Annotated in this window: 48 protein-coding genes and 2 pseudogenes (1 of these 50 running past the window's edge); 35 read left to right on the forward strand and 15 right to left on the reverse strand. The window is 70.2% G+C overall.

Annotated features, from left to right (window positions below):
* Nucleotides 1-150: 150 nt before the first annotated feature.
* From GAK38_RS09315 to GAK38_RS09335, 5 genes are all read left to right on the forward strand, one after another.
* Nucleotides 151-939 (forward strand): Bug family tripartite tricarboxylate transporter substrate binding protein, encoded by a 789-nt coding sequence (locus tag GAK38_RS09315; protein ID WP_325343463.1) that lies wholly within the window; start codon nt 151-153, stop codon nt 937-939.
* A gap of 85 nt (nt 940-1,024) precedes the next feature.
* Complete coding sequence (locus tag GAK38_RS09320) at nt 1,025-2,191, forward strand: mandelate racemase/muconate lactonizing enzyme family protein (RefSeq protein ID WP_325343465.1); 1,167 nt, start codon at nt 1,025-1,027, stop codon at nt 2,189-2,191.
* A gap of 62 nt (nt 2,192-2,253) precedes the next feature.
* Nucleotides 2,254-3,357, forward strand: coding sequence for a porin (locus tag GAK38_RS09325; RefSeq protein WP_325343467.1), 1,104 nt, complete (start codon nt 2,254-2,256; stop codon nt 3,355-3,357).
* Nucleotides 3,358-3,532: 175 nt separating this feature from the next.
* A complete protein-coding gene (locus GAK38_RS09330; RefSeq protein WP_325343468.1) occupies nt 3,533-4,405 on the forward strand; it encodes a Bug family tripartite tricarboxylate transporter substrate binding protein in 873 nt (290 codons plus the stop codon).
* Nucleotides 4,406-4,672: 267 nt separating this feature from the next.
* Nucleotides 4,673-5,677: an Ldh family oxidoreductase gene (locus tag GAK38_RS09335; protein ID WP_325343469.1), complete on the forward strand. Its 1,005-nt coding sequence runs from the start codon at nt 4,673-4,675 to the stop codon at nt 5,675-5,677.
* Nucleotides 5,678-6,039: 362 nt separating this feature from the next.
* Here the strand turns inward: GAK38_RS09335 and GAK38_RS09340 are convergent, their stop codons facing one another.
* Complete coding sequence (locus tag GAK38_RS09340; protein WP_325343471.1) at nt 6,040-6,972, reverse strand: LysR family transcriptional regulator; 933 nt, start codon at nt 6,970-6,972, stop codon at nt 6,040-6,042.
* Between the two features lie 100 nt (nt 6,973-7,072).
* On the opposite strand from GAK38_RS09340, the gene GAK38_RS09345 reads away from it, so the two are divergent.
* The 8 genes from GAK38_RS09345 to GAK38_RS09380 all read left to right on the forward strand — a co-directional run bounded on the left by GAK38_RS09345 (nt 7,073) and on the right by GAK38_RS09380 (nt 13,850).
* On the forward strand, nt 7,073-8,092 hold the full coding sequence (locus GAK38_RS09345) for a Bug family tripartite tricarboxylate transporter substrate binding protein (RefSeq protein WP_325343473.1): 1,020 nt from the start codon (nt 7,073-7,075) through the stop codon (nt 8,090-8,092).
* Nucleotides 8,093-8,118: 26 nt separating this feature from the next.
* Nucleotides 8,119-9,009 carry an amidohydrolase family protein gene (locus GAK38_RS09350; protein ID WP_325343475.1) on the forward strand — a complete coding sequence of 297 codons (891 nt, stop codon included), beginning with the start codon at nt 8,119-8,121 and terminating at the stop codon, nt 9,007-9,009.
* A complete protein-coding gene (locus tag GAK38_RS09355) occupies nt 9,006-9,995 on the forward strand; it encodes a hydroxyacid dehydrogenase (protein WP_325343477.1) in 990 nt (329 codons plus the stop codon). The genes GAK38_RS09350 and GAK38_RS09355 overlap by 4 nt, the downstream gene beginning before the upstream one ends.
* A gap of 29 nt (nt 9,996-10,024) precedes the next feature.
* The gene (locus tag GAK38_RS09360) at nt 10,025-10,720 is read left to right on the forward strand and encodes an RraA family protein (protein WP_325343478.1); all 696 of its coding nucleotides are present in this window, start codon (nt 10,025-10,027) and stop codon (nt 10,718-10,720) included.
* A 168-nt stretch (nt 10,721-10,888) separates the two neighbouring features.
* Nucleotides 10,889-11,875, forward strand: a complete 987-nt coding sequence (locus GAK38_RS09365) for a Bug family tripartite tricarboxylate transporter substrate binding protein (RefSeq protein ID WP_443089183.1) — start codon at nt 10,889-10,891, stop codon at nt 11,873-11,875.
* 44 nt (nt 11,876-11,919) lie between these two features.
* A complete protein-coding gene (locus GAK38_RS09370) occupies nt 11,920-12,900 on the forward strand; it encodes a Bug family tripartite tricarboxylate transporter substrate binding protein (RefSeq protein ID WP_325343482.1) in 981 nt (326 codons plus the stop codon).
* A gap of 29 nt (nt 12,901-12,929) precedes the next feature.
* The gene (locus tag GAK38_RS09375; protein WP_325343484.1) at nt 12,930-13,223 is read left to right on the forward strand and encodes an SMP-30/gluconolactonase/LRE family protein; all 294 of its coding nucleotides are present in this window, start codon (nt 12,930-12,932) and stop codon (nt 13,221-13,223) included.
* A gap of 30 nt (nt 13,224-13,253) precedes the next feature.
* Nucleotides 13,254-13,850 (forward strand): SMP-30/gluconolactonase/LRE family protein, encoded by a 597-nt coding sequence (locus GAK38_RS09380; RefSeq protein ID WP_325343552.1) that lies wholly within the window; start codon nt 13,254-13,256, stop codon nt 13,848-13,850.
* Between the two features lie 63 nt (nt 13,851-13,913).
* Here the strand turns inward: GAK38_RS09380 and GAK38_RS09385 are convergent, their stop codons facing one another.
* On the reverse strand, nt 13,914-14,801 hold the full coding sequence (locus GAK38_RS09385; protein ID WP_325343485.1) for a LysR family transcriptional regulator: 888 nt from the start codon (nt 14,799-14,801) through the stop codon (nt 13,914-13,916).
* A 70-nt stretch (nt 14,802-14,871) separates the two neighbouring features.
* Between GAK38_RS09385 and GAK38_RS09390 the strand changes: the two genes are divergently transcribed.
* From GAK38_RS09390 to GAK38_RS09405, 4 genes are read left to right on the forward strand one after another with little or no spacing between them, the layout of a single operon-like run.
* Entirely contained in the window at nt 14,872-16,110 is a 1,239-nt protein-coding gene (locus tag GAK38_RS09390) for an alpha-hydroxy acid oxidase (protein WP_443089184.1), read from the forward strand.
* Between the two features lie 4 nt (nt 16,111-16,114).
* Nucleotides 16,115-17,191 carry a lactonase family protein gene (locus GAK38_RS09395; RefSeq protein ID WP_325343487.1) on the forward strand — a complete coding sequence of 359 codons (1,077 nt, stop codon included), beginning with the start codon at nt 16,115-16,117 and terminating at the stop codon, nt 17,189-17,191.
* A 44-nt stretch (nt 17,192-17,235) separates the two neighbouring features.
* A complete protein-coding gene (locus tag GAK38_RS09400) occupies nt 17,236-18,462 on the forward strand; it encodes a Bug family tripartite tricarboxylate transporter substrate binding protein (RefSeq protein ID WP_325343489.1) in 1,227 nt (408 codons plus the stop codon).
* 49 nt (nt 18,463-18,511) lie between these two features.
* Nucleotides 18,512-19,504, forward strand: coding sequence for a Bug family tripartite tricarboxylate transporter substrate binding protein (locus tag GAK38_RS09405; protein WP_325343490.1), 993 nt, complete (start codon nt 18,512-18,514; stop codon nt 19,502-19,504).
* 70 nt (nt 19,505-19,574) lie between these two features.
* On the opposite strand, the gene GAK38_RS09410 is transcribed toward GAK38_RS09405, so the two are convergent.
* Nucleotides 19,575-20,018: a PaaI family thioesterase gene (locus GAK38_RS09410; protein WP_325343492.1), complete on the reverse strand. Its 444-nt coding sequence runs from the start codon at nt 20,016-20,018 to the stop codon at nt 19,575-19,577.
* A gap of 198 nt (nt 20,019-20,216) precedes the next feature.
* Here GAK38_RS09410 and GAK38_RS09415 point away from each other — a divergent pair, with 198 nt between their 5' ends.
* Nucleotides 20,217-20,408 carry a hypothetical protein gene (locus GAK38_RS09415; RefSeq protein ID WP_325343493.1) on the forward strand — a complete coding sequence of 64 codons (192 nt, stop codon included), beginning with the start codon at nt 20,217-20,219 and terminating at the stop codon, nt 20,406-20,408.
* Nucleotides 20,369-20,761, forward strand: a complete 393-nt coding sequence (locus GAK38_RS09420) for a Bug family tripartite tricarboxylate transporter substrate binding protein (RefSeq protein ID WP_325343494.1) — start codon at nt 20,369-20,371, stop codon at nt 20,759-20,761. Before GAK38_RS09415 ends, GAK38_RS09420 begins: the two co-directional genes overlap by 40 nt.
* 64 nt (nt 20,762-20,825) lie before the next feature.
* Here the strand turns inward: GAK38_RS09420 and GAK38_RS09425 are convergent, their stop codons facing one another.
* A complete protein-coding gene (locus GAK38_RS09425) occupies nt 20,826-22,016 on the reverse strand; it encodes a LysR family transcriptional regulator (protein ID WP_325343497.1) in 1,191 nt (396 codons plus the stop codon).
* A gap of 160 nt (nt 22,017-22,176) precedes the next feature.
* Between GAK38_RS09425 and GAK38_RS09430 the strand changes: the two genes are divergently transcribed.
* The 3 genes from GAK38_RS09430 to GAK38_RS09440 are packed head-to-tail and all read left to right on the forward strand — an operon-like array spanning nt 22,177 to nt 25,010.
* Complete coding sequence (locus GAK38_RS09430; RefSeq protein ID WP_325343499.1) at nt 22,177-23,178, forward strand: Bug family tripartite tricarboxylate transporter substrate binding protein; 1,002 nt, start codon at nt 22,177-22,179, stop codon at nt 23,176-23,178.
* Nucleotides 23,175-24,089, forward strand: coding sequence for an amidohydrolase family protein (locus GAK38_RS09435; protein WP_325343501.1), 915 nt, complete (start codon nt 23,175-23,177; stop codon nt 24,087-24,089). The genes GAK38_RS09430 and GAK38_RS09435 overlap by 4 nt, the downstream gene beginning before the upstream one ends.
* 15 nt (nt 24,090-24,104) lie before the next feature.
* A complete protein-coding gene (locus GAK38_RS09440) occupies nt 24,105-25,010 on the forward strand; it encodes an NAD(P)-dependent oxidoreductase (protein ID WP_325343503.1) in 906 nt (301 codons plus the stop codon).
* Between the two features lie 60 nt (nt 25,011-25,070).
* Here the strand turns inward: GAK38_RS09440 and GAK38_RS09445 are convergent, their stop codons facing one another.
* From GAK38_RS09445 to GAK38_RS09460, 4 genes are all read right to left on the reverse strand, one after another.
* On the reverse strand, nt 25,071-26,066 hold the full coding sequence (locus GAK38_RS09445; protein WP_443089185.1) for a Bug family tripartite tricarboxylate transporter substrate binding protein: 996 nt from the start codon (nt 26,064-26,066) through the stop codon (nt 25,071-25,073).
* Nucleotides 26,067-26,312: 246 nt separating this feature from the next.
* Nucleotides 26,313-26,909, reverse strand: coding sequence for a BPSL1445 family SYLF domain-containing lipoprotein (locus GAK38_RS09450; protein ID WP_325343505.1), 597 nt, complete (start codon nt 26,907-26,909; stop codon nt 26,313-26,315).
* A gap of 256 nt (nt 26,910-27,165) precedes the next feature.
* Entirely contained in the window at nt 27,166-28,089 is a 924-nt protein-coding gene (locus GAK38_RS09455; protein ID WP_325343506.1) for a pyridoxamine 5'-phosphate oxidase family protein, read from the reverse strand.
* Complete coding sequence (locus tag GAK38_RS09460) at nt 28,086-28,742, reverse strand: glutathione S-transferase family protein (protein ID WP_325343508.1); 657 nt, start codon at nt 28,740-28,742, stop codon at nt 28,086-28,088. Before GAK38_RS09460 ends, GAK38_RS09455 begins: the two co-directional genes overlap by 4 nt.
* A 108-nt stretch (nt 28,743-28,850) precedes the next feature.
* Between GAK38_RS09460 and GAK38_RS09465 the strand changes: the two genes are divergently transcribed.
* Nucleotides 28,851-29,753: a LysR family transcriptional regulator gene (locus GAK38_RS09465; protein WP_325343511.1), complete on the forward strand. Its 903-nt coding sequence runs from the start codon at nt 28,851-28,853 to the stop codon at nt 29,751-29,753.
* 72 nt (nt 29,754-29,825) lie between these two features.
* Complete coding sequence (locus GAK38_RS09470) at nt 29,826-31,496, forward strand: SulP family inorganic anion transporter (RefSeq protein ID WP_325343513.1); 1,671 nt, start codon at nt 29,826-29,828, stop codon at nt 31,494-31,496.
* Here the strand turns inward: GAK38_RS09470 and dtd are convergent.
* Entirely contained in the window at nt 31,450-31,896 is a 447-nt protein-coding gene (gene dtd / locus GAK38_RS09475; protein WP_325343515.1) for a D-aminoacyl-tRNA deacylase, read from the reverse strand. The genes GAK38_RS09470 and dtd overlap by 47 nt on opposite strands.
* 5 nt (nt 31,897-31,901) lie before the next feature.
* On the reverse strand, nt 31,902-33,323 hold the full coding sequence (dbpA, locus tag GAK38_RS09480; RefSeq protein WP_325343517.1) for an ATP-dependent RNA helicase DbpA: 1,422 nt from the start codon (nt 33,321-33,323) through the stop codon (nt 31,902-31,904).
* Nucleotides 33,324-33,436: 113 nt separating this feature from the next.
* Between dbpA and nadC the strand changes: the two genes are divergently transcribed.
* A complete protein-coding gene (gene nadC / locus GAK38_RS09485) occupies nt 33,437-34,297 on the forward strand; it encodes a carboxylating nicotinate-nucleotide diphosphorylase (RefSeq protein ID WP_325343519.1) in 861 nt (286 codons plus the stop codon).
* Complete coding sequence (gene nadA, locus GAK38_RS09490; protein ID WP_325343521.1) at nt 34,297-35,412, forward strand: quinolinate synthase NadA; 1,116 nt, start codon at nt 34,297-34,299, stop codon at nt 35,410-35,412. The genes nadC and nadA overlap by 1 nt, the downstream gene beginning before the upstream one ends.
* A 214-nt stretch (nt 35,413-35,626) precedes the next feature.
* Here nadA and GAK38_RS09495 read toward each other — a convergent pair whose 3' ends face one another.
* Complete coding sequence (locus tag GAK38_RS09495) at nt 35,627-35,848, reverse strand: hypothetical protein (RefSeq protein ID WP_325343522.1); 222 nt, start codon at nt 35,846-35,848, stop codon at nt 35,627-35,629.
* Between the two features lie 88 nt (nt 35,849-35,936).
* Nucleotides 35,937-37,548, reverse strand: a pseudogene (nadB, locus tag GAK38_RS09500) (L-aspartate oxidase).
* A gap of 116 nt (nt 37,549-37,664) precedes the next feature.
* On the opposite strand from nadB, the gene gorA reads away from it, so the two are divergent.
* Nucleotides 37,665-39,047, forward strand: a complete 1,383-nt coding sequence (gorA, locus tag GAK38_RS09505) for a glutathione-disulfide reductase (RefSeq protein ID WP_325343524.1) — start codon at nt 37,665-37,667, stop codon at nt 39,045-39,047.
* A gap of 85 nt (nt 39,048-39,132) precedes the next feature.
* On the opposite strand, the gene GAK38_RS09510 is transcribed toward gorA, so the two are convergent.
* Nucleotides 39,133-39,876, reverse strand: coding sequence for a redoxin domain-containing protein (locus tag GAK38_RS09510; RefSeq protein WP_325343526.1), 744 nt, complete (start codon nt 39,874-39,876; stop codon nt 39,133-39,135).
* A gap of 39 nt (nt 39,877-39,915) precedes the next feature.
* A complete protein-coding gene (locus GAK38_RS09515; protein ID WP_325343527.1) occupies nt 39,916-42,111 on the reverse strand; it encodes a protein-disulfide reductase DsbD family protein in 2,196 nt (731 codons plus the stop codon).
* Between the two features lie 333 nt (nt 42,112-42,444).
* Between GAK38_RS09515 and GAK38_RS09520 the strand changes: the two genes are divergently transcribed.
* The 3 genes and pseudogenes from GAK38_RS09520 to GAK38_RS09530 form a co-directional block, all read left to right on the forward strand.
* Entirely contained in the window at nt 42,445-44,544 is a 2,100-nt protein-coding gene (locus GAK38_RS09520) for a TonB-dependent receptor family protein (RefSeq protein ID WP_325343557.1), read from the forward strand.
* Between the two features lie 221 nt (nt 44,545-44,765).
* Nucleotides 44,766-46,688, forward strand: a complete 1,923-nt coding sequence (locus GAK38_RS09525; RefSeq protein ID WP_325343529.1) for an ABC transporter ATP-binding protein — start codon at nt 44,766-44,768, stop codon at nt 46,686-46,688.
* A gap of 191 nt (nt 46,689-46,879) precedes the next feature.
* Nucleotides 46,880-48,298 (forward strand): annotated as a pseudogene (locus GAK38_RS09530) (ABC transporter ATP-binding protein); the annotation flags it as partial.
* 334 nt (nt 48,299-48,632) lie between these two features.
* On the opposite strand, the gene GAK38_RS09535 reads toward GAK38_RS09530, so the two are convergent.
* Nucleotides 48,633-50,138: an NtaA/DmoA family FMN-dependent monooxygenase gene (locus GAK38_RS09535; protein ID WP_325343531.1), complete on the reverse strand. Its 1,506-nt coding sequence runs from the start codon at nt 50,136-50,138 to the stop codon at nt 48,633-48,635.
* Between the two features lie 44 nt (nt 50,139-50,182).
* Between GAK38_RS09535 and GAK38_RS09540 the strand changes: the two genes are divergently transcribed.
* The 5 genes from GAK38_RS09540 to GAK38_RS09560 form a co-directional block, all read left to right on the forward strand.
* Nucleotides 50,183-50,431 (forward strand): hypothetical protein, encoded by a 249-nt coding sequence (locus GAK38_RS09540; protein ID WP_325343533.1) that lies wholly within the window; start codon nt 50,183-50,185, stop codon nt 50,429-50,431.
* Nucleotides 50,432-50,731: 300 nt separating this feature from the next.
* Nucleotides 50,732-52,894: a TonB-dependent receptor family protein gene (locus GAK38_RS09545; RefSeq protein ID WP_325343535.1), complete on the forward strand. Its 2,163-nt coding sequence runs from the start codon at nt 50,732-50,734 to the stop codon at nt 52,892-52,894.
* 49 nt (nt 52,895-52,943) lie between these two features.
* A complete protein-coding gene (locus GAK38_RS09550; RefSeq protein ID WP_325343536.1) occupies nt 52,944-54,722 on the forward strand; it encodes an ABC transporter substrate-binding protein in 1,779 nt (592 codons plus the stop codon).
* An 8-nt stretch (nt 54,723-54,730) separates the two neighbouring features.
* Nucleotides 54,731-55,657: an ABC transporter permease gene (locus tag GAK38_RS09555; RefSeq protein WP_325343537.1), complete on the forward strand. Its 927-nt coding sequence runs from the start codon at nt 54,731-54,733 to the stop codon at nt 55,655-55,657.
* On the forward strand, nt 55,654-56,876 hold the 5' portion of the coding sequence (locus tag GAK38_RS09560) for an acyl-CoA dehydrogenase family protein (RefSeq protein ID WP_325343539.1). The gene runs 106 nt beyond the window's last position; only the first 1,223 of its 1,329 coding nucleotides appear in the window; it begins with the start codon at nt 55,654-55,656; its stop codon lies beyond the right edge, outside the window. Before GAK38_RS09555 ends, GAK38_RS09560 begins: the two co-directional genes overlap by 4 nt.

Consider the following 56,876-nt stretch of genomic DNA (forward strand, 5'->3'; position numbering starts at 1 on the left):
ACGCACGGCGGGCGTGGTGCGGGCGTTCCTGTGCAGGGCGATCAGCATGCTTGGACCTCCGGAGGTGATTGCAGTGACTCTATCAATCCTCGCATCACCGCTCGGGCCATGAAGAGTGGATAGCGATTCTCGCTTATGCAATCATCCGGGATGCGACAGATAGGTGTCCGTAAATCAGGGGCAAGATCACTGGGAGCGGACTATGTCGCCAAATCCGCGCCGAACGGACGTACGCTGCTGGCGGTTTCTTCGCCGCACTATGCCAACAAGAGCATTTATCCGAAATTGCCCTTCGATCCGGTCAAGGATTTTCGGGCCGTTGCCGGATATGGCGAGGCATGCCTTGGCTTGGTGGTGCCGGAAGATTCCCCGTTCAAGAAGATCCAGGATCTCGTGACATTTGCGCAGGCCAATCCCGGAAAGCTCACCTATTCCTCCTCGGGCAATGGCGCCGTAACACATCTGGCCGCGGCGGAGTTCCTCTCCCGTGCCCATGCCACTGCGGTCCACGTTCCCTACAAGGGCGGTGATGGCGCCGTCGCGGACGTTGCCGCCAACCAGATATCGTTCACCTTCGCACCGCTGACGGCCGTAGTGCCGCTGGTCGAAGGCAGGCGGATGCGTCTGCTGGCCGTCAGCTCCGCCAGACGGGTGGCGTCCGTCCCCCATGTCCCGACGGTGGCGGAATCCGGATTTCCGGGGTACGAGGTCGTGTCCTTTTTCGGTTTTCTCGTACCGGCGGCCACACCCGATGATCGGATCGCGGCCCTGTCGCGTGCCATGGTCGCGATCGCCAAGACCAACCAGTTCGTGGACTTCGCGACGCTGCGCGGATTTTCTGTGCATGTCACCGACAGCGTGGAATTCGGAAAGACGCGTCAGGCGGAAATGGAGCACTGGGCTGCCCTCGTGGCGAAAAGCGGCGCCAAGCAGGAGTAATCAATTCATAGCGGGTTATGGCAGTTCTTCGGATAAGCCCGGAGGCTTTGCCGCGTCCCGTGCCGATTCATTGGGAAAGCGTTTCATGAAGATCTCGAAAATAACTCCCTATTTCTTCAATCCGCGCAGCAGCCGGAATCTGCTGCTCATCCGTGTGGAGGCCGAGGATGGAACCTACGGCTGGGGCGAGTGCTATACCAGCCCGCGCAAGGAACGGGTGGTGGAAATGTTCATCCGGGAAATGACGCCCTACGTCATCGGACGCAGCGTTTTCGATATCCGCCACACCTGGAAAATCATGTTCGACGATTTTGCGGTGCGCCGCGGATCGGTGGACCTTTCCTGTGCCTGGAGCGGCATCGAGATCGCCACCTGGGACATCATCGGCAAAATTGCGGGCCTGCCGGTCTACAAGATGCTCGGCGGCGCCAACCGCGAAAAGATCCGGCTCTATGCCAACGGCTGGGCCGACCAAGCCCGCGACCTCGACGAACTGTGCGACGCGGCCCGCAAGACGGTGGCCCAGGGCTGGTCGGCGCTCAAATGGGATCCGTTCTCCGGACCCTGGCGTACCTTCATTGCCAAGAGGGAAGAAGACGCGGCGGTCGAGAACGTCCGCGTGCTGCGCGAAGCGGTGGGGCCGGGCGTGGAACTGCTCATCGATGCGCACCGCCGGGTTGCGCCGCAGCAGGCGATCTTCTTTGCCCGCCGGGTGGAGTCTTACGGGATCATGCAGTTGGAGGATCCCAGCCTCGCCGACAACATGGACCTGGTAGCGCAGACGCGGGAGGCTTCCTCCATCCCCATCGTCACCGGCGAGACGCTCTATTCCAAGGAGCAATTCATCCAGGTCTTCGAGCGCCGGGCGGCCGACGTCATCAACCCCGACGTCACAGTGGCCGGCGGCATCCTGGCCTGCATGGAGATAGCCGCGATGGCCGAGCCCTACGGCATCGCCTTCAGCCCGCACAACAACAACACCACGGTGGTGGGCCTGGCCGCGACGCTCCATCTGGCAATGGCCAGCCCCAACTTTCTGATCGGCGAATACTTCGTCAGCCTGGCGCCTGGCTGCGATCCCATCGGGACCCAGCGCCCCCGCGTCGAGAACGGCTGGGGCCACGTGCCCGACACGCCGGGCCTGGGCATCGACGTGGACATCGACGAGGTCCTCGCGTGGCCCTACCAAGACCTCGGCGCCCGCAACCTCCGGCATCCCGAAGACGAGTTCCCGAAGGAAGGCTGCGTCTGAGCGCGCGGCACGGGCAGCTTTTCGACAAGCGCGCCTTCACCGTATCAAGAACAGGAGACAATATGCACAGATCCAGGCTCACCTTTCTCCTCTGCGCGTCGGCGCCGCTGTTCGCGCAGGCGCAGTCCCCGGTCGCCATCTTTGGCGTGGTCGATGCCGGCGCGGGGCGCATCAGCACCACAGGCACGGGCCACGCATCGGGGCTGTTGACCGGCGGCAACGGAACCAGCCGGCTGGGCTTCCGGGGTTCGGAGGATCTGGGCAGCGGCTACTCGGCCGGCTTCCACCTGGAGGGAGAGCTGCAGACGGACACGGGCAATGCCAACGGCTTGAACTTCATGCGACGTTCCACCGTGAGCCTGTCCGGACCCATGGGCGAGATCCGCATGGGCCGGGACTTCGCGCCCAGCTATCTCAGCATGAGCCTCTACGACGTGTACGGGCAGCGCGGTTTCGGGTTCGTGGAGAACTATGGTCCGACCGCCGGCGTGATGACTTCGGGCGGCAGTACCTTCAGCTATATCCGCACCAGCAACTCCGTGGCGTACTTCCTGCCAGCAGGCGCGTTGAACGGCACCGTGCAGTACGCCTTCGGCGAGCGCAACTCGCAGACCGCGACCACCGCTGCCAACAGTTCGAAGCAGGGAAATTACATGGGAGGCCGGCTGGGCTATGCGAGCGGGCGGCTGGACGTCGGCGCAAGCTACGGCGTTTTCCATGACGTGAGCTGGGCCGCGGCCTATGTCGCTGACTACACGGTCGCCAACGTCGGCGGCTCCTACAACTTCGGCGTCGTGAAGCTCCTGGTGCTGGTCCAGAGCGAGTCCATGTCCGGCCGGGCGGGCCAGGCTGGCTTCCGTTTCAACACCTACTCGCTGGGCGCCAGCATGCCGGTCGGCGGCGGCGTGGTCCGCGCGAACTGCAGCAGGTATGACAACAAGACGGCAGGCCAGTCCGACCGGGACGCCCGGAAGTTCGCGCTGGGCTATATCTACCACCTCTCCAGGCGCACCGCGCTCTATGCCGACGTGGCGCGGGTCAGCAATTCCGGGGCCGCGGCCTTCGGCATCGGCAACATTGGCGGCAGCATCTCCGGTGCTGCAGCAGTTCCGGTGGCGGGCGGCAGGGCCACGGGCTATGCCGCAGGCTTACGTCACATTTTCTGAGCCGGGCAGCCGCCGTCGCCTCAGATTCATACATCATAGATCATGCATGATGTTGACGCGTAGGAATGCGCGGCCGATACTGCGCCGCTTCAACGGCAAATACACGGAGACAGACATGCACATGGACAGGCGAGGGGCTCTGGCCCTGGCAGCCGGCAGCCTCGTGTTACCCGCCATGGGGTATTCGGCGGAGCCCGCCTGGCCGCGACAGGTGCTGAAGTTCGTCAACCCGAACGTGGCGGGCGGCACGTCGGACATCCTGGGCCGCATGGTCGGCATCCCGCTGGCGAAGGCGCTGGGTCAGCCGGTGATCGTGGACAACCGACCCGGAGGCAATGGCAACGTGGGCGCTGCGCTGGTGGCGCAAGCCACGGACGGGCATACGGTGATGGTCAGCGACATCCCGTCGCTCGCCATCAGCGAGACGCTCTACCAGGACTTGCCCTACAAGCTCGACCGGGACCTGCAGGCCGTTGCGATGCTGGCCTATTCACCGCACGTGTTCGCCGTCACCGCGGACCTGCAGGCGCATGATCTGCAGGGGCTGGTGGCACTGTCGAAGAAGCGGCGCGTCAACATCGCCCTGCCGTTTCTGGGAACCCCCAACCACCTGGGCGCGTTGGAACTGGCCCAGCGGGTGGGCCTGTCCTGCCAGTTCGTTCCCTACAAGGGCGGCGCCCAGGCGCTGGCGGATACCGTGGGTGGAACAGCCGACCTCGTGGTCACTTCGGTGCTGCCGGCGATTCCGCTGCTGCAGGCCCGCAAGCTGCGGGCTGTGGGCATTTCCGGTCGAGCCCGTTCGCCGCTGCTGCCGCAGGTGCGGACCATCGCGGAGCAGGGCGCACCCGGTTTCGAGACCGGCAGCTGGCAAGGCGTGACCGCCCCGCGGCGCATGGCCGAGACCGCCGTGGACCGCCTGCAGGTCGAACTGCTCAAGATCGCGCGCTCGGCCGACTTCGCCAGGCGCCTGACCGAACTCGGCGCCGAGGCCGCGCCGCAGGACCGCCGCGAGATGGCCGCCTTCATCAAACAGGAGTCCGCGCGCTGAAACGCCGTGATCGCCCGGTCCCGGGGTCAGCTCGAATCCGTCAACTGAACCAAGGCCCGGATGCGGTCATGCGACGTCGTCAGGCTTCACCACATCTGCGCCGCCGCTACGGCAGGCGCCTGGAACAGCGGTGCCGCAACCGAGGCGTAGCCCAGCTGTGCCATCGCTTCCATCGTGCCTTCCTCCCTCGCAGTGCGTCGAACATCCCGGCACGCCTCACAGCGCAGCCGCCCTGGCTAGAACCTGTTCCCCCTGACCTTCCTACCCATGCAAGCCGCTCGATATTCCCTTGACGATCTGGTCGTGTTCGGCCGTGACCTGCTGGCCGCGGCCGGCATGGAACTCTCCAAGGCCCAGCGCGTGGCGGAACTGCTGATGCTCTCCGACGCCATGGGCCGCCGCACCCACGACCTCGCGTTGATTCCGCTGTACCTCTCCGATATCGCGAAGGGCGGCATGACACTCAGCGGCGACTTCGAGATCGTGTCCGACCGGGGCGCTGCGCTGGTCATCGATGCACGCCGCCTGCCGGGCCTCTGGCTCATGGACTCCGCGATCCAGCTCGCCACCGATCGCGTGGGGCGTTACGGCGTGGTGTCGGTGGCCATCCGGCGCAGCCACCACATTGGCTGTCTTGCCGCGTTGGCGAAACAGGCCGCCGACCGCGGCTTGGTCATCACCATCGCCAATTCCGAACCATCGGCCCGGCGCGTAGCGCCCTACGGCGGCAAGGAGGCGCTGTTCACGCCCAACCCCTTCGCGTTCGGCTACCCCGGGCCGGACCATCCGGTGCTGGTGGATATCTGCGCGAGCATCACTACCGTGTCCATGACCCGCACCAAGTACGCGGCGGGCGAGCGCTTTGCACATCCCTGGCTGCTTGATGCCGATGGCCGGCCGACCAACGACCCCGCCGTGCTGGAACACACTGAGCCGCGCGGTTCGCTGCAGTTGCTGGGCGGACAGGAGTACGGGCACAAGGGTTTCGGGCTGGCGCTGATGATCGAAGCGCTGTCGCAGGGGCTCTCCGGCTATGGCCGCGCGGACAAGCCGGTTGCCTGGGGCGGCGGCAACATCTTCTTGCAGGTGCTCGATCCCGCTTTTTTCAGCGGCCGCGACGAATTCGAGCGGCAGACGGACTTCTTCGGCGATGCCTGCAGGGCCAGTCTGCCCGTCGATCCGGCCCGCCCCGTCCGCCTGCCCGGCGACGAAGCTGCCCGCCTGCAGGCGCAGGCCGAACGCGACGGGCTGGGCTATATGGAGGCGACCTAAACGGCGCTCGAGGCCGCTGCGCGACAGTTCCGGGTGAGGATGCCTGGCACGCCCTAGCAGTTGCCCCGGGGCGGCTACCCGGCAGAGACACGGGCCTGCCTCGGCAGCTAGGAGCGGCTCCCCATGACCGCCTGGCGGAAGCAGATAGCAGCAGCAACCTGCCGCATGACGTCCATGGATGTCCGGGCGTCGTTCCAAGCGAATGGGCAGGCGGCCGAAGCCGACAAACCATGCATGGGCCCCTCTGCGCCAGCCAGCGGTGCTTTCCCGTGCGCTCGCCATTCTCGACCTCCCTTGCCGGCAATCCTGTTCGGTACGTCGCGACCTGGCCGATGCGCTGGGCACCGTGCGCAGTTGTTGCCTTATGCCCTGCCTGTGTCCTGCAGCGGCTGGCGGAACAGCGCCGGCCCACGCGCCCGAAGCAGTGCCAGGATGCGCGCGGCCGCCGGGGAAAGATAGCCTGCACGCCGGTGTGTCACGCCCAGGCTACGGCGCAGCGTGGTCGCCGCGAGGCGCACTTCCTTGAGCACGTCGGTGTCGCGCTGCAGCGCTAGCGTGTGGCGCGAAACGAAGCTCAACAGCTCGGTGCGCGCCACCATGCGTGGCAGCAGCGGGATGGTGTTGGCCTCGATCTGCACCGTAGGCCGCGCGAGTCCCACCGAGGCGAAGGCGGCGTCGATCCATTGACGGCTGGCGATGGTGGGTGTCGGCAGCGCCCAGCGGTAAGCCAGCAGAGCTTCCATTGTGATGCGCCGCTGTGCGAAAACAGGATGCGTGGGGCTTGCAGCCACGACCACGACGTCCTTCACGATGGCGTGCGACACGAGGTCGGGATCGCGGTCGGCTGTCAAGCCTATCTGCAGGTCCAGCCGGCCTTCGCGCAGACTTTGCCACAGGTCGGTGCTGGAGCCGGTGACGATGTCGATGGTCGTTCCGGCGCCGTCGGCCAGTGCCAGCCGGCACAGTTCGGGCAGCAAATGATCGGCCGCGATCGGCCCGCTGCCGATGCGCACATGGCCCGCGTGGCCGCGGGCGAAGTCGCTGACCTCGCGCATCGCGTCCTCGGCCGCGCCGCGCAGCATGCGGGCGCGCGCGAGCAGCACCTCGCCTACCGGCGTAAGCCGGATGCCACGGCCGGCGCGTTCGAACAGCGGGCTGCCGAAGGCCTCCTCCAGCCGCTGAATGCATTTGGACAGCGCCGGCTGGCTGCGCGCCAACCGGTCGGCCGCGCGGCCCAGGTGGCCGGCTTCGGCCGCAGTCTCGAAGTAACGCAGGTCGCGCAGGTGCAGATCCATGGAATGAACAAAATTTATCGATGGATCGATATTATCGAATGGACGGAATGATTCGTCGTTTCCAGAATGGTGGGCATTCATAGCAACAAGGAGACTCCAGATGCTTTCGGGTTCCCGCATGGCGTCCCCGGCCACTGTGCACCGGCGCAGGTTTGCCCTGCAAGCGCTGGCCATCGCGGCCGTGCCATCGCTGGCAGTGCCGATCTGGGCGCAGGGCCGCTACCCAGAGCGGCCGGTTACGCTCGTCGTGCCGTTCGCGCCAGGAGGCAACATCGATTTCACGGCGCGCGTGCTGGCCGAGCCGCTCGGCCGCCTGCTGGGGCAGCCGGTCATCGTGGACAACCGTCCGGGTGCCGGCGGCGTCATCGGCGCAGCCTTCGTCGCGCGCGCCAAATCCGACGGCTACACGCTGCTGCTGGCCAATTCGGGGCCGAACGCCGTGGCCAACGCGGTGAGCCGCAAGGTGCCGTACGACGGCGTGAAGGACTTCACCGTGGTCGGAGGCATCACCACCAACCCGGCGGTGCTCACCGTGTCCACGCGGCTGCCGGCCGCCAACTTCGCGGAATTCGTCGCCTATGCGCACGCGCGCAGCGGCGGCGCCAGCGTCGGTACCGCGGGCAACGGCTCGTTCACCCACCTGGTGATCGAGCTGGTCCGCGCGCGCACCGGCCTGCTGCTGACCGCCGTTCCCTACAAGGGCACCGGGCCGGCTGCGGCCGACCTCATGGGCGGTCAGCTCGATGCCATGGTCGACCAGGTCACTACGGCCGCGCCGCTGGTCACGCAGGGCCGCGTGAAGGCCATCGCCCAGCTGGGGCCTCGGCGCTCGCATTTGCTTCCCAATGTGCCCACGCTGGCAGAGCAGGGCTTTCCCGATATCGATGGCACGCTCTACACCGGCCTGTTCGCACCGGCTGGCCTGCCGACGGACGTGACCGAGCGGCTCGCCGCGGCACTGGAAGCGGCACTGCGCGATCCATCGGTGCGCAAGCGCTACCACGACATGGGCGCCGACGTGTCGACCCGCCCGCGGGCCGACTTCGCCCGCTATGCCGAAGGCGAGGCCCGCCGCTGGGCCGAAGCCGCGCGTGCGTCGCACGTCTCCATCGACGAATGATGCGCGGCGAGGAGGCACACCTGCCCATGGGTACGCTGCCCGCACTGCCGCAGGGCGCCTGCGACAGCCACATCCACATCAACGATCCGGACAGATTCGCCTATGTCCCGCAGGCCTCGCTGCGCCCGCCGCCGGCCACGGTGGCAGACCTTGCCCGTGTCTGGGCGGGCCTCGGCCTGGAGCGCTGGGTGATCGTCCAGCCGTCGAGTTACGGCACGGACAACCGCTGCACGCGGGAGGCTGCGGCCCGGCTCGGCGGCCGCGCGCGCGCCGTGGTCGTGATCGACGTGCAGACGTCGGATGCCGAGGTCGCCCGGCTGCACGCGCTGGGCGCGCGCGGCGTGCGCTTCAACCTGCTGCGGCTGTCGCCGGTGGCGGCTGTGGCCATGCGCGAGATCGCCGCGCGCATCGCGCCGCACGGCTGGCACCTGCAGCTGCATGCGGCGGCCGACGACATCCCGGCCCTGGCCGGCACGCTCGGCCGGCTGCCCGTGCCGGTGGTGTTCGACCACCTGGGTCGGCTGCCGGCCCGCGATGCGGCCGCGCACCCAGCCTTTGGCGCCATCGCCGGCCTGCTCGACGCCGGCCGCGCCTGGGTCAAGCTGTCGGGTGTCGAACTCGTCGACGATGCCGATGCCCCGGCCTGGCGCCATGCCGCGGACATCGCCCGGCGTTTGCTGGCGCTGGCGCCGCAACGTATGGTCTGGGGCTCCAACTGGCCTCATCCGGCCCATGTGGTGCACGGTCGGGAGACGCCGGTGCCGGCCGACCTGCTGCGCTGGCTGGACCGGGTCGTCGGCAACGACGCCGCAGCCTGGCAGGCCGTGCTGGCCGACAACCCCGCCGTGCTCTACGGCTTCGGCGCACCGCCCCTTGCTTCCTCCTCCACCCCCTTCCCATCCACAACGAACGCATGAGCTACACCATCTTCGTGACCGCCCCGCGCCTTGCCGCCGCCGGCGCTGACCTGCTTGCTGCCGCGGGTGCCCGCGTCATCTACCTGGAGAACGCCGACAGCGCCGAGGAGGCCGAGCGGGTGCTCGCCACCGAGCCGGTCGATGCCATCATCTCCCGTACCGTCGCGCTCAGCGCCAAGGCGATTGCCTCGTGCCCCACGCTCCAGGTCATTTCCAAGCACGGCGTGGGCGTAAGCAACATCGACGTCGAAGCCGCCACCGCACGCGGTATCCCGGTCTATGTCACGCCGGGCGCCAACGCCCAGTCGGTGGCCGAGATGACGCTCGGCCTGCTGTTCGCCGCGGCCCGCCGCATCGCCTGGATGGACGGCGAACTGCGGGCCGGCCGCTGGAGCCGCGCGCAGGACGGCATTGAGCTGCGCGGCCGCACGCTCGGCCTGCTCGGCTTCGGCCAGGTCGGCCAGCGCGTGGCCGTGGTGGCGCAGGCGCTCGGCATGCAGGTCGCTGCCTTCGACCCGGCGCTGCAGGACCAGCCGAGCCCGGTCGCCGGCGTGCAGCTGGTCGGCAGTCTCGATGCACTGCTGCCGCTGTCGCAGGTGCTGAGCCTGCACGTGCCGCTGAACCGCCACACCCGGGGCCTGATCGACGCTGAACGCCTCGCGCGGCTGCCGCGCGGCGCCATCCTCGTCAACACCGCCCGCGGCGAGGTGGTGGACGAGGCCGCGCTGGTCGATGCGCTCAAGAGCGGCCAGCTCCATGCCGTCGGCCTCGACACGACCGTGCAGGAGCCGCTGCCGGCCGACAGTCCGCTGCTCGCGCTGCCCAACGCCGTGATCACGCCGCACGTGGGCGGCTCCACGCCTGCCGCGCTGGCCGCCATGGCCTCCGGCGCCGTGCGCAACGTGCTCGGCTGGCTGCGCGGCGAGCCGTCCGACCCGTCGGCCTGCGTGAACCCGGCGGTGCTGGCTGCGCACGCCGCAGCCTGATGTCCTTTTTGTTTTCTTCTGGAGACCCCATGACCACCACGCCTGTCCAGTGGCCCGCCGGCTACCGCATCAACCCCCGCGCCGAAGGGCCCGGCGCCGACATCGTCGAAGCCTTCCAGGGCCTGCCGGCCGCGGCCATCGGCGACGCGATGAGCCGCCAGATCGGCACGATCGGCCTGCGCCAGTACCATGCCCGCATCGACACGCAGATCGCCGGCCCGGCCTTCACCGTGCGCGTGCGCTCGGGCGACAACCTCATGATCCACAAGGCGCTGCTGATAGTGCAGCCCGGCGACGTGCTGGTGATCGACGGCGGCGGCGACGTGTCGCAGGCACTGGTCGGCGGCCTGATGCGCACCACCTGCGTGGCCCGCCGCGTGGCCGGCCTGGTGATCGACGGCGCCGTGCGCGACCTGGCCGAATGGGCCGAGGACGGCATGCCGATCTTCGCGCGCGGCCACACCCACCGCGGACCGAGCAAGGACGGCCCGGGCGAGATCAATGTGCCGGTGTCCGTCGCCGGCCTGGCCGTGCTGCCGGGCGACCTGATCGTGGCCGACGCCGACGGCGTGATCGCCGTGCCCGCGGCCGAGGCGGCCGACGTGCTCGCGCGCACCCGCGCCCACCTGGAGAAGGAAGCCAAGATCCGCGAATCCAACCGCACCGGCACCGCCGACCCCGAGCGCTTCGACGCCGTCCTGCGCGCCAAGGGTCTGCCTGTTTAGAGAACAACCCCCGAGCCGCCGCGCGGCTCCCCCTTCTCTCGCTGCGCGGGAAGGGGCGGCGCCAGCTGCGGGACGGCCCTTGCGCGGCGTCTGCTGGCTTTCGCTGTGCCGGCTCCAAGGGCGCCTGCACCCATTCATCCATCCATCTCGCCATCACACAACGGAGATATGACCATGCAACGTCGCCAACTGCTCGCCGCCGGCTCTGCCTTCGCGCTCGGCGCGTTCGCCGCCGGCGCGGCCCACGCGCAGGGCTCGTGGCCCGACCGGCCGATCCGCTTCATCGTGCCGTTCCCGTCGGGCGGCGGCACCGACATCTCCTCGCGCCTCGTGGCCGAGAAGCTCACCACGGCCAACAAGTGGGTTGTGGTGGTTGACAACAAGCCAGGCGCGGCCGGCAACATCGGCCTGGACGCCGTCGCCAAGGCGGCACCCGACGGCTACACGCTGGGCATGGGCCAGGCCACCAACCTGGCGATCAACCCGTCGCTCTACAGCAAGCTGCCGTTCGATCCGCTGAAGGACTTCACCGCGATCGCCCAGGTGGCCACCCAGCCGATCGTGATCGCCGTTCGCAACGAATCGTTGTGGCGCACGCTGGCCGACTTCCTCAAGGCGGCCAAGGAGAAGCCGGGCGCCGTGGGCCTGGCGCAGGCCGGCAACGGCACTGTGGGCCACCTCGCGGGCGAACTGCTGGCGCGCCGCGCCGGCGTGACGGTGCTGCAGGTGCCCTACAAAGGCGCCGGCCCGGCCATGACCGACCTGCTCGGCGGCCAGGTGGATGTGTACTTCGGCAGCAGCGTCTCAGTCATGCCGCAGCTCAAGGGCGGCAAGGTGCGCGCGCTGGCCGTCACCTCGGCCCAGCGCCTGCCGGCGCTGCCGCAGGTGCCCACGGTGGCCGAGTCGGGCTACCCGGGCTTTGACGCATCGACCTGGCTCGGCGTGGTGGGTCCGGCCGGGTTGCCGGCAGACATCGTCACCAGGCTCAACACCGAGATCGTCAAGCTGGTGAAGACCAAGGATGTGCAGGAGAAGCTGGCCTTCGAAGGCGCTATCCCGATCACCGGCTCGCCCAAGCAGTGCGACGCGCAGATCCGCGCCGAGCATGCCAAGTGGGGCGCCCTGATCCGCGAGGCCAAGATCAAGCTGGACTGAGCGGCTCCGCGACGCCACTTCCACGACAACGAGAGACAAGCACCATGCCTTCCCACTTCTCTCCCCTGCGACGCGGCGCGGCTGCGCTGCTGCTTCTTTCTGGCTGCGGGCTGGCCGCGGCGCAGGCCGCCTGGCCCGAGCGGCCGGTGCGCATCGTCGTGCCCTACGCGGCCGGCGGCACCACCGACTTCGCGGCCCGGCAGGTCGCGCAGAAGCTCTCCGAGCAGACGGGCAAATCCTTCTATGTCGAGAACAAGGCCGGCGGGGCCGGCACCATCGGCGCGCAACTGGTCGCCAAGGCGCCGCCAGATGGCACGACCTTCCTGACCAACGACACCAGCTACGCCATGCTGCCGGCGCTGTTCAGCAAGCTCCCCTGGGACCATGCGCGCGACCTGGTGCCGGTGACCACGCTGCTGCATGCTCCGGTCGTGCTGGTGGTGCCGGTCCATTCGCCGTTCCGCACGCTGAAGGACCTGGTGGCCTATGCAAAGGCCAACCCGGGCAAGCTCAACTACGGTTCGGGCGGCTCCGGAAGCTCGGCGCACCTGCAGGGCGCGCTGTTCAACAGCGAAGCCAAGATCGACGTGACCCACGTGCCGTACAAGGGCGCGGGCGAGGCGATGCTGGCCGTGGTGGCCGGACAGGTGGACCTGCTCATCACCGCGAGCCCGACAGCGCTGCCGCAGGTCAAGGGCGGCAAGGCGCGTGCGCTGGCAGTGACGGGCGGCAAGCGCCTGCCGGCGATGGCCGACGTGCCGACGTTCGCCGAGGCCGGTGTGCCGGGTTACACGATCGGCAACTGGTTCGGCCTGCCGGCGCCGCGCGGCACCGACCCCAAGGTCATCGACCGCCTTTACGGGGAAGTGCGCAAGGCGCTGGCCGACCCGGCGCTGCGCGAACGCCTGGCGGCCCAGGGCGCGGAGCCTGGCGGCCTGTCGCCAAGCGAGTTCGCCGCGCTGATCCAGAAGGAAACGAAGCTGTGGACGGCCGCGGCGCAGGGCGCTGGCCTCAAGCCGCAGTAACGCAGAACGCACAGAGGCACGAACCGACGATGTGGAATCTTTCCTTCGCCCCGCCCGAGGTCATCGAAGCGCGGGTGCTCACCCGCCTGCCCGATGACTTCCGCCAAGCGCGCGTCACGCCGTGGAGCGAGGCCAACAAGCCGGGCCAGAGGATAGACAGCTTCCTCGAAGGCCCGTCGTTCGACCGCGACGGCAACCTGTGGCTGACCGACATTCCCAACGGCCGCATCTTCCGCGTCGATGCGGGCGGCGCCTGGACGCTGGCGGCGCAGTACGACGGCTGGCCCAACGGCAGCGCCTTCCACCGCGACGGCAGCCTGTGAATCGCCGACTACCGCCGCGGCATTCTGCGGCTGGCACCGGGCGCCGACCGGCCCGAGGAAGTGCTGGGGCACCGCCACAGCGAGTCGTTCAAGGGCGTCAACGACCTGACGTTCGATGCGCGCGGCCGGCTCTGGTTCACCGACCAGGGCCAGAGCGGCCTGCACGATCCCACCGGCCGCGTGCTGCGGCTCGATACCGCCGACGGCCGGCTCGACGTGCTGCTGTCCAACGCGCCGAGCCCCAACGGCCTGGCGCTCGATGCGCACGGCGCGGCGCTTTACCTCGCGGTCACGCGGGCCAGCGCGGTCTGGCGCGCGCCGCTCGTGGGACAGGGCGTGAGCAAGGTCGGCCAGTTCCAGGGCTTCTTCGGCGCCAGCGGTCCCGACGGCCTGGCGGTGGACGTGGACAACCGCCTGGTGGTCGGCCACGCGAGCCTGCGTGGCGCCTTTGTGCTCAATGCGCTCGGCGAGATCACGCACTACGTGCGCAGCCCCGTGGGCGCCACGGTCACCAACGTCGCCTTCCGGCCCGGCACGCGCACGCTGGTGCTGGTCGAATCGCAGACCGGCACGGTGCTGGAGGCAGACCTGCCGGCCGCCGGCCTGCCCCTGTTCTCGCACAGCTGACGGGAGTATGTGTCTGTAGCACTAGTAAACAGAGCGCTATAAGGGTGTAGGGTGGGGGTATGGCTATCCGCCACTGCCTGGAAGCGCACGGGCGACTTCGCCGAACGCCTGCTCCACCACGTCGAACGCCCGCCGGTCCACGTCGGCCGCGCGCCGGGCCATCGCGAGGTGGCGGCGCGGCCCGCCGGCGCCGAGCGGCAGCGCCTGCACCGGGTAGGCGTCGAGCAGCTGGTGCCGCGGGCGCGGCACCACCGACACGCCGAGCCCCATGCCGACCATCGCCACCACCGGGTCCATGCCCGGCAGCTCGATCAGCGCCGGCTTGCCCGGCACCTGCGCCTGCACATAGTCCGCCGCGATCTGGCCGGCGATGACCCGGTGGTCGAGCCGGATCCACGGCTGCGTGCGCAGCAGCCGCGCGGCATTCCCGGCCGGCAGCGCGGCCGGTGCCAGCAGCACGAACTCCTCGACCAGCAGGTCCGTCCAGCGCAGCCTCGACGATCCGCCGCTCGGCGGGCGGATCAGCACCGCCACGTCGATGTCCCCGGCCTTGAGCTGCTGCAGCAGCGTGGGTGTGGTGCCGCGGCCCACGACCAGCGCCACCTGCGGCGCGCGCTCCTGCAGCAGCGCGAAGGCGCCGGGCAGCAGCGTGGTCAGCGCCGAGTCGGTCACGCCCAGGCGCACCCGGCCGGCCGGCACGTGGTCGGGCGCCAGCCGCATCGCGTCGATGTCGGCCACGGCGCGCTCCACCGTGCGGCACAGCGCGGCCGCGAACGGCGTGGGTCGCGCGTTGCGGCCCGAGCGGTCGAACAGCGGCTGGCGGAAATACTGCTCCAGCTGCTTCATCTGCAGGCTGACCGCGCTGGGAGTCAGGTTCACCCGCTCGGCCGCGGCGGCGAAGCTGCCGGTCTCGACCACCGCGGTCAAGGTGGAAAGCGCCTGGAGTTTCATGAGTTTTTCTCGTGGATCGAACGATGAATCATCGCCCATCGGCCCGCCGCCGGCGCCTAGCATGGCGGCCATGCAGCCCACTGTCGACCTTCTCCGCTATCCCGTCTTCAGCCATTCGGCGCCGCCCGGCTCCGTCGCGCGGCAGATCCCGCGGCGGCTGCGCCGCATGCTGTCGCTCGACGACTTCGAGCAGGCCGCGCGCCGGCTGCTGCCGGCGCCGATCTTCGCCTACGTCAGCGGCGGCTGCGAGACCGACCGCTCGCTGCGCGGCAACCGCAGCGTGTTCGAGCGCTACGGCTGGGTGCCCGGCATCCTGACCGACACGTCGCAGCGCACGCTGGCCACGCCGCTGCTGGGCCGCGAATGGGCGGCGCCGTTCGGCATCGCGCCGATGGGCATCTCGGCCCTGTCGGGCTACCGCGGCGACCTGGCGCAGGCGCAGGCCGCGGCGGCCACCGGCATTCCGGCGATCCTCAGCGGCTCCTCGCTGATCCCGATGGAGGAGGTCGCCCGGGCCAACCCCGATACCTGGTTCCAGGCCTACGTGCCGGGGGATTCGGCCCGCATCGCCGCGCTGCTCGACCGGGTGGAGCGCGCGGGCTTTCGCACGCTGGTGGTCACGGTGGACACGCCGGTGTCGGGCAACCGCGAGAACAACATCCGCGCCGGCTTCTCCACGCCGCTGCGCCCGAGCCTGCGGCTGGCCTGGGACGGCATCACCCATCCGCGCTGGACGGCAGGCACATTCCTGCGCACGATCCTGCGGCACGGCATGCCGGACTTCGAGAACACGCAGGCCACGCGCGGCGCGCCGATCCTCGCGTCGAACGCGATGCGCGACTTCGGCGCGCGCGACCATCTGAGCTGGCGCCACTTCGACGAGATCCGCGCGCGCTGGAAGGGTCCGGTCGTCCTCAAGGGCATCCTGCGCACCGAGGATGCGCTGCGCGCCCGCGACCACGGCGCCGACGGCATCATCCTGTCCAACCACGGCGGCCGCCAGCTCGACGGCGCGGTCAGCCCGCTGGAGGTGCTGCCCGACGTGGTGGCCGCGCTCGGGCCGGACTATCCGGTCATGATCGACAGCGGCTTCCGGCGCGGCAGCGACGTGCTCATCGCGCTGGCGCTGGGCGCGAAGTTCGTCTTCGTCGGCCGGCCGTTCAACTATGCCGGCACGGTCGCCGGCGAGGCCGGCGTGCGCCATGCGATCGGTGTGCTCGCCTCCGAGATCGCGCGCAACATGGCGCTCATCGGCATCAACCGCCCAGCCGAGGCAGGACCGCAGCACCTGCGGGTGCGCGCGGCATGAAGGCATGGCCGTCCTCCGGTCCATCGCCGAGCCCCCGCGCCACCTGCTGGTAGGCGGCTTCACCACGCCGGAGCGCGACGGAAGAGCGCAGGGAGTGCAGCTGCTGCGGCTCGCAGGGGACGGCGGTGCGGCGGCACCCGTGGCAGCGCTAGCGCTGACCAATCCCTCGTACTTCGCGCGCCATCCGCGGTTGGCGCACCGCTTCTACGTCGGGCACAGCGATGCCGGCGAGGTCAGCGCTATCGACGTCGATACCGTTGCCGGCCGGATCGAGTTGCGCGGCACGCAGGCCACCGATGGCCGCAACGTGGCGCACCTGGCCTGCGCGCCGGACGGCTCGGCGGTGGTCGCCGCGTGCTTCGGCAGCGGGCAGGTGACCGCATTCCCGCTGTCGCCCGGGGGCGATCTGCTCGCGCCCTCCAGCACGCTGCAGCTGGAGGCCGCAGCCGGCCCGCGCCGCAGCCAGCCCCACTGCCAGCCGCACCAGATCAGCTTCTCGCCCGACGGGCGCCATCTGCTGGCGCCGGACCGTGGCACCGACGGCATCTGGGTGCTGGCGCTGAAGCGGCCGGAGGCGACGCTGTCGCTGGCAGGCCGGGCAGTGGCCTGGCCGGGCGCCGGTCCGCGCCACGTGGCTTGGCATGCCCGGCTGCCGCTGGCTTACGTGGCCAATGAGCTCGATTCCACCGTGGCCATCTACCGCTGGGACGCCGCTACCGCCACGCTGAGCCCGGCAGCCGCGTTCGACACGCTGGCCCCGCAGTGCTTCGTACGCAACATCAGCGCAGCCATCCGCCTGTCACCCGACGGGCGGCGGCTCTACGTGTCGCAGCGCGGCGCGGATGCGATCAGCGTCATGGAGGTCGCCGACGACGGCCTGTCGCTGCGGTTGCTGCACTGGCAGGAGGGCGTCGGCCACATGCCTCGGCACATGGCGTTCGCCGAAGGAGGGCGGAGCCTGTGGGTGGCTTCACACGGCGCCGATCTCGTCCAGTCCTTCGGCATCGATGCCGCGAGCGGGGCGCTGCGCCCATCCCTTCCCATCTCCACGCCCTCGCCTGCCTGCGTGCTGCCGCTCTGAACTCGTTTCCGCGGCCACTTTCCAAAAACGACAGGAGATATCCCTTGCCCAGCCTGCCCCGCTGCCTGGTGCGCCTTCTTGCACTGTGCCCACCCGAAGCCGCCGCCCAGGCCGAGCTGCCTTCGCCCGACCGGCCGATCCGGCCGGTCACCCATGCACCCCTGTATCCGGCGCGTGCATCTGCGGGACTGTTCCTGAAGAAGTCCGCTTTCATGACTGTCCTGCGGCATGCGCTTTGCGAAAGCGTACCGCCTTCGCGGCATATCGTGCCGTGCGCTGAGCGCGAATCCATTGCTTCCACCCCGGGCCTCTCTCTTCGGGTTGCCGTACTGGGCGCCTGCCTGGGCTTGGCTGCCCACGCCGCGCAGGCGCAGGCTGTCACGAAGATCGTGGTCGCTTTTCCGCCCGGTGGTCCGCAGGACGTGGTGGCCCGACTGATCGCCGAGCCGCTCGCACGCCCGCTGGGGGGGCGTGTCATCGTGGACAACAAGCCGGGCGCCAACGGCGCCGTCGCGGCGGCTGCGGTGGCCCACGCGGCGCCGGACGGGCATACCCTGTGGTTGACCAGCGTCGGCGCGACCGTGGTGAATCCATTCCTCTATGAGCGGCTGGCCTACGACATCGACCGCGACTTCACACCGATCTCGCTGGTGGCCGGCAACAGCCAGTTGCTCGTGGTACGGGCCGGCGATCCCGTGCGCAACGCGGCAGACCTGGTGGCCGAGTCGAAACAGGCCGCGAGACCGCCGGCGATCGGAAGCTCCGGCATCGGCAGCGTGCCGCATCTTGTGATCGAGCAACTGGTTCTGCGCAGCGGCGCGCGGTTGCTGCATGCACCCTACCGCGGCACGGCCGCATCGCTGACCGACCTCATGGGCGGGCAGATCCGCGGCCTGGTGGCGGATACCTCGGGCTTGGCGCCGTACGTGGCCAGCGGCAGGGTGCGTGCCGTCGGCATCGCTGCCGCCCGGCGTGCGGCTGCCTTCCCCGACGTACCCACCTTCGCTGAACAGGGTCTGCCGCCCATCGATGGCAACAACTGGTACGCCTTGTTCGCGGGCCGCAAGGTACCGCAGGCGACGCTGGCGCGCCTGAATGGCGCGGTGCGCCAGGTGCTGGCCGACCCGGCAGTGCAGGAGCGTCTGCGCAAGACCGGCTCCGAGCCGGCTTCGTCCACCCGCGCAGAACTGGCGGCATTGCTGCGGTCCGATCGGGAGAAATGGGGCCGTCTGATACGCGAGGCCGGTATCAAGGCCGAACCTGGGAGCTGAGCGGCCCAGCGAACTTGCCAGGAATTTTTCAAACGACAGGAGATATCACATGACATGCCTTCCCCGGTGCCTCGTCCGCCTCTTTGCGCTGTGTCTGGCCGGCATCGCCGCAGCCGCGCCGGCCCAGCCGCAGTCGTCGGACTGGCCTTCCAGGCCGATCACCTACGTCGCACCTTATCCGGCCGGCTCGCCGGTGGACCTGATCGCGCGGCGCATCGGTCAGGGACTGCAGCGCAGGCTGGGCCAGCCGGTGGTGGTCGACAACCGCGTCGGCGCCGGCGGCACCGTGGGCACTGCCTTCGTCGCCAAGGCGTCGGCCGACGGCTACACCATCGTGGCCGGCTCCATCAGCACCCATGCGATCAACGCGAGCCTGTACCCCAGGCTGGCCTACGACCCGGTGAAGGACTTCGCACCGGTCACCTACGTCGGCTCCACCGCGCTGGTGCTGGTGGTGAACCCGGCCGTGTTGCCGGTGGCAAGCGTGCAGGAGTTCGTCGCCTATGCCAAGGCGCATCCCGGCCAGGTGCAGTACGGCTCGGCCGGCAACGGTTCGTCGCTGCACCTGGCCGGCGAATTGTTCAAGTCGCAGGCCAAGGCCGACCTCTCGCACATTCCCTACAAGGGCAGCACCGGCGCGATGAACGACCTGCTGGGCGGCCAGATCGGCGCAATGTTCGAGAATCTGCCCAACGCGCTGCCGCACATCCAGTCCGGCAGGCTGCGCGCGCTGGCCGTCACCAGCCCGCGCCGCGCGGCTGCGCTGCCGGCCGTGCCCACGGTGGCCGAGACCGTCGCGCCGGGCTACGAGATGCTGACCTGGCACGCCGTGCTGGCGCCGGCCGGCACGCCGCAGGCGGTGGTGACCAAGCTCGATGCCGCGATCCGCGCGGTGCTGTCCCAGCCCGAAGAGCAGGCCTTCTTCGCCGCGCGCTCGATCGACATCACGCCGGGCGGGCCCGAACAGTTGCGCGCCCTGATCGCCCGGGAGATTCCCAAATGGCGCGCCATCGTACGTGAATCCGGTGCCACGGTCGACTGACAGGCTGCGAGCGGGGCCAGCCATGGAGCCGTCCTGAACCGCGAGGCCGCCAAGCCGGCCTGACGGCCTCTCAGCTCGCCACCACCGAAAACACCCCTTCGGCCTTGACGACCGGCTGGCCGCCGACCTGGCCGAGGCAACTGGCGAACACCAGCCGACGTCCGGTGCGCTCGATACGCACGGCGACCTCCAGCCAGTCGTGTTCCTTCACACGGCCCAGGTAACTCACGCTCAGGTTCACCGTTACGACGGGGGCGGTCGCCGCCTTGCCGGCGTTGAAGCCCAGGATGCTGTCGGCCACCGTGGCCAGCAGGCCGCCATGCGCGACCTGGTGGGTGTTCAGATGCCTTTCGTGGATGAACAGCCCCGCCGTGATGGAGCCATCGGTCTCCTGCCGCGTATACACCAGCCCCAAGGTGCGCATGAAGCCGCCCGTAGGAACATATTCGACGAAACCCGGAGGCGGTATGTGCGGGGGCGCGGACGGCACGGGTGGCGGGAATGCAGCTTCCATCTGAACAGCATAGTTTCAGGCCTGGGCTGGCCTGGGGGTGAGGTGTATTGTCCGGACGCCTGCCGCTCCGCGAAGAACTTCTGGCGCAGCGCGCGTGAGGCGGTGCCGGCCAGCAGGGCCTTCAAGCGCCGCCGCTCTTCGGTCAGCCCCTGCTCCAGGTCGCAGGCTGCAGGCGAGTTCCACACAGTTTACGGCCTCGTGAACGACACCAGGGCCCGCCCCGGCAAGCTCAACTACGCCAGCGGCAGCGCCACCTACAACATCGCGACCGAGTCGCTGCTGTCCATCGCGGGCGGCAAGGCGGCCCTGATCTCGTACAAGGGAAGGGATCGGCGCCCGCCATCGCCGACGTGGCAGGCGGGCAGGTGGACTTCACCATCGTCGAACTGAGCACCGCGCTGCCGCTGGTGCAGGCCGGCAAGATCCGACTGCTGGCGGTCACGTCGGAAAAACGCATGCCCTCGCTGCCTGATACGCCCACGCTGCAGGAACTGGGCTACAAGGACTTCTTCCAGGGTGCCTGGTGGGGCGTGTTCGCGCCCAGGTCCACGCCGAAGAACGTGCGGGACACGCTGGAGAAGACGCTGCTGTCGGTCTACGGCGACGCGGAGAGTAAGGAGTACCTGGACAAGAACAACTTCAGTGCCTTTCTGGGCGCTGCGGACGTGCTGAAAAAGTTCCAGGAGGCCGAGATCAAGCGCGAATCGCGCCTAGTCACGCAGTTCAAGATCGAGAAGATGTAGCGCATGAAATCAACTGGCGGTGGAGAGGGTTGCGGGGCGATTCGCCGCCGCTGCCCGGCGTGGTTCAGAGGTGGGCCGCGCGGATCTCCGCCAGCAACGCCAGCACGCTCGGCGGCAACTGAGCACCACAGCGGGTGGTCACGCCGATGCGCCGGTGCAGCCCAGCCAGGTCGACTGGCAGCACGCGCACCTGGCCAGCCTCCATCTCGTAGTGCAACTGGTGGGTGGACAGGACGGTGACCATGCCGCCGTCGAGCAGCATGCCGCGCACCATGGCCAGGTCTCCGGTTTCCACGGCTGGCACCGGCGGCGGCTCGCCGTGGCGGACGAAGTAGTCGTCCACGGCAGTGCGCAGCGGCGAGCCCGGCCGCGAAAGCACCCATGCCTGATCGCGGAGTTCGGCGATGGAAAGGCGCCCGCGCTGCTGCAGCGGATGGTCAGCAGAGGCCAGCACCCCTAGGGTCTCTGTGAACAGGGGCTCGATCTCCACCGGACTGCCTTCCACCGGGCGTAGCGCGCCGATGATGAAATCGATCTTGCCGCGCAACAGGTCGGCGTGCAGTTGCTCATAGGGGCTCTCGACGGAACGCACGCGCAACCCGGAATGCCGCGCACGCAGCGCTGCGATGGCCTGCGGCAGCACGCGCGTGCGCGCTAGCGGCAGGGCGCCGACGACGACCACGCCCTGCACTTTGCCCTGCAGGGCGGCCAGGTCGTCTTGTAGATAACGCAGTTCAGCCAAGGCGCGGTCGAAGCGCTGCACCCAGCATGCCCCCCGGTCCGTCGGCAGCAGGCCCCGGGCGGTGCGCAGGAAGAGCGTTTGGTGCAGGGCGTCCTCCAGACGGGCTACCGCAGCGCTGACTGCCGGCTGGCTCACGCCCAACTGTCGCGCAACGGTGGGCATGTGACTCAGGTCGGCCAGCAGCGATGCGGTCCGCAGCCGGCGCTCCTCGAACAGCACCTCGATGGCGGTGGCCGCGAGGCTGCCGTGGCGTGTGGGCGTGCCGGCCTCCTGCAGGACGGCAGAGAGTTCGGCGGCGATGCGCGTATAGCGGGCCTGCAGCAGGCGGCCTGCGGGCGTGAGCAGCATGCTGCGCCCCTTCCGTTCGAACAGCGGCAGCCCCACGGCCTGTTCCAGCAGCGCCACGGTGCGGCTGATGGCCGAGGCGGCGCGCAGCAACGATTCCGAGGAGGCACGCACGCCGCCTTCCGCCGCCACGGCATTGAAGATACGAAGGTGGCGCAGCTGCAGCACGGTGTTTTTCGGGCAAACATGTACCGACGAATGGTGCCGATAAAGAGATTGGAACGTAGCAGAGGGCACAAGGCAACTATCGCATCGCAGCTTTTTCGAGAATCCCAGCACCAGGGCGCAACGTCGAATGCCGTCGAGCCAAGTCACCCAAGGAGACGCAATGAACGCTTTCTCATCCCGCCGCGGAGTCCTGTGCCTGGCGGCCGCAGCCGCGTCCGCATCCACCACGGCCCTGCTGCCGCACGCCGTTTTCGCCGCCGGATTCCCGGACCGCCCCCTAAAGTTCATCGTGCCTTTCAATCCCGGCGGCAACGTGGACTCGGTAGGCCGGCTGCTGGCTGCCGCGCTGGGCCCCTTGCTTCGTCAACCGGTGGTGGTGGACAACCGCTCCGGCGCGGGCGGCAGCCTGGTGGCCAACCTGGTCGTGCAAAGCCCGCCTGATGGCTACACCCTGATGGTGGGCTCCAACGGCCCACTGACCATCAACCCCTTCGTGCTGGCCAAGCTGCAGTACAAGCCGCTGGAGGATCTCGCACCTGTCGCCCTGGTAGGCACCGTGCCGCACGTCCTGATCGCCAATAACAGCCTGGCGGCGAAGAGCCTGCAGGAACTCATTGCCCTGTCGAAGAAGGAGTCGCTGGGTTGCGCCAGTTCCGGCGTGGGCAGCGCCACCCATCTGACACTGGCGCGCTTCAGCGCACAGACGGGGGCGCGCATGAAGCATGTTCCCTACCGCGGCGGTAACTCGCTGGTGCCGGACCTGCTGGGCGGTGCCGTGCAGTTGGCCTCCATGGAACTCTCCACCGCGCTGCCACTGCATGTCGGCGGCAAGGCCCGCATCCTCGGCGTGGCCGCGTCACGCCGCAGCCCGCTGGCGCCCGATGTGCCGACCTTCATCGAGGGTGGCGTGGCCGGCTTCACCGCGCAGAGCTATGTGGGCCTGCTGGCGCCCGTGCGTACTCCCCCGTCCATCCTGGCGCAATTGGAAAGCGCCAGCATGGCGGCCATCGGCTCGCCCGAGATGGCTGCGCGTTTGAAATCCATCGGAATGCAGGTCGCCGAGCCCGCCGACCGCACGGCTGCGGGCTTCGCCAAACTGCTCAAGACCGACTATGCCGCCACGCGCGAGGCGGTGCGCATCGCCAACATCCAGCCCGAATGAGCACGTCCGCCCCTGCTGCCGCTCCCAAGGTCTGCCCACCGCTGGAGAACCCGCGCAAGCCGCGCCTGCGCCTGCCTGCCGGCGCCTGTGACAGCCATGTGCATGTCTACGGCCCGGCCGCCCGGTTCCCCTATGCCCCTGGGCGGCCCTACACACCCGATGATGCGCCGGTGGAGCGTTTGCTGGCGCTGTACGAGTTGCTGGGCATCTCGCGTGCCGTCTACGTGCAGCCGACGGTGCACGGCTTCGACAACGCTGCCATCCTGGATGCCATCGCACGGGATCCGTCATGCGGTCGCGGTGTCGCCCTGGTGCGCACAGACGTGTCCGACATGGAATTGCGATCTCTGCACCGGCAGGGTGTGCGCGGCGTGCGCTTTCATTTCGTCAAGCATCTCAATGACACGCCCGACACCGATGCGGTGCTGCGCCTGGCCGAGCGTCTGGCGCCACTGGGCTGGCATGTGCAGCTGCACCTGGGTGCGCAGGACCTGCTGGAGTATCAGGGCTTCCTGCGCCGCCTGCAGTCGCCTTTCGCCATCGACCACATGGGGCGCACGCCGGTGACCGGCGGGTTGCGGCAGGAGGCATGCCTGGTACTGCTGGAGATCCTTGCCGAAGAACAGGCCTGGATCAAGCTCAGCGGCCCGGAGCGCATCTCCGCCGTCCAGTCGCGCGGTATGGAATTCCCATACGACGACGTTGTGCCCTTCGCCCGTCAGCTGATAGCCGCTGCCCCAGACCGCTGTGTCTGGGGCACCGACTGGCCGCATCCCAATGTCCGCGAGGTGCCCGACGACGGCGATCTCGTCGATCTGCTGGGCCACTACGGCGACGAGGCGGTGCTGCACCGCTTGCTGGTGGACAACCCGACCCGCCTCTACGGCTTTGCGGCCATCCCTTCGAATTAGCAAAAAGGATCACTCATGGAATACACACTGGGCATCGTGGGCTTCGGCGAGGTCGGTGGAATCTTCGGCCGCAACCTGCGGGGCCAGGCCGGCATCAAGGGCGTCTACGCCTGGGATGTCAAGTTTGCCGATCCGGCCGCCGGCGAAGAGTCCCGCAAGGGCGCGGAGGAAGCCGGCATCCGCGCCTGCGCAAGCATGCAGGAGTTGTGCGGCCAGGCTGACCTGCTGATTTCCGCCGTCACCGCCTCGCGCACCCTCGACGTGGCCGAGGAGGCTGCGCGCCACATACGCAAAGGCGCACAGTTCCTCGACCTGAACTCCGCCTCGCCCGGCACCAAGCAGCGCGCTGCCGCCGCTATCGACGGCGCAGGAGGCCAGTATGTGGAGGCGGGCGTGATGACCTCGGTACCGCCGTACGGCATCCGAGTGCCCATGCTGTTGGGCGGTTCCCAGGCCGCCGGGCTGGCGCAGACACTGACCGGCTGGGGCATGGATGCCAAGGCCGTATCGGACAAGCTGGGCATCGCCTCTGCCATCAAGATGAGTCGCAGCACCATGATCAAGGGCCTGGAGGCCCTGGTGGTGGAGGCCTATACCAATGCGCGCGCCTATGGCGTCGAGGAGCATGTGCTGCCCACGCTGCAGGAGACCTTTCCGCAGATCAACTGGAGCCAGCAGGGCGACTATTTCTTCAGCCGCGTCGTGCTGCACGGCAAGCGCCGTGCCGAGGAAATGCGCGAGTCCGCCAACACTGTCAAGGAGACCGGCATCGAACCGTTGATGGCCTCGGCCATCGCCGAGAAGCAGGACTGGATGGCGGCCCTGGCGCGGGAGGAGAAGCTGTTCGAGGGCCTGACGGGCAAGTCGCCCTGGCAGGACTATGCCGACCGGCTGATCGCCCACGCCCACCGAAAGGCCTGACGACCGGGCTCAGAAGGCGTGAACGAATCCAGCGGGCATGGCGGGCCCGTTCACACCTTCTCAGTCGACCGTCACGTGAGCGTCGCGGATGACGGCGCCCCAGCGCTTGACCTCGCGGGCGATCAGCTGGCCGAAGGCCGCAGGCGTAGTGGGCATGGGTTCGGCCCCTTCGCCGGCGAAGCGGCGGGCTACCTCGGCGCTGCCGATTGCCTTGTTTACCTCGGCATTGAGCCGGGCCACGATGGCCGCCGGCGTGCCGGCCGGCGCGACCAGGCCGTACCACTGGTCGGCATCGAAGCCGGCGGTGCCCGGCAGCTTGGATTCGGCCACGGTGGGCACGTCGGGCAGCGAGTCGATGCGCCTGGCGCTGGACACGGCCAGCGCGCGCATCTTGCCGGCCTTGATGTGCGGCAGCAGCGCCGGCGTGCCGGTGAACAGGGCCTGCACCTGGCCGGCCAGCAGGTCGTTCACGGAAGGCGCCGTGCCGCGGTAGGGCACGTGCATCAGTGGCATGCCGGTCTGCAGCTTGAGCGACTCCATGGTGATGTGCGCGGCGCTGCCGTTGCCGCCCGAGCCGTAGGACAGGGCGTCGGGCTTGGATCGGGCCAGCGCGACCAACTCCTGCAGGTTGCGCGCCGGCACTGAGGGGTGCACCACCAGTACGTTGGGTACGCGGGCCACGTAGGCCACGGGAACGAAGTCGCGGGTGGGATCGAGCTTGAGCTTGGGATACAGGTGGGGGTTCACTGCCAGCGTGCCCAGGTGGGCCATGAACAGCGTGTAGCCGTCGGGTGCGGCGCGCAGGGCCTTCTCGGTCGCCAGGCTGCCGCCGGCGCCCGGCGCGTTGTCCACCACCACGGGCTGGCCCCAGGCCTTGCCGAGCTCCTGGCCGACGGCGCGTGCCAGGATGTCGGCTGAGCCGCCGGGCGTGAACGGCACGATCAGCCGGATCGGGCGCCGGGGATAGTCCTCCTCGGCCCGGGCTCCGATGGTGGCCAGCAGGGCGGCCTGGCCGGCCAGCCATTGGCAGGCGCTGCGGCGGTTCATTTGCGTCATGTGAATGTTCCTCTACGTCCTTGGCGGTGGGTCGCAGCGTAGGGAGCAGCGCAGCGGGCTGCAACGCCGTTCCGGCGCGTGGAACGAGCCCGCGACCACGCGGATCGCTTCGGCGATCCCGCCGGCCGACGCATCCTGGAGCACGCGGCCCGCGCAGGTTCAGCCGCAGGAGGCCGAAGGCGCTGACCGCAGCCAGCGCGAGCGCCGCGCCCGTCCGAGCCGGCCCAGGCCGACCCGGGGGCTGTCTCAGGGCGTGACCGGCGTGATCGTGGCGCCTTGCAGCGACACGCCGGCTTCCAGGCCGACGTTGGTCAGCACGAAGCCGACGACCGGCTTGGAGAAGCTGGTGGTGTCGATGGAGCCGTTGGCGCCAATGTGGGCCACGGCCACGGTGGCGTCGGCGCCGACGGTCCAGCCGTTGCTGCTGCGGAACTTGGCCAGCGCCTCGCTCGTGGTGAACACGTAGATCACCGCCTTGGACTGCGCGCCGGCCTGCCAGCCGATCGACGCCGCCGTGGTGCTGTAGTAGCCCTGCGTCCGGTTGCCCACGCGCAGTTCGCCGCGGCCATGCTCGGCGCCGACGACCAGGCTGGTGCCGACCACGGACGGGAACACCAGCACGCCGGCGGAGCGCCCCACCAGTTCGCGCGAGCCGGGCACCGTGTTGTAGAGCTTGGAGAGCGCCGCATCGACCTGCGCGTTGCTCGACTCGCGCGCGTTGGAGGCCGTGGGATGGCTTTCCGGGAGCGTGGTGGTGCAGGCCGGCAGGGCCAGCGCCGTCAGGACGATGGCGCCGATGGCGCCGGCGGCGCGGAAGCGGGGAGAGGGCGTCGAGGACGGCATGGCGGTGAACTCCTGGGTAAAGAAAAAAGAAGAAGTAGGAAGCCGGTGGAGCGGAAGGTGGGCCGCTGCCGCGGCTGTCTTGCGTCCGGGGCCGTACCGTACACCGCGGAGCGGGGAGACCAGGTCGGCCGGCGCCGCTTCGTGCGTAGGCGGCGGCCGGGCTCGGGAGTGCGATGCCGCCGCATGTGTACCTCGCCCATCGGCAGGTTTCACATACTGGCAACTGTATACGTTCACAGTGGGCGACTGGCGGGTGCTATGGGCATTCGATGGGGGGAGTATTGCGCGCAAGAAAGGGCGAAGGCTGTGCCGGCCCGCTGGTGAACGGCCAGCCGCCGGGCACGCGGCGTGCCCGTGCCACCCGCAGGCGCAGCTGCCGCTGCGCGCCGGCCTCCCAGCCGATCTCCGCCTGCGCGGCCACGTAGAGCAGCCCGCCGCCGGCGAAGTCGATGAACAGCAGGCCCGCGCGCGGATCGACCAGCAGGTTGCCGAGCGTGTTGAAGAGGCCGTTGCCCGCATAGTCCGGCACCACGAGCAGCCGGCCGGCTTCCTCGACCCGCGCGAAGCCCGGCGCGCCGCCGCGGTGCGATGCGTCCACGCCGTGCGGCGCGGCGCTGGCGATGAAGAAGGTGTCGGCGCCGCGCACCAGCGCCCGTGCGGGTTCGTCCAGGCCGCCGTGCATGTCGTCCGGCGGCGCATCGCCGGCCGGTGCCGGGCGCGGCACCGGCAGCCGCGCCGCGATGTACTTCGGGCAGTTGCCGAAGCTCTGCTCCACGCCCAGCACCAGCCGGCCGGCGCCGGACGCCAGCACGCGCCCGTTGGCCCGGTTGCGCCGCCGCGTCGGCAGCTCGATGCCGAGCAGGCCGGCCTGCGCGCCGGGCGCCAGGTCGGCCGGCGCGATCGGCTCGTGCGGCACGGCTGGGGCCGCGATCGCCAGCGTGCGCGCATCGCACGCCCGCACGAAGCCCGGCGCGCCGCAGCGCAGCGTGGCCCAGGGCTGGCCGCCGCCGTCGCGCGCGGCCAGCACCACGAAGGGCAGCTGCGCGAAGAAGTCCTGGTGCTGCGGCGGCATCGCATCGCGCACCATGCCGGCCATGCGCTGCGCCACCGCATGCGTGCCGGCGCGCCGCTGGGCGGCGACCTCGCCGGCGTGGAACGGACCCGGTGCGCCCCTGGTCACGGCGCCGTGATGCCTTCCTGCACCAGCGCGCGCTGCACCGCGGGGCGCGCCAGCACGCGGCGGGCATGGGCGCTCCAGGCCGGCAGGGCGGACAGGTCCTCGCCGATGCGCCCGGCCCAGCGCCAGAAGACCAGCAGGTACGGGTCGACGATGCCGTAGCCGCCGGGCACGGCCCAGGCGCGGCCGTCCGCCAGAATGCGTTCGATGGCGGCGTTGCCGGCGCGAACGTTGGCGCGGCCGTGCTCCACGATGGCCGGGTGCAGGGCCGCATCGGCCGTGAAACGCGCGGGCCGCCAGAGCGCGCCGTAGGCTTTGGTGTGCAGCGCGGTGGTGAGCCAGTTCGTCCATTCGAACGCGCGGGCGCGGCCGGCGGCGTCGGCCGGCAGCAGGCCGGCTTCGGGGTGTGCGAAGGCCAGCCAGGCCAGGATGGCCGGCACCTCGGTCAGCAGCCCGTCGGCGCCGCCCGCGCGGCCTGGCACGCCGTGCAGCGCCGGCACGCGGCCCTTGGGATTGAGCGCGAGGAAGTCCGGCTCGGCCGTCTGCGCGCCGGCCTGGCGCTTCTCCAGCGTGTAGGGCGCGCCGATCTCTTCGAGCACGATGTGGGGCGCGAGCGAACAGGCGCCGGGCGAGTAGTAGAGGGTGCAGGTCGTCATGCCGGACGATTCTGGAAAGCACCCGCGCCGCAATCAATGCCGCGGCACTGACAGCATTGCTGCATCCGGCGCAGCAATCGGCGCCGCGCTCGGCTAGATTCGCCGGTCATGGACAAGCTGCACGCCCTCCGCACCTTCGTGCGCATCGCCGAGGAAGGCGGCCTCTCGGCCGCGGCCCGCGCGCTCGGCGCCTCCACGCCGGCGGTGGTGCGCACGCTCGCGGCGCTGGAGTCGCAGCTCGGCGCGCGCCTGTTCAACCGCACCACGCGCCGCGTGGCGCTCACGCCCGAGGGCCGGCGCTACCTGGAGGACGCGCGCGGCGTGCGGGCCGCGCTCGACGAGGCCGACGCGGCCGTGCGCGCCGGCGCCGGTGAGCCCGCGGGCGCGCTGGCCGTCACCGCGCCGGTGCTGTTCGGCCACATGCACGTGGCGCCGGTGGCCGCGGCCTTCGCCCAGCGCCATCCGCGGGTGCGCTGCGCGCTGCACCTGCATGACCGCGTGGTCGACCTGATCGAGGAGCGCATCGACGTGGGCGTGCGCATCGGCACGCTGGCCGATTCCTCGCTGGTCGCGCTGCCGCTCGCCACGCTGCGGCGGGTGGTGGCCGCGAGCCCGGCGCTGCTCGCGGCGCACGGCACGCCGGCGCATCCGCTCGCGCTGCGCGGGCTGCCCTGCGTGCGCGTGCTGCCCAGCGGCCGCGCGGGCTGGCAGTTCCGCGATGCCGGCGGCGCCCTGCTGCGGGTGCCGGTGGAGGGCGGCTTCGAGGTGAACCACATCGCCACGGCCGTGGAAGCCTGCGCGGCCGGGCTGGGCTTCGGCCAGTTCTTCTCGTACCAGGTCGCGCAGCCGCTGCGCGAAGGGCGGCTGCGGCTGGTGCTCGAAGCCTTCGAGCCGTCGCCGCGGCCGGTGCAGGCCGTCTACCCGCACGCGCGGCCGCTGCCGCTGCGCACCCGGCTCTTCGTCGATGCGCTGCGGCAGGCGCTGAGTGGCCTCGATCCCTTGGCGAACTGAGGGGTATATGTCCATAGCGGCTTCGATGAGCGCGCTAGCGGTCAGCGCTCCCCGGGGTATGCTCGCTCCCCGATGAAGCAACCCCACGAGCGCGCATGGCGGGCGCCGGCCGCCGCGGGCCTGCGCCCGGCCTGGTCCGACCTGCTGGCCGGGCTGTCGCTGGCCGGCGTGCTACTGTCCGGCGCCGTGGCCTATGCCGGCATCGCGGGCGTGGCGCCCCTGCACGCGCTGCTGGCCACGCTGGCGGGCCTGGTCGTCTATCCCCTGTTCGGCACCAGCCGCTTCGCCGCCGTCGCGCCCACGTCGTCGGCCGCCGCGGTGTTCGCCTCCGCGCTCGCGGCGGGCGGGCCGGCGATGGCCTATGCGCTGGTGGGGCTGACGGGCGCGCTGTTCGTGGCGGCCGCCGTGCTGCGCGCGGGCTTCCTCGGGGCCTACATCTCGCGCGCGGTGCTGCGCGGCTTTGCCTGGGCGCTGGCGCTGACCATCGTGCTGCGGCAGCTGCCGCAGATCGCGGGCGTGCACGTGGCGGCCACGCAGTCCGGCGCGCTGGCCTGGGAGCTGCTCGCGCAGGCGCCGCGCTGGCACGGCCCCAGCCTGGTGCTGGGTGCGGCGGCGCTCGCGCTGTGGTTCGGGCTGGGCCACGGGCTGCGGCGCCGGCCGTTCGTGCCTACGGTGCTGGTGGTGCTGGCGCTGGGTGTGGCCGCGTCGGCCGCGCTCGGGCTGGGAGCGCGCGGCGTGGCGATGGTGGGCGACATCGCCTTGCAGCCGCCGGCCTGGCGCCTGCCGGCGCTGAACGCCGAGCACTGGCTGCGCGCAGCGGAGCTGGCGCCGGCGCTGCTGCTGATCCTGTTCGCCGAGTCGTGGGGTTCGGTGCGCGCGCTCGCGCTGCAGGCCGGCGACCGCGTGGACGCCAACCGCGAGCTGGCCGCGCTCGGCATGGCCAACCTGGCCTGCGGGCGGCTGCAGGGGCTGCCGGTGGGCGCGGGGCTGTCGGCGGCATCGGCCAGCTTCGCCGCGGGCGCCAGGAGCCTGTGGGCCGGCGTGGCCGCCGCGCTGGCGCTGGCCGGGCTGCTGTGGCTGACGCGGCCCGCGCTGGCGCTGCTGCCCCAGCCGGTGGTGGCGGCCGTGGTGGTGGGCAGCCTCGCGCGCGGGCTGTGGCCGCGTGCGCTGCTGCGCAGCCTGCGCCTGGAGCAGGACGCCTGGCTGGCGGCGGCCGCGGCGGCCGGAGTGCTGCTGGGCGGCGCGCTGCCCGGCATGCTGCTGGCGGTGGCGCTGTCGCTGCTGGCGGCGATCCGCCGCTTCGCGCAGCCGCTGGTGAGCGAGCTGGGCCGGCTGCCCGGCACGCGCAACTACGTGGACCGCGCGACCCATCCCGAGGCGCAGGCGGTGGACGGCACGCTCATCATGCGGCCGGAGGAGCCGCTGTTCTTCGCCAACGCCGAGCAGGTGTGTGCCGTGGCCCGCCGGCGCGCCGAGGCCGTGGGCGCCCGGCGCGTGGTGCTGAGCCTGGAGGTCTGCGACGACCTGGACGGCACGGCGCTGGAGGCGCTCGACGAGTTCGCGGTCGACCTGCACCGCCTGGGCGCCGAACTGCTGCTCGCGCGCGTGAAGGACCGCCCGCGCACGGCCATGCAGCGCCTAGGCGACGGGATCTTCCCGATGTTCTGGAGCGTGGACGACGCTGTGCGGGCCGGCGCTACGGCGGATCCACCCGCAGCGGGACCGTCACCGGGCCGTCGTTGACCAGGTGCACCTGCATGTCGGCCGCGAAGATGCCGGTCTGCACCACCGGATGGGCGGCGCGGGCCAGCGCGACGAAGTGGTCGTAGAGCCGGCGGCCCTCGTCGGGCGGCGCGGCGGCCGAGAAGCTCGGCCGGTTGCCGCCGCGGGTGTCGGCGGCCAGGGTGAACTGGCTGACGATGAGCAGGCCGCCGGCCACGTCCTGCACGCTGCGGTTCATCCGGCCCGCCTCGTCGGCGAAGACGCGCAGCTTCAGCACCCTGGCCAGCAGCTTCTCGGCCTGGGCTGTCGTGTCGCCGCGCTCGGCGCAGACCAGTACCAGCAGGCCCAGGCCGATGGCGCCGACCGTCTCGCCGGCCACCTCCACGCGAGCCGAGCGCACGCGTTGCAGAACACTCAGCATCGGTGTCAGTCGTCGAGTTCGAGCAGGCGGACCTTCACGGTCCTGCCCTTGATGCGCCCGGCCGACAGCCGGCGCGCCGCCTCCGCCGCGATGCGGCGGTCCACCGCCACGTAGGTCGAGAAGTCGTTCACGTTGATCCTGCCGACCTGCTCGCGGGTGAAACCGGCCTCGCCGGTCAGCGCGCCCAGCACGTCGCCGGCGCGGATCTTCTCCTTGCGGCCGCCGGCGATCTGCAGCGTGGCCATCGGCGGGGCCAGGGGCTCACTGCTGGCGGGCGTGAGTTCGCCGAGCGGGCTCCAGTGCGTTTGCGCCTTTTGCAGCTGCTCGATGCGGCCGACGGCGCCCATCTCGTCGAGGCTCGCGAAGTTGATCGCCAGGCCCTGGACATCGGCCTGGCCGACACGGCCGGTGCGGCCGATGCGGTGCACGTGCACCTCGGCGTCGGGCGCCACATCGACGTTGACCACCATCTCCAGCTGGGCGATGTCGAGCCCGCGCGCGGCCACGTCGGTGGCCACCAGCACCGAGCAGCTGCGGTTGGCGAACCGGACCAGCACCTGGTCGCGCTCGCGCTGTTCCAGCTCGCCGTAGAGCGCCAGCGCGCTGAAGCCCTGGCCGCGCAGCACGTCGCCCAGGTCGCGGCACCGGGCCTTGGTGTTGCAGAAGGACAGCGTGCTGGCCGGGCGGAAGTGGGCCAGCGCCTGCGCCACGGCATGCAGGCGCTCGGTCTCGCGCACCTCGTACCAGCGCTGGCGGATCCTGCCGGGCGCGTGCTGCGACTGCACCGTGATCGTCCGCGGCGAGCGCATGAACTGCTGCGCCAGCCGGGCGATGCCCTCGGGGTAGGTGGCCGAGAACAGCAGCGTCTGCCGCTCTTTCGGACACTGGCGGGCGACGGTGGCGATGTCGTCGAAGAAGCCCATGTCGAGCATGCGGTCGGCCTCGTCGAGCACCAGCGTGTTGAGCGCGCCGATATCGAGCGTGCCGCGCTCCAGGTGGTCCATCACCCGGCCCGGCGTGCCGACGACGATGTGGGCGCCGTGCTCCAGGCTCGCGGTCTGGCCGCGCAGCGGCACGCCGCCGCAGAGCGTGACGACCTTGACGTTGTCGGCCGCGCGCGCGAGGCGGCGGATCTCGGTGGCGACCTGGTCGGCCAGCTCGCGCGTGGGGCACAGCACCAGCGCCTGCACCGCGAAGCGGCGCGGGTTGAGGTTGGCCAGCAGCGCCAGGCCGAAGGCGGCCGTCTTGCCGCTGCCGGTGGCGGCCTGGGCGATCAGGTCCCTGCCCAGCAGCGCCAGCGGCAGGCTCGCGGCCTGGATCGGCGTCATCGTGGCGTAGCCCAGGGCCTGGAGGTTCTCCAGCATGGCGGGGGAGAGCGCGAGCATGCCGAAGCCTGCGTCGGGCGTCGGCGTAGTGGAGGTGGTCATCCCGGGATTATCCCGGCAGGCCATGGCGCGCCTTGGCTTCGGCCCTTGCGCGGGCTCCCTTAACATGGCGCCCCACCCGGGCAGCCGCCCCTCTATGAAAGCTTGACGAGACAATGACGACCTTTGATTTTTCCGCCGCCGCCATCGCGCGGCTGGCCGAGGCCGATGCCCGCCGCGCGCTCGAAGAAGACGTCGGCACCGGCGACCTGACCGCCGGCCTGGTGGCCCCGGAGCGCCGCGCCCGCGCCCGCGTGATCGCCCGCGAGGCGGCCGTGCTCTGCGGCGCGCCCTGGTTCGAGGCCGCCGTGCGCGCCTGCGATCCGCAGGCCCGGCTGCGCTGGCAGGTGCAGGAGGGCGCTCGCCTCGCGGCCGGCCAGACCGTGGTCGAGATCGACGGCGCGGCCCACGCCCTGCTCACGGCCGAGCGCACCGCGCGCAACTTCCTCCAGCTGCTCAGCGGCGTGGCGACCAAGACCGCGGAGTATGCGGCCGTGGTGGCCGGTACACGGGCGTCCGTGGTGGATACCCGCAAGACCATCCCCGGCCTGCGGCTGGCGCAGAAGTACGCGGTGCGCACCGGCGGGGGCGCCAACCACCGCATCGGCCTGCACGACGCGGTGCTGATCAAGGAGAACCACATCGCCGCGGCCGGCGGCGTCAAACCTGTGCTGGCCGCGGCGCAGCGCGTTGCGGCGCAGGCCGCCTTCGTGCAGATCGAGGTCGAGACGCTGGCCCAGCTGGAGGAAGCGCTCGGCGCCGGCGCCCGCATGGTGCTGCTCGACAACATGGACCTGGCCACGCTGCGCGAGGCCGTGCGCATCAACGCCGGGCGCGCCGTGCTCGAAATCTCGGGCGGTGTCACGCTGGAGGGCCTGCGCGCGCTGGCCGAGACCGGCGTGGACCGCATCTCCATCGGCGCCCTCACCAAGGACGTGAAGGCGACCGACTACTCCATGCGCTTCACGGAGCTGTGATGACCGAAGCCGTGATCGACGTCGAATACGACCAGCCGGCCGAAGGCAGCGGCGTGTGCTCCACCCGCCATGCCTGGGCCCGCGTGCCGCCCGAGCCGTCGCAGCCCGAGCGGACCGCGCTCAAGGCCCGCATCCGCGAACTGCTGCGCGCGCGCGACGCGGTCATGGTGTCGCACTACTACGTGCACCCGGACCTGCAGGACCTGGCCGAGGAGACCGGCGGCATCGTCGCCGACTCGCTGGAGATGGCGCGCTTCGGCCGCGACCATCCGGCGCAGACACTGGTCGTCTCCGGCGTGCGCTTCATGGGCGAGAGCGCCAAGATCCTCAGCCCCGACAAGACGGTGCTGATGCCCGACCTGGACGCCACCTGCTCGCTCGACCTGGGCTGCCCGGCCGACGCCTTCGGCGCCTTCTGCCACCAGCATCCGGACCGTGCCGTCGTCGTCTATGCCAACACCAGCGCGGCGGTGAAGGCGCGCGCCGACTGGATGGTCACGTCGAGCTGCGCGCTGGAGATCGTGAGCGCCCTGAAGCAGTCCGGCCGCAAGATCCTCTGGGCGCCCGACCGCCACCTGGGCGCCTACATCCAGCGCGAGACGGGCGCCGACATGCTGATGTGGAACGGCGCCTGCATCGTCCACGACGAGTTCAAGGCGTTCGAGCTGGAGGCGCTCAAGCGCGACCACCCGCACGCCAAGGTGCTGGTGCACCCCGAGAGCCCGGCCGAGGTCGTCGCGCTGGCCGACGCAGTCGGCTCCACCTCGGCCATCCTGGCGGCGGCCCGCACGCTGGACGCGCGCGAATTCATCGTCGCCACCGACAGCGGCATGCTGCACAAGCTGCGCACGCTGAACCCGGACAAGGTCTTCATCGAGGCGCCCACGGCCGGCAACAGCGCCACCTGCAAGAGCTGCACGCACTGTCCCTGGATGGCGATGAACGGCCTGGCCGGCGTGGCGCACGTGCTGGAGACCGACGCCAATGCGATCCATGTGGATCCGGAGCTGGGCCGGCGCGCGCGCGTGCCGATCGACCGGATGCTGGCGTGCACCGTCGCGCTCAGGAACGGCGCAGCGCCGGGCAGCCTGGTGCCGGGGATCGGGGCGGCGTGAAGCCTTCGCGCCCTACACCCCGGAAGACCCGCGACTGGATCCACTTCACCGACGAGCAGCCCACCGTGCCGGTCTTTGCGGGGCTTCGACCGCCACGAGGCGAAGGCCGCGCGCGAAGCCGGCACCGCGCCGAGCTACATGGGGCACCTTCACGAGCGCCAAGCGCCACGTGCTGTACAGCTTCGCCCACGGCAAGCGCGCGCTGCGGGGAACGTCAGCGCCCGCCCTGACTGAGCCGGATGTCGTAGGCCAGCCGCTGCACCTCGGCCTCGTCGAGTCCGGAAACCGTGATGCGCAACCCGTGTGGCGCATCTCCCACACGGAACCCGTCGCCCACACGCGCCAGCCACCCGCGGCGGGCCAGCCCAAAGACCACAGGCTGGCTTGCCTGCTGTAGCGGCACCCAGAGGTTGAGCCCATCGGCCGGCAGCACCACCGGCAGGCCGCAAGCCTGTTCAATCGGGGACCGTGCAGGTCTTCCTTGGAAAAACTTGTTTTCTCCCGAGGCGGTGCGATGGGCAGACTCACCCCTCCTGCGGCACCAGGACCGTCGGCGCCGCCGGCCCTGCCGCGCGCGGGTAGTCGCGGCTGTAGTGCAGCCCGCGGCTCTCACGCCGCAGCCGGGCCGAGCGCACGATCAGGTCGGCCACCTGCACCAGGTTGCGCAGTTCCAGCAGGTCTCGCGTGACGTGGAAGCTGGCGTAGAACTCGTCGATCTCGGCCGCCAGCAGCGCGATGCGGTGGGCGGCTCGCTCCAGCCGCTTGCTGGTGCGCACGATGCCCACGTAGTCCCACATGAAGCGGCGCAGTTCGTCCCAGTTGTGGGCGATGACCACGGCCTCGTCGGCGTCGCGCACCTGGCTGTCGTCCCACGCCGGCAGGGCGGGCAGCGGCGCGGCCGGCGGCGCTTCTTCCGCGATGGCGCGGCTGGCGGCCTGGGCCAGCACGATGCATTCGAGCAGCGAGTTGCTGGCCAGCCGGTTGGCGCCGTGCAGGCCGGTGCAGCCGGTCTCGCCGATGGCGTAGAGCCCGTCGATGTCGGTGCGCCCGGCCAGGTCGGTCAGCACGCCGCCGCAGGTGTAGTGCGCCGCCGGCACCACGGGGATGGGCTCGCGCGTGATGTCGATGCCCAGCTCGGCGCAGCGCGCCAGGATGTTCGGGAAATGCGCGCGCAGGAATTCCGGGCTCTGGTGCGAGATGTCCAGGTGTACGCAGTCGAGGCCGTGGCGCTTCATCTCGTCGTCGATGGCGCGGGCCACGATGTCGCGCGGCGCCAGTTCGGCGCGTTCGTCGTGCGCGGGCATGAAGCGCGTGCCGCCGGCCGAGGGCGGTAGCTTGAGCAGCCCGCCCTCGCCGCGCACCGCCTCGCTGATCAGGAAGGACTTGGCCCGCGGGTGGTACAGGCAGGTTGGGTGGAACTGGATGAACTCCATGTTGGCCACCCGGCAGCCGGCGCGCCAGGCCGCGGCGATGCCGTCGCCGGTGGCGGTGTCGGGGTTGGAGGTGTAGAGGTAGACCTTGCCCGCGCCGCCGGTGGCCAGAATCGTCCGAGGGGCGCGGAAGGTGCGCACCGTGTCGCTGGCGGTGTCGAGCGCATACAGGCCCAGGCAGCGCTGCCCGGACTGCCGGTTCTGAACCAAGCCGAGCTTGCGGGCGGTGATCAGGTCGACCAGCACGTGGTCCGAACAGCGTGATCCGCGGCGTGGCGCGCACCACGTCCAGCAGCGTGCGCTGCACCGCGGCGCCGGTGGCGTCGGCCGCATGCACGATGCGGCGCGCGCCGTGGCCGCCCTCGCGCGTGAGGTGCAGGTGTTCGCCGTCCTCTTCCTTCGTGAACGGCACGCCGTGGCGGCGCAGCCAGGCGATGGCCTCGGGCGCATGCTCCACGATGAAGCGCGTCGCGGCCGGGTCGCTCAGGCCGGCGCCGGCGACCAGCGTGTCAGCCACGTGGGCGTCGAAGCTGTCGTCCTCGGCCAGCACGGCGGCGATGCCGCCCTGGGCCCAGCCGCTGGCGCCGTCGGCGAGCGTCCGCTTGGTGAGCACCGCCACGCGGTGGGTGGGCGCGAGCTGGAGCGCGGCGGTCAGGCCGGCGAGCCCGCTGCCGACGACGAGCACGTCGAAATCGTGAAAGGTCATGGCGAAAGGTGATGGGGGCTTGGGACGGCGCGGTGCGGCGGCATCCGGTAGATTGCGGGCGGCATTGTCACGCAAACGCTGGCGAGGCCCTGGCCCGTGAACGAACCGATCCGCGCATGACTTCCTCCACTCCTTCCGCTTCGGCCGGCACGCCGGTCGACCTCTTCGTCATCGGCGGCGGCAGCGCCGGTGTGCGCGCGGCGCGCCAGGCCGCGCAGCGCGGCGCCCGCGTGGCATTGGCCGAGCCCGGCCGGCTGGGCGGCACCTGCGTGAATGTGGGCTGCATCCCCAAGAAGCTCTACAGCCACGCGGCCGGCTATGCGCTCGCGTTCGACGAGGCGCGCGGCTACGGCTGGCGCTTCGCGGCCGATCCGGTGCTGGACTGGGAGGCGCTCAAGACGGCGCGCGCCGCCGAGATCGCGCGCCTCAACGGCGTCTACCTGCGGCTGCTGACCGAGGCCGGCGTCGAGCTGGTCCCGGCGCGCGCGCAGCTCGCCGGCGGCGGCGTGGTGGAGGCGGGCGGCCGGCGCTTTGCCGCGAAGCACGTGCTGGTCGCCACCGGCGGCGGGCCGTTCGTGCCCGAGCTGCCGGGGCGCGAGCATGTCGTCTCGTCCGACGCCATGTTCGACCTGCCGCGCTTCCCGCGCCGGCTGGTGGTGGTGGGCGGCGGCTACATCGCCTGCGAGATGGTCTCGGTCTTCCACGGCCTGGGGGCCGAGGTGGACCTGGTGCAGCGTGGCGGCCGGCTGCTCGCCGGCTTCGACGACGAGTTGGCCCGCTTCCTTGCGCGGGAGCTGGAGCGCACGGGCGTCAGGCTGCACTTCGGCGCCGAGGTGGCGCGGGTGGAGCCGTCAGGCGATGCCTTGCAGGCGGTGCTCGCGGATGGCCGCACGCTGGCGGCCGACGTGGTGCTCTATGCCACCGGCCGGCGGCCGTCCACCGCCGGCCTGGGGCTGGAGGCTGCCGGTGTGCGGCTCGATGCACGCGGCTCCATCGCCGTCGACGACCGCTACGAGACCTCGGCGCCCGGCGTGTTCGCGGTGGGCGACGTGTCGTCCACCCAGCCGCTCACGCCGGTCGCGCTGGCCGAGGCGATGGCGGTGGTGGACCACCTGTATGGCGACGGCAGGCGCCGCGTGGACTACGACACCGTGCCTACGGCCGTCTTCACCCATCCGGGCGCCGCGGCCGTCGGCCTGAGCGAGGAGAAGGCGCGCGGGAAATTCGGCGCGGTGCGCGTCTACCGCAGCGACTTCCGCTCGCTGCGCCATACGCTCACCGGCAGCCAGGAACGCACGCTGGTCAAGCTGGTGGTGGACGACGCGAGCGACCGCGTCGTCGGCCTGCACCTGGTCGGCGCGGACGCGGGGGAGATCGCCCAGGGCTTCGCGGTTGCGATGCGCGCGGGCGCGACCAAGGCGGATTTCGACGCCACCATTGGCATCCATCCGACTGTGGCCGAGGAATTCGTCACGCTGCGGGAGCTGACGAGGAGGTAGGGGTACGGGCCTGCCGGGCCGCCCCGCCCCAAGAGCGGAGGGCGCCCGGCCTCTCCGACCCTGCGCAGGCAGGCAGGCCCGGGCCTCATTTGTTCCGGACCGGGCAGCCGTACGGCCGCGTCGTCGCCTGCGCGACGGCGCGGCCGGCCAGCACGTCCTCCAGCGCCTGGCGCACATGGTTCGTCGCCCGCCCCACGTCGGCCTGCTGGCTGGAGGCGATGCTGTCGATCGCGCCCTCGTAGGCCAGCGTGCCCTGCGCGTCGACGATGAAGACGTGCGGCGTCACGTGCGCGCCGTAGGACCGGGCGAGCGTGCCGTCGGTGTCGGCCAGCGTGGCCGTGGGCGCGGCGCCCTGGCTCTTCTGCCAGGCAGCCAGCAGCTGGGGCAGCAGGTGCTCGGCATGGTTCTCGGCGGTGGAATCGACCGACAGCCAGGCCACGCCGCGCGCGGCGCATTCCTGCTGCAGCGAGGGAATGCTGCCGCTGGCGTAGTGCTTGCGCACGAAGGCGCAGCTGGGGTTGAACCATTCCAGCACCAGCACGCGGCCGCGGTAGCCGGCCAGCGTGTGCAGGTTCCCGTCGAGGTCGGGCGTGGCGAAATCCGGCGCCGGCTGGCCGACCGGGGCGGAAGGCGCGCTCGACACGGCGGCCGAAGCGGCTGCCGCCGCGGGCGCGGCCTTGCGAGCCTTGCCGGTGTTCTTCTTGGGCACCGTTTTCTTTTTGGCGGGCGCTGCGTGCAGCAGGGCGGGCAGCAGCGCGATGGCGCCGGTCACCAGGGTGCGGCGGGTGGTGTCGGGAGAGCGGGGGGAAGACGGTCGAGAAAGAGGCATGCAGGCTTCCCGGAAACGGAGAATGGAGAAAAAAAAGGATCAGCGTCCGGCCAGCGCGGCGCGCACGTCGCCCGCCGCGATCACCTCGGACAGCACCACGGGCGCGCGGCCCGGGGCGTAGACCGCATACACCGGCACGCCGTTGCGCCCCAGAGTGCGCAGGGCGGCGGTGATGGCGGGGTCGGCGCGCGTCCAGTCGGCGCGCAGCAGGGCCACGTTGCGCGCGTGCAGGTCGGCGAGCAGCGCGGCGTCGGACAGCGTGGTCTTCTTGTTGTACTGGCAGGTCACGCACCAGGCGGCGGTGAAGTCGACGAAGACCGGACGGCCCGCGGCCGTCAGCTCGGCCACGCGCCCGGCCGACCAGGGCTGCCAGTCGCCGTCGGCCTGCGCAACGGCCTGCGCCGGGGCCTGCGGCCGCAGCAGCAGCGGGCCCAGCGCGGCCGCCAGCGCGGCGAACGCGGCCACGGCCAGCGTGCCGACCACGAGGCGCGCACGGCCGCGCAGCGCAAAGGCCCAGGCCACGGCGGCCAGCGCCACCAGCAGCGCGAGCAAGGCGCCTGCGCCATCGATGCCGGCCTGCTGGCCCAGCACCCACACCAGCCAGGCCACGGTGGCGAACATCGGGAAGGCCATCACTTGGCGGAAGGTCTCCATCCAGGCGCCGGGCCGCGGCAGCAGCCGTGCGCTGGCCGGCGCCAGGGCCGCAGCCAGGAAGGGCAGTGCCAGCCCCAGGCCCAGCGCGCCGAAGACAGCCATCGCCTGCGCGGGCGGCAGCCCGATCGCAAAGCCGAGCGATGCGCCCATGAACGGCGCGGTGCAGGGCGAGGCCACGGCCACGGCCAGCACGCCCGACAGCAGCGCATCGACCGCCGGGTGGCGCGCCTGCGCGCCGGCGAGGCCGGCGGGCGCGAACTGACCGAACTGGAACACGCCCGCGAGGTTGAGCCCGATCAGCGTGAACAGCGCCGCCAGCGCCGCCACCACGGCGGGCGACTGCAGCTGGAAGCCCCAGCCGACCTGCGCGCCGGCCGCGCGCAGCGCGAGCATCAGCGCGCCGAGCGCGAGGAAGGACGCGACCACGCCCACGGTGTAGGCGAGGCCAGCGATGCGCTGGGCCCGCCGGTCGCCGCCGTGGCGCGCGATGCCCAGCACCTTGATCGCGAGCACCGGCAGCACGCAGGGCATGAGGTTGAGGACCAGCCCGCCGAGCAGGGCGGCGGCCAGCGCGGCCAGCAGCGCGCCGGCGCCCAGCGGCGCGGCGGCGGGCGGCCGAGGGGATGCCGCATGGGCCGCCAGCGCCGCGGCCAGCGCCGGCGGCATGGCCGCCGCCCGGGCGGCAGGCCAGCCGCCTTCGACCGACGCCACGGTGCGCCAGGCCGTGGCGCCGTCCTGTGCTTTCAATACAAGGGGTATGGTCTCAGGCCGGGCGGCAGGCGCCGGCGACAGGTGGATACTCCCGGTCCAAACCGTTCCCTCCCAGGCCTGCTGCCAGCGCGGGCCGTGGGCTGCGTCGTTGTCGATGACCTCGGCCACCTCGGGAAAGACCTCCAGCGGCCTGTCGCGCGCCGCGGCCGGCAGGCCGTCCACGCGGATCGCGAGCCTGTCGCCCTCCACGCGGACGGTGCTGTGCGCGTCCGGCACATCCAGCGGCCGGGCGGCGCGGGCCGCGTCGAACGCGGCGGCGTCGAGCGCGGTCGAGCCCTGCACCGGCAGCCGGAGCGCGAAGTCGCCTTCCTCCGGAATGCATTCCTTGCTGCAGACCAGCCAGCGCGCATGCAGCCTGATGTCCACCGTGGCCGCGTTGCCGGGGACGAGCGCGCCGCCCGGGCGGAAGTCCTGCGCCACCGTCACGGGCACCGGCAGCAGCAGCGTGCCCTCGTAGCCGTAATTGACCAGGCTGCCGATGCGCAGCTTGTGCGGCACCGGCCAGTCGATCCCGCCGGGGTCCAGGCCGGCAGGCAGCGTCCAGGCCAGCTCGGTCGGCAGGCCGGAGTCGCCCGGGTTCTTCCAGTAGGTGTGCCACCCGGGCTGGTGCTCGATGCGCAGCCCCAGCGTCAGCGGCCGGCCCGGCGCCACGCCCTGCGGCGCCAGGGCGGCCAGTTCGGCGCGCACGTGCGGCGTGGTCACGGTGCTGGAGGCGGCCGGCGGCTGCTGCGCGGCGGCGGGCAGCGGCAGTGCCACGAGCGCGAGGGCGGCACCGGCCAGCAGGCGGCGCAGGGAGGCGGGCGGGATCATGACGGGGTAGGAGGGCGCGGCTGCGGCGGGAGTTCCGGAGCCGACAAGGATACCGAGGATGCGGCGCCCGACCTGCGCTGGCGGCGCCGTCGGCAGCTGCGGCGAAAGGCGAAGCCGTGCGAAAAACACCGAAACGGCGTTTCCGAAAAAGCTGCTGTCGCAAATACAGGGCTGCTTTTGCGCTGCTGCAGGAGACGCAATTCGCATTCCCTGCGGCTGTGGAGCACGCCGACATAATGCGCGTCGGCGGAAATATCCCAATGGCATGGATATTGCGGAAAAGAGCGGCCCCTGTCCATACGGACCACTCATATGCGGAAATCTTTGAAGAAAGTGAATAAATTCCGAGCGCGGCATATCGCGGCTGTCGCTTCAGCCTTCTGCGCCAGCGCCACGCTGCAGGCGCAGGAAAATCAGGCCGCAGGCACCGATGTCAAGCTCGATACCATCGTCGTTTCGGGAAGCCAGACACCGGCGGCCGCTGCAAAGGCCGACGCGCAGGCAGTTCCCGGCGCCGCTGCCGTCATTGACAACGCTGACGTGGAGCGCGGCAGGGCGGCCAACCTGGAGGATATATTGGCGTTTCAGCCCGGCGTGTTCGCCCAGGCGACGGGCGGCACGGGGGCTGCCAAGATTTCGATCCGCGGCTCGGGTATCCAGACCAGCCCCGGGTATTTTCGGGAAGGCATCAAGTTTCTCTACGACGGTATTCCGATCACCGGGCCTGGCGGCACCCCCGACGAAATGCTGAACGCCGCCGGCGTGAATTACACCGAGGTTTTGTACGGCGGCAACGCGCTCAAATATACGGCCCTGTCTCTGGGCGGGGCGATCAATTTCCAGACCCATACCGGCTACACGGCACCCGGCCTGCGGGTGGGATTGCAGGCTGGCAGCTACGACAACCGGAAGTGGCAGGCCAGCTACGGCGGCGTCAGCGGCGACGTGGATTACTTCGTGCAACTGCAGCAGGACTGGCGCCATGGCTTCCAGCATGGCAGCAACGGCAAAGGCAACGATGGCGTCGTCAATATCGGCTGGAAAATCACCTCCCGGCTGGACAGCCGCCTGACCGTCCGGCACCGGGAGGAGCAGTACATCGACGGGTCCACGCTCACGCTGGAGGCACTTCGGAAGGACCCCGAAACCCAGCGGGTGAACTCCGGTCGCAGGAAGCCCGGGTCGACGCTGGTCGGCCTGACCACGGGCTACAACTTCGACGACGAATCCCGTCTCGAACTGGCGCTGGGCTACCACCACTTCCCCCACACCAATGGCTGGGGCTCCACGCTCCCGGCGGAATGGAATGGGGTCGACCTGAGCACCACGCTGCGCTATATCCGCGCCAACGACACGCTGTTCGGAAAGAAGAGCAAGACGACCCTGACGTTCAGTGACACCTACCAGGACAAGGGTGAAACGCGAACCTACGACCGCACCCAGTCCGGAGGACCGCTGGTGAACTTCGTCCGGTACGACGGGTCGCGCGACTCGGTGCTGTCCGGCACCAACGATCTGCGGCTGGCAGAAGGCCCGCACGAGACCTGGCTGACCACAGGGCTCGCCTACACACGGGTGCGGCGCAACGTCCGAGTGCCGTTCTCCGCATCGGCCAACACTACGCCGTTCGGCAAAGCCATTGATCGCACCGATACCGCCGTCGCACCGCGCATCGGCTTGCGGTTCCAGGCAACGCCCGAACTGCAGGTGGTCGGCAACGTGACGCGGTCCGTCGATCCATCGTCGTCCTGGGGCCTGGCCGGTTCGTCGGCGGTCTATGTCCGAAACCTGCAGCCGCAAAAGGCCACGACCTTCGAACTGGGCCTGCGCGGCAACACGGAGTGGCTCGATGGCAGCCTGACCTTCTACCGCTCGAACGTCAGCAACGAACTGCTTACCATCGTACTGGCGCAGGCCACGGCGACCACGACGGCAGTCGTCGTGAAAGCCAACGCCGGCAAGACCGTCCACCAGGGCGTCGAGGCGGGCCTGACCGCGAAGCTCTGGAAGAACACGGAGGGCAGCAGCGTCGTGCTGCGTCAGGCCCTGACGGTCAGCGATTTCCACTACGACAAGGATGCGACCTTCGGCAGCAACCAGCTTCCAGGCCTGCCACGGCGCGCCTACCAAGCCGAACTGCAGTACCAGGACGCTTCCGGCTTCTATGCGGGCCTGAACGTCCGCTCGGCATCGAGCTACTTCGTCGATTACGCCAACTCGCTGAAGGCGCCTTCGTACGCCATCCTCGGAGCCCGGGTGGGATACGAAGCGCCAAGCCAGAAATACAAGTTCTACGTGGACTTCCGCAACCTCGGCGACAAGCACTACGTGTCGGCCACCTCGCCTTCCTACAACCTGGGCGGGGTGGACTCGGCGGTGTTCTATCCGGGCGAAGGCCGTAGCGTGTTTGCCGGCGTGACCTTCCGCTACTGAGGCAATAGCGGCGCCGGCGCGGTGAATGTACGGATCTTGCTGGCCCTGGCGCAAATCTGCGGCAGTGATGCTGGTGCGGCAGCATTTGAATCGGGGGCTCTTCCTCTCGTTCAACTAAAATTAGATATATCTAGATATGGCATGTGTATTGCTGCACATCGTGCTCCATCTCTTCTCTTGACCATAGCAATGGAATCCGTACATCGCGGGCCGACGCCCGCATGACCGCTGCGCCGAGCCGTCCCGAACACGCCCGCACCGCCGCCAAACGCGACGGTGCCCGGGCAGGCGCATCCGTCGCCGCCCTGAACCTGCCCGCCGTCCCGCGCGTGCTGTGGCGCCTGACCCGCCAGGGCTGGACCACCTACCCGAAGGCCTGCGCCTTCGCGCTTGCCACGGCCTTCGCCTCGACCGCCGCGAACCTGGCGACGCCGCACCTGCTGGGCAAAGCGGTGGACCTGGCGCACGGGCTCGCAGGCTCGACGCCCGAGGTGGCCGCCCGCACGCAGCAGGCGCTGGTGGCCACCGCCTTCTGGATCGTCGTCGCCTGTGCGCTGCGCAGCACCCTGGCAGCGCTGCAGGGCTTTTGCGGCGAATGGCTGGCGCAGCGCGTCGGCCAGGACCTGCGGCTCGCGTTCTACGACAAGCTGCAGCGCCTGAGCTTTGCCGATCACGACCGCTACCACTCCGGCGACCTGCTCGCGCGCGGCATGCTCGACCTGGAGGGCGTGCGCGGCTTCCGCGAATCCGGCGTGCTGCGCAGCATCACGCTGCTGCTGTTGCTGGGCCTGGGGATCTGGCGGCTTTTCTCGGTGGATCCCATGCTGGCGGCGCTGGCGCTCACCTTCGTGCCTTTCGTCCTCTGGCGCGCCGTGCGCATGGGCGTGTGGCTGCGGGTCTCGTGGCAGCGCCTGCAGGAATGCATGTCGGACATGACGCTGGGCATGGAGGAGAACCTGCAGGGCCAGCGCGTCGTGCGCGCCTTCGCGGCCAGGCTGCGCGAACTGGCGCGCTTCGACGCGGTCTCGGCCCGGGCGCTGTCGATGACCCTGGAGCGCATCCGTATCCGGCTGGGCTCGAACGCGGCGATCAACCTGGCGTACTACGCATCGATGGGGCTGGTGCTGTGGGCCGGCGGCGCGCGCGTCGCGGCCGGGACGCTGACGCCGGGCGCACTGAGCGAAGTGCTGACCTTCATGACGCTGCTGCGCATGCCGCTGCACGGCGTCGGCATGATCGTCAACGCCGCGGCGCGCGCCGGCGGCGCGGGCACGCGGCTGTTCGAGATCCTGGACATGCGGCCGGCCATCGCCGAGGCGCCCGGCGCGCGCGATTGCGTTCCCGGCGACGGAGTGCTGCGCGTCGAGGGCGTCAGCTTCGCCTACCCCTCGCAGCCGGACCGCCTGGTGCTGCGGGACGTGAGCCTGGAGCTGCGCCCCGGCCAGGTCCTGGGCGTCGTCGGCGCGCCCGGCAGCGGCAAGAGCACGCTGGGGGCGCTGCTGGCGCGTCACCACGACCCGGTGGCCGGCCGCATCACGCTGGGCGGGCAGGACCTGCGCTCGCTGCGCCTGCGCTCGCTGCGCCGGCAGGTCACGACGGTGCCGCAGGAAGCCTTCGTCTTCGATGCCAGCGTGCACGACAACGTCGCCTATGCCGAGCCCGAACTCGACCGCGGGGGCGTCGAGCAGGCCGCCCGCACCGCGCAACTCCACGCCCAGGCGCAGCGCCTGCCCGACGGCTACGACAGCCGCGTGGGCGAGCGCGGCGTGGCGCTCTCGGGCGGCCAGCGGCAGCGGCTGACCATCGCCCGCGGCCTGGTGCCGGAGCGGCGCATCGTGATCCTCGACGACAGCGCCTCGGCGCTGGACACGCTGACCGAACGCGCGCTGCGCGAAGCGCTGCGGCCGGCGCTGGCCGACCGCGCGCTGGTCGTCATCGCGCACCGGCTCTCGGCGGTGCGCGACGCCGACCAGATCATCGTGCTGGACCACGGCCGCATCGTCGAGCGCGGGCGGCACGAAGACCTGCTGCGCACCGGTGGCCTCTACGCGCAGCTGTGGGTACTGCAGCACGGCGCCGCCGGCGATGGCGGCGACGTGCCGGCGCCCGGGGCGCCGGACCCGACCGTGGAGGATGCGGCATGAGCGCAGGCTGGGGAGGTTTTTCCGGAGGCGGCGGCTTCGGCGGCCGGGGCGGTTTCGGCCCCGGCGGGCCTGGCGGCGGCCGCGGCGGCGACATGATCGCCGGCGAGCGCCCGCTCGCACGGTTCGACGCCGGCATCGTGCGCCGGTTGTTCGCCTGCCTGCGCCCGTACCGGCGCGAGGTCGGGGTCACGATGGCGGTCGTCGTCGCCGCCACGCTGGCGCAGCTCGGCATCCCGATGGCGGTGCGCGCGGTGATCGACAGCGCCACCGGCGCGCTCGCGTGGCCGCTGGGCTGGGTGATCGCCGGCTTCGCGCTGCTGACGGCGGCTTCCGTGGGCCTGGGCTACCTGCAGGAATGGCTGGCGGGGCGGCTCGCGCAGACCGTGATCTTCGGCCTGCGGCGCCAGATGTTCGAGCACCTGCAGGACGTCGCGCTCGCCAAGCACGACAGCACCCAGGTCGGGCGCCTCATGTCGCGGCTGCAGGGCGACGTGGGCGCGCTGCAGGAATTCGTCGAGAACTCCGTCTCGGCGATCGGCGACGTGCTGACGCTCGCGGGCATCGCGGCTGCGATGCTGTGGATCTCGCCTCGGCTGGGCGGCCTGACGCTGGCTACGCTGCCTGCGCTGGTGCGCGCGCGGGCGGTCTGGACACCGTGGGCGCGCCGGCGCTTCCTGCGCGCGCGCGAACTCTCCTCCACCGTCAACGCCGCGCTGGCCGAGAACATCCACGGCATCCGCGCGGTACAGGAAAGCGGACGGGAGGAGGTCAACCTGCGGCGCTATGGCAGCCTCGTGCGCGACAACTTCCGGGCCCAGATGCGATCCTCCGTCGCGGCCCAGATCATGATCCCGACGGTGGACATCCTCACCGGCCTCGCGCTGGCCGTCATCGTCATCGTCGGCGGTCGGATGGTGCTGGCCGGCGAGCTGAGCGCCGGCCTGATGGTGGCGGGCATGTTCTACGTGCAGCGCTTCTTCGACCCGATCCGCGCGCTGTCGATGCAGTACACCGTGCTGCAGCGCGCGATGACGGCCGGCCAGCGCATCTTCGACGTGCTCGACGTGCCGCTGACCCTGCAGGACCGGCCCGGCGCGCTCTCGCCCGCGGCGCTGGAGCCGTCGGTCGAGCTGCGCGGCGTGGACTTCGGCTACCGGCCCGGCCACCGTGTGCTGCACGGCATCGACCTCGTGGTGGCGCCGTACGAGACGGTCGCGCTGGTCGGCGCCACCGGCTCGGGCAAGACCAGCATCACCGCGCTGATCCACCGCTTCTACGACGTGGATGAGGGCGCGGTGCTGATCGGCGGCCACGACGTGCGCGACCTGAGCCTGGACTGCATCAGCCGCACCGTCGGCATGGTGCAGCAGGAGCCCTTCCTGTTCACCGCGACGGTGGCGCAGAACATCGCCTACGGCGCACCGGACGCCAGCCGCGAGGACATCGAGCGCGCCGCGCGCACGGTGCGCGCGCACGACTTCATCGCCGCCCTGCCGCAGGGCTACGGCACGCCGCTGGGGCAGCGCGGGCGCAGCCTCTCGATCGGCCAGCGCCAGCTGCTGAGCTTTGCACGCACGCTGCTCGCCGACCCGAAGATCCTGATTCTCGACGAGGCCACGGCCAACGTGGACAGCTTCACCGAGCGCGAGGTGCAGGCCGCGCTGGCCCTGCTGCGCCGGGGGCGCACGACGATCATCGTCGCGCACCGCCTCTCGACCGTGCGCGACGCCGACCGCATCGTCGTGCTGGAGCAGGGGCGCATCGCCGAGATCGGCAGCCACGACGAACTGCTGCGCGCCCACGGCCTCTATGCCCGGCTGTGGGCGAGCGGCGCATCGACCGTGGACGCGGCCCACGGGCGATCTTCTCAGGGGGTATGGGTCCACAGCGCTTGTGTTCCGGGCGCTGTGGATGGTCACATACGGGGGTATACGATGATGGGCGTCACGGCTGCGCGTTTTCTGCGGAAGGGGCCGCCGGAATGGCCAGCGCGACGTTCTTGTCGCGCTGGCTCTCGCGCCGCTTCACCTCCGGCGCCACCTCGGGATAGACGAGCGGCGGGCGCGGCTCCCGCAGCTTGGCCGGGTCGCGGTAGCGCGCGCCGAAGTGGTAGTCCGGCAGACGCGCGCGGCCCGCGCCGAAGACGCGCTCGCGCAGCGTCTCGCCGGGCACGTAGGCTTCGCGGTAGCGGCCGCGGCTGCGCAGTTCCGGCACGACCAGTTCGATGAAGTCGCGCGCGGTCTCGAACGAGGCGAACTGGCGCAGGTTGATGCCGTCGATGCCGTCCTCGTCGAGCCACTTCTCGACCGCGTCGGCCGCGACCTTGGGCGTGCCTGCGACATAGAAGCCGCCGCGCTCGGGGCCGAAGCGCCCGCCGCTCTTCTGCCGCTCGATCAGGCTGCCGATGGTCGTGCTGGCGATGCCATAGCCCGCGCGCACGATCCGCTCCCAACCCGGCTCCCGGCGCTGGCTGATCTCCCCGACCGTTTCCTCCGGCTGGAAGCGGCGCAGGTCCACGCCCAGCCGCGCGGGGTGCAGCGGGCTCTGCTCGAAGATCACGCGGTGGTAGCGCTCTTCCTTCTTCTTGACTTCGAGGTCGCTGCGCCCGGTGATGATGGTGCCGCCGGGAAAGAACTTGATGTCGCCCGGCTGGCGGCCGTGGCGCACCAGCCGCGCGCGGACGTCTGCCCGGTTCTCCGCAGAGCCGAAGGTGAACAGCGCCTCGGCATGGCGCGCCGCGAACTCCTTGCCCGCATTCGAGCCGGTGGCCTGGAACAGGAACGGCGTGCGCTGCGGCGAGGGATGCGTCAGGTGCGGCCCCTTGACGCGGAAGTGCTCGCCGACGTGGTCGATATAGCGCACCTTGGCCGGGTCGAAGACGACGCGCCGTGCGCGGTCCAGCACGAAGGCATCGTCGTCCCAGGAGCCCTCCCAGAGCTTGTAGAGCACGTCGAGGTACTCGTCGGCGATCCGGGAGCGGTCGTCATGCGCCAGCTGCCCGCCGAGGCCGAAGTTCTCCGCGGCATTGGTCAGGTAGGAGGTGACGATGTTCCAGGCGAAGCGGCCGTGGGTGAGGAAGTCGAGGGTGCTCGCGCGGCGGGCGAAGGCGAAGGGCGGCTCGTAGGTCGTCGAGAACGTGGCGCCGAAGCCCAGGCCCGAGGTCACGGCGGCCATCGCAGGGATGAGCGACAGCGGGTCGAGCGTCGGGATCTGGTGGCCGCAGAGGAGTTCCTCTTCCAGTCCGAGATGGTCGTAGACGCCGAGCACGTCGGCGAGGAACAGCGCGTCGAAGCCGCCATGGTCCAGCAGCTGGGCCAGTTCGGTCCAGAAGCCGATCTCGGCGATGCGCGGACGCTGGTCGCCGGGCTCGGCCCAGAGTCCCGTGGAATGGTGGACCACGCACGCCATCTCGAACAGGTTGACGTGCAGCTGCTTCTTGTCCTTCGACATGTGGAATACCTCTGTGAGTGGGCGGGCCTGCCGGCAAGTGATGCGTGTCCGGCTTCCTGCGGACGCCGGACCACCCGGCTGTCTCGCAAGACCTGCGCCACGCCGGCCGGCCGCGTCCTGCCGCCGCGCCGACCGGTCCACGGCGCATACGGCCCGGTGAATCGAATATCTATGTGCTGAAGGAAATGCAGGTCTGCTGCAAGCCTGCTGCCACAAAAGCGATTCCCGCGGCGCCGGTATGCCTGGCCGATGCAATGGGCGCGATTATCAGGGCGGTCTTTGCATATGAATAAAACTCCAAAGATTATTTAATTCTCGATTTTCACCGTCCGAAAGGGGTGTCGGCTGCCGTCCCCAGGAGGAGGGCCGGGCCCAGGTGGCCCGTCGCCTTGCTGTTCCTGCGGCAGCGCGACAGCAGCGTGCTGACGTGGCGGCATTTATTCGGCCGGGCAGCCCGGTTTTTCTTCTGTTTATGGGGTTTTGCATTTGGCATGCTTCCTGCGAATCACTGGCGAAGCGCTGGTGCTTTGCCCATGAATGGCGGGATGGAATTTCTGGGCCATCCGGAATGGTAATCGAAAGAATAGGTAATCATGTTTTTTGCATTTGGCCGCAAGGCCGTGCCGGCGCAGCGCCGCACGCCCGTTGCATATGCCGTGGTCCTGATGAGCGCTTTGATGGCGCAGGGGGCTGCGGCCCAGACGGCCGCGCCGGCACAGGCGGACGGCAGTGCCGATGAGTCGGCCGCCAACGTGAAGCTCGACAAGATCGTCGTGTCCGGCAACCGGGCATCCGAGGCGCAGGCCAAGGTGAAGGAAACCCCCGGCAACATCAGCGTCATCACCAGCGACGAGTTGAGCCGCGGGCGCAACGCCACGCTGGCGGACATCCTCGCCTTCCAGCCGGGCGTGGTCGCGGAGTCCGTCGGCGGCAACGATGCCATCAAGATTTCCGTTCGCGGCTCGGGCGTCCTCAGCGGCACGGGCGTGTTCCGCGAAGGCATCAAGTTCCTCATCGACGGACTGCCGGTCACCGGCCCCGGCGGCACGACCCCCGATATGCTGAACTACCAGGGCCTGGCCTCGGTCGATGTCCTGCGCAGCGGCAACAGCTTCCAGTACGGCGCGCTGTATCTCGGCGGTGGAATCAATGCCACCACGCACACCGGCTATACCGCGCCCGGCTTTCGGGTAAGGCAGGAATTCGGCAGCTGGCACTATTTCAAGACCACCCTCAGCTACGGTGGCGTGGTCGGCGACTTCGACTACTACCTCAACGCCCAAAAGTCCGAGAGCAAAGGCTATCGCAACTGGAGCCATGCGGACAGCAAGGGCTACGTCGCCAACCTGGGCTACCGCATCAGCCCCAAGCTGACCGCGCGCGTGGAACTGCGCTACCGCGAGATGTATTACCAGAACCCGGGCTCGCTGACGCTGACCCAGTTGAACCAGGACCCGCGCCAGGCCGCGGCGAGCAGCGTCAACGCGAGCAGCGGCACGCGTCCCGGCACTTTCTGGGGCGCGGTGAAGGCCACCTACACCTTCGACGACCAGGCGACTCTCGACCTCGGCTACAGCCACTACCACTACCCGCACATCAACGACCGCGAGACCAAGACCGGCCAGCCGGGCTACTGGGACTGGCACGACAACAGCTATACGGCGCGTTATTCGCGGGTCGACCAGTGGTGGGGCCACGAAAGCCGCACCGATGTCTCCTACAACGGCACGGAAGAGCCCGTTGGCCAAGCCCATACCGTGTCGGGCGCGGACAACAGTGTCCTGGTGGCCGACCGCACCTTCAAGGGTTCGTACGACCGCGCGCTGTCGGTCGGCAACGACTTCGCCATCACGCCGGAGCTCTGGCTGACCAGCGGGCTGGCCTTCATCAGCGTGCGGCGCACCACCTTCTACCGCTACAACACGACCTATCCCAACCTGCCGTCCTCCGACTATCGGGATACCGATTGGGCGCCGCGCGTGGGCCTGCGCTATGCGCTGTCGCCCGACGTGCAGGTGTTCGGCAACATCACGCGCTCCATCGACCCGCCGCTGAACTGGCGCTACAGCATCGACAGCACGACCAAACAGATCACGAATCTGCAGGACCAGAAGGGCAACACCTTCGAAGTGGGCATCCGCGGGCAGGTCGGCATCGTCAGCGGCGGCGTGACGCTCTACCGCATCAACGTCCAGCACGAACTGCTGAGCGTGGTCGATGAGGAGGCCACCGCGCTGAACGGCGGCATCATCCAGACGCGCACCTTCAATGCGACCACGCCGACGCGGCACCAGGGTGTGGAACTGGCCGCAGACGTGCGGCTCTGGCACAGCCCGGGCGGCGGCCAGGTGGTATGGCGCAACGCATATACCTACAACGACAACCGCTACGTGGGTGATTCGCGCCTGGGCAACAGCCGCCTCCCCGGCCTGCCGCCGCAGTTCTACCAGGCCAAGCTGCAATACGACCATCCCGAAGGCTTCTATGCCAACCTGAACCTCAAAGCCCAGAAGGGCGCACCGTTGGACTATACCAACTCCGCCTATGCGCCCGGCTATGCGATCTGGGGCGCGACGTTCGGCTACGTGGCGCCGGACCAGCGATGGAATGCGTACCTCGACTTCAAGAACCTGGCCAATCGCAAGTACGTCGCGGTTTCGGGTACGACCTTCGACGCCGCCGGCGTCCGTGACCGGCAGACCTATTCCCCCGGCGACGGCTTCGGCGTGTTCGCCGGTGTCGAGTACAGGTTCTGAGGCAGGCAGGCGCGCACGGCAGACGGGATCGGATATGCGAAAGATTGTCATGCGGCCAGCCATTGCCGGCAGGTCCGGGGCCGCTCGAAGCCCGGGCCGGTGGGGGCGGCTGCTGGGAGCCGCCCTCGCACTGGGCGTCTTGGTGGCGCTGGGCGGCTGCTCGCGGTCGGACAGCGCGCAGCTCGACGCCAAACGCCGTATCGGCGCCATCCGCGCCGACGGTGTTTTCGAGGGCGGCAGGCTCCGCTATGCCGAGACCGACTTCCATGCGCAGGGCCAAGGCCGACCGGGAGGCGTGCTGCGCGTAGCCGTGTCCAGCGACACCCACACCTTCGATATCCATGCCAGTTCCAGCGGAAACATGCAGTGGCTGGGCCGCATCCTGTACGACTGCCTGGTGGCGCAGGACGAAAAGGGCGACATCTCGCCCTGGCTTGCCACGTCCTGGGATATTTCCCCGGACGGGCTGACCTATACCTTCCACCTGCGCCAAGGCGTCACGTTCAGCGACGGCACGCCCTTCGACGCCGAGGCGGTGCGGGTCAATCTGGACCATATGCGCGACCCGCGGATCAAGTCGCCGCTGGCCGCCTTCTACATCGCGCCCTACGACCATGGCGAAGTCGTCAGCGCGTACGTGTTCCGCGCCCATCTGCGCCAGCCCTATGCGCCTTTCCTCGACGTGCTCGCGCAGTCCTGGCTGGGGATGATCTCGCCGAAGCAGATCCGCGAGACGCCGAAGTCCATCATCGACAAGCCGATCGGCACCGGGCCCTTCGTGCTGAAGGAATACCTGCGCGACCAGTACGCGAAGTTCGAGCGCCGCGCCGACTACGACTGGTCGCCGCCAGTGCTGCGGCACCAGGGGCCGGCCTACATCGATCGGCTGGAGCTGTATTTTGTGCCGGAAGCCCTGATCCGCTACAGCGCGCTGCTGGCCGGCCAGTACGACGTGACGCTGGACGTGCCGCCGCAGAATGCGGAAGCCGTGCGCGCCAATCCGGACTTCGAACTGCACAGCCGCATCCGCAAGGGCAACCCGACCCGCGTCCTGACGTTCAACACGCAGCGTCCGCCGTTCGACGACCCCCGCATACGGCTCGCGCTGGCGAAGGCGGTGGACCGCGAGGGCATCGCCTGGATCCAGGGCTTTGGCGAATTCCGCGTCAAGTCCGACTATCTGGCGGCCAACACCCGCCATTACGACCCGCGCTGGCGCGACGCGCTCCAGTACGATCCGGCGGCCGCCAACCGGCTCCTCGATGAGGCCGGCTGGACGGCAAGGGATGCCGAAGGCTTCCGCGTCAAGGATGGCAAGCGCCTGCATGCCGAGGTGCTGCAGTCCGGCGGGTCGGGTGCATCGACCAGCGCGGCCGTGGCGCTGCAGTCCGATGCCAGGAAGATCGGCTTCGAACTCACGCTGCGGCTGCTGCCGCAGCAACAGCTGACCAGCCCGCGCATGACGGGCGACTACCAGGTCCTCGGAGGCAGCGGCTACTGGCACACCAACACGCCGGACGGCCTGACCATGCTGTACCACAGCCAGGCGATCCCGAGCGAGAAGGTGATCGCCCAGAATGCCTCGCGCCTGCAGGACCCGGCGCTGGACGACCTGCTGACGCGCGCGCGCGGCACCACCGACCCGGACAAGCAGAAGGCGCTGTACAGCCAGGCCCAGCAGCGGCTGACGGAGCTGGTCCCTTCCGTGCCGACCTATGAAAGCCATGCCATCAGCGCCTGGCGCAAGAAGGTCAAGGGCATCCTGTTCGACACCTCCCACAACGTACCGGTCTTCGTGAACGCCTGGTTCGACGAAGGGCAACCATGAATCCATTGTTGAGACTCGTTCTGTGGCGCCTCGGCGCCGCCATCGCCGTGCTGCTGGGCACGCTGGCCACTACCTTCTTCGCGCTGATGTTCAGCGGCGGCGACCCGGCGCAGGCCATCCTGGGCACCGAGGAATCGGCGGTGTCCAAGGAAGTGCTGGACCAGATCCGCCACGAGTACGGCCTGGACCTGCCGGTGCACCAGCAGTTCTGGAACTACGTGGTGCGCCTGTCCCACGGCGATCTCGGGGAGTCCTATCTGCTGCGCGTGCCCGTCAAGCGGGCCATCGGCGACCAGATCGGCGCCACCATCGAGCTGGCGCTCTGGGCGGGCGGCAGCGCCCTGCTGCTGTCCATCGCCGTCGCCGTGCTGACCGCCAAGCGCAAGCCCTGGGTCGCGGCGCTGTCGTCCGGCACCGAGCGCACGCTGTCCTCGATCCCTTCCTTCGTGCTGGGCCTGTTCCTGCTGCTGGTCTTCTCCTTCCAGCTGAAGATCCTTCCCGCCGTCGGCCAGCAGGGCTGGAAGTCGATGATCCTGCCGGTGGTGACGCTGGCGGTCCCCACGGCGGCGGTGCTGACCCAGGTGCTGCGCTCGGAACTGGAGGACATCCTGGAGCAGCCCTTTATCGTCATGGCGCGCGCACGCGGCCTGACGGAAGCGGGCGTGCGGCTGGGCCATGCGCTGCGCCACACGCTGATTCCGCTGATCACGCTCTCCGGCTTCGTGTTCGCGAGCCTGCTGGGCGGCGCGGTGCTGGCCGAGAACCTGTTCGCCCGCCAGGGCATCGGCCGGCTGATCAGCGAGGCCGCCAACGGCAAGGACGTGCCGATGGTGCTGGGCATCACGCTGCTCGCGGCAGCCACCTACCTCGTGATCAACCTCCTGGTCGATCTGCTCAACGCGATCATCGATCCGCGGATCGCCGCCAGATCATGACAGCGACGGATGCCGCCACCCCGAGCGACGAGGAACTGTTCGCGGTCTTCGTCCCGGTCTTCGACCGCATCGCCGAAGGCGCGGTCGAGCGCGAGCGCGAGCGCCGGCTGCCCTACGAGGAGGTGCGGCGGCTGCGCGACGCCGGCCTGGGCCGCGTGCGCGTGCCGAAGAAGTACGGCGGCCTGGGCGCCACGCTGCCGCAGCTCTTTCGCCTGCTGGTGCGGCTGGGCGAGGCCGATCCCAACCTGACACAGATCTTCCGCGCCCACTTCGGCTTCGTCGAGGGCCGCCTCCACGACGACGAGGAAGACAGTCGCCGGCGCTGGCTGGCGCGCGTGGCGGCCGGCGACCTGTTCGGCGCCGCGATGGCCGAGCGTGCCGAGGCCGTGGACAACCCGGTCAAGGGTTCGCAGGACGGCGACCACTGGGTGATCGATGGCGAGAAGTTCTACTGCACCGGCACGCTCTATGCGGACTGGATCTTCGTGTCGGTGCGCGACGGCGAGGATGTCACCAGCCTCGCCGTACCGGCGACGGCACCCGGCGTGACCCGCATCGATGACTGGGACGGCTTCGGCCAGCGCCTGTCGGCCAGCGGCACGACGCGCTTCGACAACGTGCGCGTGCCCGAGGAGTATGTGCTGCGGCGTTTCAGGCGCGGCGAGCGCGGGCGCGAGGGCTCCTACATCACCGGCCTGTACCAGCAGGTGCACCTGGCCAACCTGGCCGGCATCGCCCGCGCCGTGCTGCGCGATGCGGTGGCCAACGTGAAGGGCCGCACCCGCAGCTTCGGCGTGTCCGGCAAGAGCAGCCCGGCCGACCACCCGGCGGTCCAGCGGGTGGTCGGCCGGCTGTCGAGCCTGGCCTTCTCGGCCGAGGCGCTGGTCGAAGGCGTCTCGGCCAGCCTGGAACGGGCTTGGCTGGCGCACTTTGCGGGCACCGCGACACCGGAGATCTACGGTGACACCGACATCCGCGCCTTCCAGGCGCAGCAGATCGTGATCCACCAGGTGCTCGAAGCCTGTTCGCTGCTGTTCGAGGTGGGCGGCGCCTCGGCGGCCAGCGGCGCGCGCGGGCTCGACCGCCACTGGCGCAACGCGCGCACGCTGTCCTCGCACAACCCTGCGATCCTGCGCGAGGTGGCGCTGGGCAACTACCACCTCAACGGCAAGCTGCCCAGCGCGGCCTGGGAGGAGCGCCTCGCCGCGGCCCGCGCCGC

The sequence above is a fragment of the Xylophilus sp. genome (genome assembly GCA_009914555.1).
In the GTDB taxonomy this organism is placed as follows: domain Bacteria; phylum Pseudomonadota; class Gammaproteobacteria; order Burkholderiales; family Burkholderiaceae_C; genus WNDY01.

Excerpts from the sequence above, each read along its gene's own strand:
- GAK38_RS09535 (WP_325343531.1), bottom strand. The coding sequence starts at position 50,138 with ATGTCGAAGGACAAGAAGCAGCTGCACGTCAACCTGTTCGAGATGGCG.
- nadA (WP_325343521.1), top strand. The coding sequence starts at position 34,297 with ATGACCGAAGCCGTGATCGACGTCGAATACGACCAGCCGGCCGAAGGC.
- GAK38_RS09405 (WP_325343490.1), top strand. The coding sequence starts at position 18,512 with ATGACATGCCTTCCCCGGTGCCTCGTCCGCCTCTTTGCGCTGTGTCTG.
- GAK38_RS09515 (WP_325343527.1), bottom strand. The coding sequence starts at position 42,111 with ATGATCCCGCCCGCCTCCCTGCGCCGCCTGCTGGCCGGTGCCGCCCTC.
- GAK38_RS09365 (WP_443089183.1), top strand. The coding sequence starts at position 10,889 with ATGACCATGCAACGTCGCCAACTGCTCGCCGCCGGCTCTGCCTTCGCG.
- GAK38_RS09325 (WP_325343467.1), top strand. The coding sequence starts at position 2,254 with ATGCACAGATCCAGGCTCACCTTTCTCCTCTGCGCGTCGGCGCCGCTG.
- GAK38_RS09340 (WP_325343471.1), bottom strand. The coding sequence starts at position 6,972 with ATGGATCTGCACCTGCGCGACCTGCGTTACTTCGAGACTGCGGCCGAA.
- GAK38_RS09435 (WP_325343501.1), top strand. The coding sequence starts at position 23,175 with ATGAGCACGTCCGCCCCTGCTGCCGCTCCCAAGGTCTGCCCACCGCTG.
- GAK38_RS09345 (WP_325343473.1), top strand. The coding sequence starts at position 7,073 with ATGCTTTCGGGTTCCCGCATGGCGTCCCCGGCCACTGTGCACCGGCGC.
- GAK38_RS09370 (WP_325343482.1), top strand. The coding sequence starts at position 11,920 with ATGCCTTCCCACTTCTCTCCCCTGCGACGCGGCGCGGCTGCGCTGCTG.
- nadC (WP_325343519.1), top strand. The coding sequence starts at position 33,437 with ATGACGACCTTTGATTTTTCCGCCGCCGCCATCGCGCGGCTGGCCGAG.
- GAK38_RS09360 (WP_325343478.1), top strand. The coding sequence starts at position 10,025 with ATGACCACCACGCCTGTCCAGTGGCCCGCCGGCTACCGCATCAACCCC.
- GAK38_RS09430 (WP_325343499.1), top strand. The coding sequence starts at position 22,177 with ATGAACGCTTTCTCATCCCGCCGCGGAGTCCTGTGCCTGGCGGCCGCA.
- GAK38_RS09550 (WP_325343536.1), top strand. The coding sequence starts at position 52,944 with ATGCGGCCAGCCATTGCCGGCAGGTCCGGGGCCGCTCGAAGCCCGGGC.
- GAK38_RS09320 (WP_325343465.1), top strand. The coding sequence starts at position 1,025 with ATGAAGATCTCGAAAATAACTCCCTATTTCTTCAATCCGCGCAGCAGC.
- GAK38_RS09410 (WP_325343492.1), bottom strand. The coding sequence starts at position 20,018 with ATGGAAGCTGCATTCCCGCCACCCGTGCCGTCCGCGCCCCCGCACATA.
- GAK38_RS09510 (WP_325343526.1), bottom strand. The coding sequence starts at position 39,876 with ATGCCTCTTTCTCGACCGTCTTCCCCCCGCTCTCCCGACACCACCCGC.
- GAK38_RS09465 (WP_325343511.1), top strand. The coding sequence starts at position 28,851 with ATGGACAAGCTGCACGCCCTCCGCACCTTCGTGCGCATCGCCGAGGAA.
- GAK38_RS09390 (WP_443089184.1), top strand. The coding sequence starts at position 14,872 with ATGCAGCCCACTGTCGACCTTCTCCGCTATCCCGTCTTCAGCCATTCG.
- GAK38_RS09375 (WP_325343484.1), top strand. The coding sequence starts at position 12,930 with ATGTGGAATCTTTCCTTCGCCCCGCCCGAGGTCATCGAAGCGCGGGTG.
- GAK38_RS09545 (WP_325343535.1), top strand. The coding sequence starts at position 50,732 with ATGTTTTTTGCATTTGGCCGCAAGGCCGTGCCGGCGCAGCGCCGCACG.
- GAK38_RS09385 (WP_325343485.1), bottom strand. The coding sequence starts at position 14,801 with ATGAAACTCCAGGCGCTTTCCACCTTGACCGCGGTGGTCGAGACCGGC.
- GAK38_RS09335 (WP_325343469.1), top strand. The coding sequence starts at position 4,673 with ATGCAAGCCGCTCGATATTCCCTTGACGATCTGGTCGTGTTCGGCCGT.
- dtd (WP_325343515.1), bottom strand. The coding sequence starts at position 31,896 with ATGCTGAGTGTTCTGCAACGCGTGCGCTCGGCTCGCGTGGAGGTGGCC.
- GAK38_RS09330 (WP_325343468.1), top strand. The coding sequence starts at position 3,533 with ATGGGGTATTCGGCGGAGCCCGCCTGGCCGCGACAGGTGCTGAAGTTC.
- GAK38_RS09395 (WP_325343487.1), top strand. The coding sequence starts at position 16,115 with ATGGCCGTCCTCCGGTCCATCGCCGAGCCCCCGCGCCACCTGCTGGTA.
- GAK38_RS09525 (WP_325343529.1), top strand. The coding sequence starts at position 44,766 with ATGACCGCTGCGCCGAGCCGTCCCGAACACGCCCGCACCGCCGCCAAA.
- GAK38_RS09445 (WP_443089185.1), bottom strand. The coding sequence starts at position 26,066 with ATGACGCAAATGAACCGCCGCAGCGCCTGCCAATGGCTGGCCGGCCAG.
- GAK38_RS09315 (WP_325343463.1), top strand. The coding sequence starts at position 151 with ATGCGACAGATAGGTGTCCGTAAATCAGGGGCAAGATCACTGGGAGCG.
- GAK38_RS09450 (WP_325343505.1), bottom strand. The coding sequence starts at position 26,909 with ATGCCGTCCTCGACGCCCTCTCCCCGCTTCCGCGCCGCCGGCGCCATC.
- GAK38_RS09460 (WP_325343508.1), bottom strand. The coding sequence starts at position 28,742 with ATGACGACCTGCACCCTCTACTACTCGCCCGGCGCCTGTTCGCTCGCG.
- GAK38_RS09355 (WP_325343477.1), top strand. The coding sequence starts at position 9,006 with ATGAGCTACACCATCTTCGTGACCGCCCCGCGCCTTGCCGCCGCCGGC.
- GAK38_RS09470 (WP_325343513.1), top strand. The coding sequence starts at position 29,826 with ATGAAGCAACCCCACGAGCGCGCATGGCGGGCGCCGGCCGCCGCGGGC.
- GAK38_RS09350 (WP_325343475.1), top strand. The coding sequence starts at position 8,119 with ATGGGTACGCTGCCCGCACTGCCGCAGGGCGCCTGCGACAGCCACATC.
- gorA (WP_325343524.1), top strand. The coding sequence starts at position 37,665 with ATGACTTCCTCCACTCCTTCCGCTTCGGCCGGCACGCCGGTCGACCTC.
- GAK38_RS09440 (WP_325343503.1), top strand. The coding sequence starts at position 24,105 with ATGGAATACACACTGGGCATCGTGGGCTTCGGCGAGGTCGGTGGAATC.
- dbpA (WP_325343517.1), bottom strand. The coding sequence starts at position 33,323 with ATGACCACCTCCACTACGCCGACGCCCGACGCAGGCTTCGGCATGCTC.